The organism is Rhodococcus tukisamuensis NBRC 100609 (assembly GCF_001894985.1).
Lineage (GTDB): Bacteria > Actinomycetota > Actinomycetes > Mycobacteriales > Mycobacteriaceae > Rhodococcus_G > Rhodococcus_G tukisamuensis.
On sequence record NZ_BCXG01000030.1, the window covers coordinates 1 to 55,568 of the forward strand.

Here is a 55,568-nt window from a genome sequence, read left to right on the forward strand (position 1 = left end):
GCCGTTCCCGCCCCCGTGCCTCCCGCCGCCGATCCCGCTGCGGCGCAGCCGTCTTCGGTTGCGCCCACGCCCACGCCCACGCCCACGACGGAGCCGGTTCCCGCGCCCGTCGGCGCGCCGGCTCCCGCGCCGGCCGCCACGGTCGTGCCCGCGACGACGACGGCTGTGCCCACGACGACGGCGGCGCCCGCCGCCACGACGCAGCCCGCGCCCGCTCCCGCGGCGTGCGTGCCGTGGACGGTGAGCACCGTGGCCTCCGGATTCGGGATGCTCGAGAACCTGGCCTTCGACGGCCGCGGCAACATGCTGCTCTCGGAGGGCGCGCCCAGCGGCGGGGGAGCGCTGCGCACCCTGACGGCGAAGGGCGAGAAGGGCGACCTGGTCGAGGACGTGAACAGCCCCGGCGGCATCGTCGTCGACGGGTCGAGGGCGCTCTTCACCACCGGCAACAACGCGATGTCGGGCCTGATGGGTGCGACCAACGGAACCGTCGAGTCGGTGAACCTGGACACGGGCGAACGGACCACCCTCGCCAAGGGACTGACCATGCCCAACGGCCTGGCCCAGCTCGCCGACGGTGACCTGCTCACCACCACCGCGCTCGGCGACAGCGTCGGAATCACCCGGATCCCCGCGGGCGGCGGCGAGTCGAAGCGACTGTCGGTCGACCTCGGCAGCGTCAACGGGATCGCGGCCACCGCCGACGGCAAGGTCGTCGTCGACACCTCCTTCGACGCCACCAGCGCCGTGCACGTCCTCGACGCCGCCGACCTGACCGCCGCGCCGCAGACCGTGAAGCTGCCCGGTGACGGCCGCACCAACATCGCCGACGACCTGGCCGTCGGCGAGGACGGCAGCGTGTACGTCGCGCTCAACGGCGCGGGCAAGGTTGTCCGCGTCGACCCGGTCAGCGGGAACCAGTGCGACATCGCCACGGGCATCACGATGCCGTCCTCGGTGCGTTTCGGCGCCGGTGACGGATGGGACCCGACGGCGTTGTACGCCACCAGTTTTGACGGCAAGGTGCGCAAGCTCGTGCCGCCGACACGCTGACCGCCGGACACACCCCGATGCCCTCGACACCGCCCGCGCGCCTGACTGCCTGGGTCCACGGGTCGGTGCAGGGCGTCGGTTTCCGGTGGTGGACCAGGTCCCGGGCGCTCGAGCTCGGTCTGGTCGGCCACGCGACGAACCGTCCGGACGGCCGCGTCCTGGTGATCGCCGAGGGGCCGCGTGCGGACTGCGAGCGACTGCTCGGGCTGCTGCGGTCCGGCGCGACGCCGGGCCGGGTGGACCTGGTGGTCGAGAGCTGGTCCGACGCGGCGGGTGGGCTCGTCGGATTCGTCGAACGCTAGGGTCGGGTCGATGACGTCACACGGTGGGGAGGGCTCAGTGGGACCCGAGAGGGGAGAACCGGGGGATTCGGGACCGGAGGAGCAGCGGCCGGAAACCGAGGGCGCGACACCGGCCCGTCCGGGCGGCGGACGGATCCGTCGGCAGGAACCCGGCGCGACGCAGCCGCGTCCGCCCACGGTCGGCGAGGCCCGCGCCCGGGAGAAGGCCCGCAAGGAGCGCGAGGAACTCGAACGCCAGGCCGCGGAGGCCGCGGCCAAGGACGAGCAGCGCCGCCGCACCCGCCGCAAGGCGATGATCGGCGGGGTGGCCGTGGTCGGCGTCGTCGGGCTGGTGGCGCTCGGCTACACCGCACTGTCGTCGGACACGGTCACCGCGACCTGCGTCAATCCGGACACCGAGGTCGAGGTTCCGGAGGAGTACTGCACGAACGGCAGCCCGGGTGTGGGTGGCCTGTTCATCTTCGCCGGGTCCTCCTACCGCTACAACTACGGCGGCAAGGGCGGCGGCGTCGGCACCGTCGTCACCGGCGGGAGCACCGCCAAACCGCAGGGAGCCACCGTCAAGACCAAGTCCGGCACCACAATTCAGCGAGGCGGCTTCGGCAGCAAGGTCTCCGGAAGCGGCGGGAGCTGAGATGCGCAGACTACGTGGCACCCCGCGACCGGGGTGGCAGGAGAAGGTGACCGCGCAGGGACTGGTCTACGGCACCCCCGCCCGGATGGCAGACGGCACCGACCGCCCGTACTGGGACGAGTCGGTGCACTACGCGTTCGAGATGGACGAGATCCTCGCGCTCGAGGCGGACGTCGAACTGCTGCACTCGATGTGCCTCAACGCCGTCGAGCACGTGATCCTCACCGAGCGGTACCACGAGTTCGGACTGCCCGAGTGGTCCTGGGGGCCGATCGCCGAGTCCTGGCGTCGCGGTGACCCGCACGTCTACGGCCGATTCGACCTTCGCTACGACGGACGTCGGCCGGCCAAGCTGCTCGAGTACAACGCGGACACCCCGACCACACTGCTCGAGGCCTCGATCCTGCAGTGGCACTGGCTCACCGACACCCACCCCGGCGACGACCAGTGGAACTCGCTGCACGAGAAGCTGGTCGAGCGGTGGGCCGCGATCCGTGCCCAGTTGCCCAGCGCCGAGATGCACTTTTCGTGGTCCTCGGCCGACGCCAGCGGCGAGGACAACGTCACCGTCGCCTACATGCAGGAGTGCGCGGCGGAGGCCGGGCTCGACACCGTGGCCCTGGCGATCGAGGAGATCGGCTTCGACCCGGACCTGCACCGCTTCGTCGACCTCGAAGAGGCGCCGATCTCCACGCTGTTCAAGCTGTACCCCTGGGAGTGGGTGCTCGACGACGACTTCGGCAAGCGCGCAGTCGAACTCATGCCCGAGACCATGTGGATCGAACCGCTGTGGAAGACGTTGCTGAGCAACAAGGCCATCCTCGCGGTGCTCTGGGGGATGTACCCCGGGCACCCGAACCTGCTGCCCGCCTACCTCGACGATCCCCACGAACTCACCGAGTACGTACGAAAGCCGAAGCTCGGCCGAGAGGGCGCCAACGTCTCGATCGTCGGCGCGGGCATGGACACCAGCACCGGCGGCATCTACGGCGAGGAGGGCTTCGTCTACCAGTTGCTCGATCCGCTACCGGAATTCGACGGCATGCGGCCGGCGCTCGGCGCCTGGATCGTCGGCGACGAGGCGGCGGGGCTGGGCATCCGGGAGACCTCCGGACTGGTCACCGACGACGGGGCGGCCTTCGTGCCGCACCGGATCCCGCAGCAGTGAACGCACACTCACCGAACCTCATCGAACGGAGCACGACATGACTACGACCGTGGTGGCCCTGAGCGCCGACTACTGGTCCCAGCTGGGCCGGGGAGTGTCGGCCATCGTGCTGTACGCCATTGTCGGCTTGGTCCTGATGGTGCTGGGCTTCTACGCGATCGACTGGTCGACTCCGGGGCCGCTGCGCACCATGCTTCGGGAGGGCAAGCCGAACTCGGCGGTGGTGACGGCGTCCGGGATGGTGAGCATGGCGCTGATCGTGGTGCTGGCCATCTACGCCTCGTCCGGGAAGCTGGCGGAGGGACTGATCTACACGCTGGTGTTCGGCCTCGTCGGCATTGCGGCACAGGTGATCTCCGTGCGGCTGGTGGAACTGGTGACCGGCATCGACATCGGCACCGTGCTGGCGGAGGAACGCTTCACCCCCGAGGTGCTGGTGGTCGCGGCCGCCCACCTGGCGCTGGGTCTCGTGGTCGCGGTCGCGATCCTGTAACCAGGCACTACGTGCTCGTGCGCGGTTACCGGGTCCAGGGACCCGGTAACCGCGCACGAGCGGCGCAGCCGCCTAGCGGTCCTGCGGGACGGGCAGTCCACGCGGGACGGTCTCGCCGTCGAAGAACGCGCGGTCCCGGCTCCGCCACCACCACATCAGCGGCAGTCCCAGCAGCATCGAGACGACGCCGAGGATGAACACGCCGCCGATCTGCCAGTGCGGGGCGAACGGCATGGTCCAGCTGGTCTCGCCGGCGTCGGAGGCGAACGAGGTGACGGCCGTCCAGGCCGCCGCGAACAGCAGCATCGCCCCGCCCAGGAGGGGGAACACCCCCCGCAGCAGCAGGTCTCGGGTGCTGCTGCGCAGGGTGCCGCGGTAGAGCCAGGCGCAGGCCAGTGCCGTCATCCCGTAGTAGAAGCCGACCGCGATGCCGATGGCGGAGACCGAGTCGAAGATCAGGTCGCCCGCCGAGACGAAGTTGAAGACCACGTAAAGCGCCACCGAGGCCGCGCCCATCGCGAGCGTCGAGACGGTGGGGGTGAGATACCGCGGATGCACCCGCGCGAAGGCGTCGGGCAGCGCCCGGAACACGCCCATCGACAGGGTGGTGCGGGCGGTCGGCAGGATCGTCGTCTGGGTGGAGGCGACCGCGGAGGTCAGGATCATCAGCAGCAGCACGTGGGTGAGCACCTGGCCGAGCAGGCCCTCGCCGAACACCGCGGTCCCGATCGCGGCGAAGAAGTCGTCGAAGTGTTCCGGGTTGGCCAGGCCGGTGCCTTCGGTCCCGACGCCGGCGAACGACTGCGCGGCCACCGTCACCAGCACGTAGAGCGAGACCAGCACCACCGTGGAGATGACCGCCGACCGGCCCGGGGTACGGCGGCTGTCGACGGTTTCCTCGTTGACCGAGACGACGGAGTCCCAGCCCCAGTAGATGAACACCATCAGCAGGATCGCGTTGACGAACGTGGAGAACGAGGAGATCTCGAACGGGTTGAACCAGCTCCACTCGGGGGTCAGGGCCGCCGCGCCTGCGTTGCCCAGCCACACCCGGACCAGGGCGACCACGGCGAAGATCACGAGCGCGACGAACTCGATCGTCAGCAACACCGACTGGACCCGCGCCGAGACGTCGATGCCGCGGAAACACAGGTAGGTCATGGCCACCATGAACACCACGCCGAGCAGCAGCACCCACACACTGGTGGCGTCCGCGCCGATGCCGTCGGCGCCGAGGAGCAGGAAGGTGTACTGCCCGGCGACCTGCGCGAGGCTGGCCATCACCAGGACGTCCGCGACCACGATCGCCCAGCCGGACATCCAGCCCCAGGCGGGGCCGAATGCGCGCGTCGCCCATACGAAGGTGGTCCCGCAGTCCGGGTCCGCGGCGTTGAGCTCCTTGTAGCCGAAGGCGGCGAACAGGATCGGCACGAAGGCGAGCAGCGCGACCACGGGCGCCTGCAGCCCGACCGCCGCGACGACGAGGCCGAGGGTGGCCGCGATGCTGTACGCCGGACCGGCCGAGGCCACCCCGATCACCACGCTGGAAGTCAGGCTCAGGGCCCCCGCCCGGAGCCCCTTGGATTTGGTCGCCACGTCATCAATCACTCGGGGGAGGGTAGTGCAGCGCATGAGGGCACGCGTACCGCGTCCAGACGGGCGGGCAGGGGCTAGCGTCAACTTCGTACCCGACAGTTGAGGAGTAGCGATGAGCGCCGTCACGACGAACCAACCGCTTGGCACCCCCACCTGGATCGACCTCGGCATACCTGACCTCGATCGAGCGATGTCGTTCTACGGGGCGGTCTTCGGGTGGGAGTTCGACGTCGGGCCGGAGGAGATCGGGAGGTACACGATGTGCCTGTTGCGAGGCAAGAAGGTCGCCGCGCTGATGCCGAATCCCGACGAGAGCGCGACCGAGTTCTGGTGGAGCGTCTACCTGGCCACCGACGACGTGGACGTCACGGTCGCTCGATCCACGGACGCGGGTGGCGTCGTCCTGGCGGAGCCGATGGATGTGATGGGCCAGGGCCGGATGGCGATCGTGCGGGACCCGTCCGGCGCACAGTTCGGGCTGTGGCAGGGGCAGGCGCACGTCGGCTGCGAGCTGGTGAACGAGCCGAACACGCTGCTGCGCAACGACCTGGTGACGCCGGACCCCGGCCCGGCACGTGACTTCTACGCCACGGTCTTCGACTTCACGCTGGACGGAAACGACGACCTGCCCGGCATGGACTTCACCTTCCTGCGCAGACCGGACGGGCACGAGATCGGCGGCATCATGGGTGACCCGGCCGCGCCCGCATCGGCCTGGGGCACGCTGTTTCAGGTCGCCGACACGGACGCGGCCGTCGCCGCGGCCCGAGGCGCCGGGGGTACCTCGAGCGACCCGACGGACATGCCGTACGGGCGGACCGCGGAGGTCACCGACCCGTTCGGTGCGAAGTTCACGGTCGGTTCCCCGCTGCCGGGTGCGCAGGGGTAGCGCCGGGTCCCGCGCCGACGGGGTGCACGCCGAGGCGTGCACCCCGTCGGCGCGATCAATTGGCGAGTCGGTCGGTGCGGTGCAGTAACGTCATTCGTCATGCATCTCAAGAGTCTGACGCTGAAGGGCTTCAAGTCCTTCGCCTCCGCGACGACTCTGCGATTCGAGCCCGGTATCACCTGCGTCGTCGGCCCGAACGGTTCTGGGAAGTCGAACATCCTCGACGCCCTCACCTGGGTGATGGGTGAGCAGGGCGCCAAGGCGCTGCGCGGCGGAAAGATGGAGGACGTCATCTTCGCCGGGACCTCCGGCCGGGCCCCGCTCGGCCGGGCCGAGGTGACGCTCACGATCGACAACTCCGACGGCGCGCTGCCCATCGAGTACTCCGAGGTGTCCATCACCCGGCGGATGTTCCGTGACGGTGCCGGCGAGTACGAGATCAACGGCACCTCCTGCCGGCTGATGGACGTGCAGGAACTGCTCAGCGACTCGGGCATCGGCCGGGAGATGCACGTCATCGTCGGGCAGGGCAGGCTCGCCGCGATCCTCGAGTCCCGCCCCGAGGACCGCCGGTCCTTCATCGAGGAGGCCGCGGGAGTCCTCAAGCACCGCAAGCGCAAGGAGAAGGCCGTCCGCAAGCTGGACGCCATGCAGGCCAACCTGGCCCGCCTCGGCGACCTCACCTCGGAACTGCGCCGACAGCTCAAGCCGCTGAGCCGGCAGGCCGAGGTCGCGCGCCGGGCCCAGACCGTCCAGGCCGACCTGCGCGACGCCCGGCTGCGGCTGGTCGCGGACGACCTGGTCACCCGCCGCGGCGAACTGGCCACCCAGGCCCAGGGCGAGGCGATCGCCCGCGCCCAGCAGGAGCACGTGCAGGCCGAACTCGAGGCGGCGTCCGCGGAACTCGGCGCCCACGAGCAGGCCGTGGCACGGCTCACCCCGGGCGCCGAGGCCGCCGGTCAGACCTGGTTCCGGCTCTCGGCGCTGGCCGAGCGCGTCAACGCGACCATCCGGATCGCCACCGAACGCGCGCGGCACCTCGACAGCGCACCCGCCGTCGGCCGCGGCCAGGACCCGGACCAGCTCGAGGCGCAGGCGGAGCGGGTGGCGGCGGAGGAGGCCGAACTGGTCGAGGCGCTGGAGATCGCCCGGGCCACCCTCGACGCGGCCCGCGAGCAGCTCGCCGAGTACGAGGAGGCGTCCGCGGCCGCCGAACGGGCCCACCTGGCCGCGGTCCGCGCCATCGCGGACCGGCGTGAGGGCCTCGCCCGGCTCTCCGGGCAGGTGGACACCTTGCGCACCAGGGGCGATTCCATCGACGCCGAGGTCGCGCGGCTCTCGGTGGCCATCGAGGACGCCCGGGCCCGCGGTGACGCCGCGCAGGCGGAGTTCGAGAGCGTGCAGGACCGGATCGGCGACCTCGACGCCGGCGAGTTCGGGCTCGACGCCCACAACGAGCGGGCCGTTGCCGCGCTGGCGGCCGCGACCGCGCGGGTCACCGAGCTGAAGGACGACGAGCGTGCCGCCGGGCAGCAGGTGGTCTCGCTGCGGGCGCGGATCGAGGCCCTGTCGATCGGCCTGCAGCAGAAGGACGGCGCCGCGTGGCTGGTCGAGCACCGGTCCGGGGACGGGCTGATCGGGCCGCTGGCCGGGTTGCTGCGGATCCGGACCGGTTTCGAGGTGGCGATCGCCGCCGCACTCGGGCCGGCGGCCGACGCCATCGCCGCGGGCTCCGTCGCCGACGCCCGGTCCGCGGTGGCGGCGCTCAAGCAGGCCGACGGCGGACGGGCCGCGCTGGTCGCCGGGGACGCCCCGGCGCCGGCCGCGGTCGCCGCGGCATTGCCGGTCGGCGCGCATCCCGCGTTGGAGCTGGTGGAGTACCCGGCCTCGATGCGCGGCGCTTTGAGCGCGCTGCTCGGCGCCGTGGCGGTGGTCGACGACCTGGCCGCCGCCGCGGATCTTGTTGCCGCGCAGCCGCACCTGAGTGCGGTCACCCTCGACGGCGACCTGCTCGGGGCCGGGTGGATCACCGGCGGCTCCGACCGGCGGCCCTCCACGCTGGAGGTGCAGTCCGCCATCGACGCGTCGACCGCCGCCCTGGCCGACGCCGAACGGCGGGCCGAGGAGCTGACGGCCGCGCTGGCCGGGGCGGAGGCCGAGCAGGCCGACCGGGCCGAGCACGCCGAGCAGGCGCTGGCCGCGCTGAACGAGTCCGACGCGGCGATGTCCGCGATCTACGAGCAGCTCGGCCGGTTGGGTCAGGTGGCCCGCGCCGCGCACGCGGAGTCGGAGCGGCTGGCGGCCCAGCGCATCGCGGCCGAGGCCGGACGCGAGGAGGCGGTCGAGGCGCTGCGGGAACTCGAGGAGCGTCTCGCGCTCGCCCAGCGTGAGCAGTCCGACCCCGGTGGCGCCGGGGCGGGGGACTCGAGCTCCGAGGACCGCGAGGCGGCGTCCGCCGCGCTGGCGGAGGTGCGGGCCGTCGAGGTGGAGGCCCGGCTGACCTTGCGCACGGCGGAGGAACGAGCCGAGTCGGTGCGGGGCAAGGCGGACTCGCTGCGCCGAGCGGCGCAGGCGGAGCGCGAGGCCCGGGCGCGGGCGGAGCGGGCAATGGCAGCCAGGCAGAACGCGGCGGCCGTCGCGGCGGCCGTGGCGGAGTCGGGACAACGGGTGGCCGCGCACCTCGAGACGGTGGTCGCCGCCGCCGCGGGGCACCGCGACGAGCTGACCCGCCAACGCGCCGAGCGCAGCGGGCAACTCGAGACGGTGAAGGAGCGGGTGCGTCAGTACACCGCCCAGATGACCGCACTGACCGACGCCGTGCACCGCGACGAGGTGGCCCGGGCGCAGGCCGCGCTGCGGATCGAACAGCTCGAGCAGACCATCGCCGAGCAGCACGGCATCGGCCTCGACGACCTGGTCGCCGAGTACGGTCCGGAGGTGCCGCTGCCGCCGTCGGCGCTCGAGGTGGCCGAGTACGAGCAGGCCCGCGAGCGGGGTGAGCAGGTGGTCGCGCCGGCGCCGATGCCGTACGACCGCGCCACCCAGGAGCGGCGGCTCAAGCTCGCGGAGAAGGACCTGGCCACCCTCGGCAAGGTCAACCCGCTGGCGCTAGAGGAGTTCGCCGCGCTCGAGGAGCGGTACAACTTCCTGTCCACCCAGCTCGAGGACGTAAAGAACGCCCGCAAGGACCTGCTCGGAGTGGTGGCGGACGTGGACGCCCGGATCCTGCAGGTGTTCACCGAGGCCTGGGCGGACGTGGAACGCGAGTTCGTCGGCGTGTTCGCGAAGCTGTTCCCCGGCGGCGAGGGCCGGCTGGTGCTGACCGATCCGAGCGACATGCTCACCACCGGAATCGAGGTGGAGGCCCGCCCGCCCGGGAAGAAGGTCAAGCGACTCTCGCTGCTCTCCGGTGGCGAGAAGTCGCTGACCGCGGTCGCGATGCTCGTGGCCATCTTCCGGGCCCGGCCGTCCCCGTTCTACGTGATGGACGAGGTGGAGGCCGCGCTCGACGACACCAACCTGCGCCGGCTGATCGGGCTGTTCGAGCAGCTGCGGGAGAAGTCGCAGCTGATCGTCATCACCCACCAGAAGCCGACCATGGAGGTCGCGGACGCGCTGTACGGGGTGAGCATGCGCGGCGACGGCATCACCCAGGTGATCTCCCAGCGGCTGCGGGGACAGAACCTCGCAGTGCCGGAACCGGTGGCGGAGTAGCCACATTGGACTCGTGCGAGCGGTCCGTTCGCGGCCCCTAAGCTTGACGGGTGGCAAAACGAGGTTCCTATGCGAAAGGCATCGAGCGGCGTGAGCAGATACTCGACGCCGCGCTGCGCGTGATCGCCGACCGCGGCTACCGGGCGACGTCGGTCAGTGAGCTGGCCGCCGCGGTCGGGCTGAGCCAGACGGGCATCCTGCACTACTTCGGCTCCAAGGAGGAGCTGTTCATCGCGGTGCTCCGCAAGCGTGACGAGTTGGATGCCGCGGCCCCGCGCGGTCGGCACCCGGTGGAAGCGTTCATCGACGTGATGCGAAAGAACGCCGAAGTGCCCGGGCTGGTCGAGCTTTTCGCCTACATGTCGGTGGAGGCATCCAACCCGGAGCACCCCGCCCACCAGTTCATGCTCGACCGGTACCGCGTCCTCACCGAACTGCTCGCGGGAGCTCTGCGCGAGATGCAGGATTCCGGGTCCCTCGCGCCCGACATCGACGTAACCTCAACGGCCACAGCGTTGGCGGCGCTCGCGGACGGGTTGCAGGTGCGATGGCTGCTCGATCCGACGATCGACATGGCGGCGCAGATCGAGCAGTTCTGGAATCAGATCGCCAGCCGTACCCAGGCCTGACGAGTCCCGCGCCCTTCGCGAAGAGTCGGCCGGGAATCACACCCTTGTCAGTGAAACACTGAGCGGTATACGGTTTCCAGATCGTGATCGGCATCACGGCTGCCTGGCCGTGTGACGGCCGGCGCGACGGCACACGACCAAGGGGAGAATGCTGTGGGGTTGAAGGCTGGAGTCAGACGGTTCGTGGCGGCCGTGGGGGTGCTGGCCGCGGTGACCGGTGTCGCATCGGGCGCGTCCGCATCGGCGGATCCCGCACCCGGCCTCGAGTACGTCAATCTGGGCGACAGCTTCAGCGCCGGATCCGGCGTCTCCCCGATGGTGGCGGGGACGCCTTTCGAGTGCTGGCAGTCGGAGCGGAACTTCGCGCACATCGTGGCCGCGGAGCGGGGCTACCGGCTCACCGACGTGAGCTGCGGCGGCGCGACGACGCAGGACTTCTACGAGGCGCAGTACCAGAGCACGCGACCTCAGCTCGAGGCTCTCACGCCCACAACCGAACTGGTCACCCTGATGATCGGCGGCAACAACAACAGCACCTTCGCGGGCGCGATGGCCCGCTGCATCGGCGCCATGGTGTCGAACCCCGGCGCGTTCGAGCCCTGCCGAGTGCAGAACGCGTCCGGACTGTCCGATCCGGTTGTCAACGAGACCTATCCCGCTCTGGTCACCGCGCTCCGCGACATTCATGCCAGGTCGCCGCGTGCCCAGGTAGTGATCGCCGGCTACCCGTGGCTGCTGCCCGCGAGCGGGAGTTGCTCGCCCCAGATGCCGCTGGCCGAGGGCGATGTCAGCTACCTGCGCGACCTGCAGGCCACGCTGAACGACGCGGTCAGGCGCGCCGCCGCGGAGACCGACTCGACCTTCGTCGACATGTCGCAGGTCTCCGAGGGTCGCGACGGCTGCAAGCCGGCCGCGGAGCGACTGGTCGAGCCGATGCTCTTCGCGAACCAGCCGGTTCCGGTGCACCCGAACGCTGCCGGTGAGCGTGCGCTCGCCGACCAGGTGCTGGCGGCGATCGGGCAGTAGTCGGCCCGGGTAGGAGGTTCGCCCTGGCTCCCGGTTCCCTCGGACCGGAAGCCGGGGCGAATTCGTGTCGATCGTGCCCGCCTCCATAATCGGACATGATCTGCCAGTACCCGTGAGGAGCCCATCGTGAGCGAGACCGTCGCACCGTCCCATCCGTTCGACGCCGCCGTCGGCCTGACCCCGGCCGGTGACGGTCGTTTCGCCGGGCACACGTCCGCGGACTACGCCAACATGGTCGGCCCGTTCGGCGGCATCACCGCCGCGGCGCTGGTGCGGGCGGTGCAGCTGCACCCGGACCGGCTCGGCGACCCGTTGTCGTTGACGGTCAACTTCGCCGGGCCCGTCGCCGAGGGCCAGTTCGACATCTCCGCCCGGCCGGTGCGGACCAACCGGTCGACCCAGCACTGGGCGCTCGAATTGACCCAGGACGGGGTCGTCGCGACCACCGCGACCGCGGTGTTCGGCACCCGCCGCGACACCTGGTCTTCCGACGAGATCACGATCCCGGCGGTTCCCGCTGCGGATTCCGTTGCGCCCGAATCATTCCCGGACTTCATCGCCTGGGCCCGCAACTACGAGATGCGGTTTGTCGAGGGCGGTATCCCCAAGCTGGAATCGGTCGAACACCCGACCTCCACCTCGACGCTGTGGGTGCGCGACACCCCGGCCCGTCCGCTGGACTTCCCCGCGCTGACGGCCATGAGCGATGTCTTCTTTCCCCGGGTGTTCCTGCGCCGCGGAAAGTTCGTGCCGGCCGGTACCGTCACGTTGACGGTGTACTTCCACGCCGACGCGGCCGCGCTCGCCGAGCAGGCGGATACCGCGGTGCTCGGCTCGGCCCGCGCGCAACGGTTCGGCAAGGGCTACTTCGACCAGTCCGCGGAACTGTGGGGACGCGACGGGGTGCTGCTGGCCACCGCCCACCAGCTCGTGTACTCCAAGGACTGACCGCGACCGACGGACGGGCGGTTGCCCGGGCCTGACCCCTCGGTCCATGCCCCGACAACCGCCCGTCCGTCCGCCGGCTATCCGGCGCGCAGGAACCGTCCCGTCCGCTTGGTGCCGAGCACGGGCGTCGGCCGGCCGTCTCGGACGACGCATTCGCCGCCGACGAACACCGCTGTCACCGCATCGTCGTTCCGGTTGACCATTCTGGAAAGCCCGTCGTACTCCGGGACCGGGCACTCGGCATAGGCGTCGAGTGAGGCGTCGAGATGCTCCGGGTCGAGTACCACCACGTCGGCCCGGTCACCCTCGCGCAGGTGTCCGGCGTCGAGCCCGTACCAGTCGGCGAGCTCGCCGGTGAGCCGGTGCACCGCCTGCTCCGTGGACATGAACGGAGTCCCCGCCTGCTCTGCGTCGCGGACGCGACGCAGCAGGCGGAGGCCGAAGTTGTAGAACGCCATGTTGCGCAGGTGCGCGCCCGCGTCGGAGAAGCCCAGCTGCACACCGGGATCGGACGCGAACTTGTTGAGCACCTCGGGACGGTGGTTCGAGATCGTGGTGCGCCATCGAACCTTGGTGCCGTATTCGACCACCAGGTCGAGGAAGGCGTCCACCGGGTGCACCCCACCCCGCTCGACCCCGACCTGACCGAAGGTCTTGCCGATCACGGAATCGTCCGGGCACTCGACGATCTCGGCGTCGAAGAAGTCTCGGTGCCAGACCCGCGGACCGTACTTCTTGTCGTAGTCCTTGCGGAACCGGCGGCGGTAGGCCTCGTCGGCCAGCAGCGCGCTGCGCGCCTCGAGCTGGTTGGACAGGTCCAGCGCCGCGGCCCCGGACCCGAACTCCTCGAAGACCGGCAGGTCGATGCCGTCGGAGTACACCTCGAACGGGACGGGCAGGTGCTGCCACCGGAAGTTGCCGCGCAGCCCGTTGACCACCCGTGCCATCGCCGGGAAGACGTGCGCCACAGCCGGAATCGCCTTGACGTCGGCGGCCGAGAGCAGGCTCACCTTCAACGGGCGGCGGAAGAGCCCCACGCTGCTCAGCGCCAACGCGACCATGGACTGCGGGCGGCCCACGTCCGGGCCGGCCTGCAACGCCCGGCCCCGCCGACGCAGGATCGCCGTCAGCCGGCGACGTTCCTGCCGCGTCGAGTACGTCGAGGGCAGGGTCCGGGACCGGCAGACCTCGCCGTCGAGCTTGTCGAAGAGCAGTTCCTGCGAGGACATGCCGATGAAGCCCGCGTCGAGCGCCTCCTCGAGCTTGGCTGCCATCGCGTCGAGTTCCGCGGGAGTGGGCTTGACGTCCTTGCGGGTCGACCGGTCCAGGCCCATCTGCGCGGTACGAATGTCCGAGTGGCCGATGAAGGAGGCCACGTTCGGGCCCAACGGCAACGCCTCGATCGCCTCGACGTACTCGTGCGCCGAGGTCCAGGTCTTGGACTCGGTGAGCGTGTCGACCACGTGTTTGCGCGGGATGGCCTCGACCCGGCCGAACAGGTCTCCCGCGTCGGAGGGGCCGGCGTGGACGGCCGACAGCGAGCACGACCCCAGGAAGATCGAGGTGACGCCGTGGCGCACCGACTCCTTCAGGCCCGGGCTGAGGATGACCTCGACGTCGTAGTGGGTGTGGATGTCGACCATGCCGGGCATGACCCACTTCCCGGCGGCGTCGAGAACCTGCGGGCAGTCCGCCTCGTCGAGCGGGTCGACCGAGACGGCAGCGACGCGTCCGTCCCGGATGCCGAGGTTGCGGGTCTGGGACCTCGCGCCGGTGCCGTCGAACCAACGGCCGTTCTTGATGATTGCGTCGTAGCTCATGGCTGAGCTCTCCATTCTCGAATTTCGTCGATTGCCGACCGGGAGTCCATCAGAGGACCACCTTGGTACGCATCGTCTTGCCGGTTGCGTTGCGGGGCAGCGGGACGGTGGTGATCCGCCACTGTGCCGGGATCTTGAAGTAGGCGAGGCGGTCGCCGGCGAACGCCCGCAGTTCCTCTTCCGTGACGGCGTCCTCCGACCGTGCGACCACCACCACGGCCACCTCCTGGCCGAGGTCGGCGTGGTCCACGCCGAGCACCACGCACTCGAGGACCTCGGGGTGCTCGTCGAGGCACTGCTCGATCTCCATCGGGTAGACGTTCTCGCCGCCGCGCAGGATCAGGTCCGACCGTCGTCCGGTGAGCCGGACCATGCCGTTCTCGATCACGCCGAAGTCGCCGGTGTGCAGCCAGCGGTCCTCACTGATCGTCGCGGCGGTGGCCTCGGGGTTGTCCCAGTAGCCGAGCATCACGTAGGGGCTGCGGGCGCAGATCTCGCCCTCGACGCCGTCGGGGACCTTCTCCCCGAACGGATCCCGGACCTCCACGGCGACCCCGATGATGGGCCGGCCGAGGGTGCCGGGGAAGTGCGCGAGATCCAGGGGAGTGGCGACGGAGATCGCGGTGGCGCTCTCGGTCTGGCCGTAGCTGTCGACGAGGGAGTTGCGCGCGAACGGCACCTTCTCGCGCAGCCGGTCCTGGAACGCCGCGGACGACGGCGCCGCCGACAGCGCGAACGCGGTGACCGAGGAGAGGTCGTAGCGCGAGAGGTCCTCGTGCTCGAGCAGGCGGTTGGCCATCGTGGGGACGGCGGCCCAGTTGGTCACGCGTTCGCGTTCGACCAGCCGGAGCATCCGGTCCACGTCGAACGCGCCCTGGTAGATCACCACCGCGCCGCCCGTGGCCAGCCGCGGGACGGCCAGGTTGTGCAGGCTGGCGATGTGGAACAGCGGCGAGGTGAGCAGGTACCGCCGGTCGCTCGGGGCATCCGAGTTCGGGTCGCCGCCGGTGAACGCGGCGGCGAGCGCGTCGCTGAACCGGTGGTAGTCGATGGTCGCGAGCACGTTCCGGTGCGAGTGCACGGCGCCCTTGGGTCGGCCGCTGGTCCCGCTGGTGTAGAGGATCACCGCCGGATCGTCCTCGGCCACCTCGGTGTTCGGCAGCTCGGCGCTGGCGAACTCGGTGAACAGCTGGGGCAGGTCCTCCTCCATGGTGAGCACCGTGGTGTCCACGTCGAGGCCGGCGAGCACGGCGGCGCGCTTGGCGTCGGCGACCACGACAGTGGGCGTGGTGTGCTTGACGCCGTACTCGACCTCACGCGGGGCCCACCAGGCGTTGAAGCCGACCGCGATCGCGCCGAGTGTCTGTGCCGCCCAGAAGGTGACGAGCCACTCGGGGCTGTTCGCGGCGAGGATGCCGATCCGGTCGCCCTTGCCGACGCCGTACCGCTCTCGCAGCGCGGTGGCGAGCGCGGCCACCGCGGCCCCGTGCTGGGCGTAGCTCATCCGGGTGTCCTCGGTGACCAGGTAGTCGCGGTCACCGTAGGCCAGCGAGGTCGCCAGCACGTCGCCGAGGGCCCGGTCGCGGTTCTTCATGATCGGGATGTCGGCACCGAGGACGTTCTCGACGCCGAGTTCGAACCGCCCGCCCGGGCCGGTGAGGCCCGCCATCACGGAGGCGATGTAGGCCTGGGGGTCAACAGAATTGGTCACCGGGAAACCTCTTTCCGTGCCGCGTGAACGGCCTCGTTGGTGGCGTGCAGGTACGCGTCGCTGCGGTCGGAGCCGATCAGCCCCGGCGCCATCTTGTTCATCGTGTAGGCGAAGGTGATCCGGTTGTCGAGGTCGTTGACGAGCATCGACCCGCCGAAGCCGGCCCACCAGCACACCCGGCCGTCGCGCACCAGCGGGGCGGTGTCGGGGTGGGGGAGACCGTAGCCGATGCCGAACCGCAGCGGGGTGAGGATGGCCAGGTCGATGCCGTCGGCCTGCTGCTCGAAGATCAGGTCGATGGTGGCCTGCGAGAGCAGACGTGTGCCGTCCAGTTCGCCGCCGCAGGAGATCAGCGACTGCAGGCGGGCGACCGAGCGCGCGTTGCCGTGACCGTTCATGGCGCCGAGCTCCGCCTGCCGCCAGTCGGCGGTGTTGACCTTCTCCAGGTCGAGCCACGGGCTGGTCACCGACTTGACCAGGATGCTGTCCTGGTCGAGCGTGGACATGTCGAAGTCGATTGCCGGCGCCGGGATCATCGGCGCGATCCGGCCGAAGTGCTCGGGGCCGGTGCCGATGTGGAAGTCGGCTCCCAGCGGTCCCGCCAGCTCCTCGGCGAAGAAGCGCCCCAGGCTGCGGCCGTCCACTCGCCGGATCACCTCGCCGACCAGGTGCCCGTAGTTCAGCGCCTGGTAGCCCGACGCGGTGCCCGGCTCCCACCAGGGCGCCTGCGTGGCCAGCCGGGCGCTGGCAGCTTCGGTGTCGTAGATGTCCTCGAGTTCGATCGGTCGCTCCCAGCCGGACACCCCGGAGGTGTGCGAGAGCAGGTGCCGAACCTCGATGTCCGCCTTGCCGTTTGCCGCGAACTCGGGCCAGTAGTGCGAGACCTTCTGGTAGACGTCGATCTCGCCTCGTTCGACGAGGAGCAGCGCGGACAGCGCCGTCATCGTCTTGGTGAGCGAGAAGACGTTGACGATCGTGTCCTCGGCCCACGGCGTGGTCTGCTCCTGGTCGGCGTAGCCGCCCCAGACGTCGACGACCGGCTGCCCGTCGAGGGTCACGCAGATCGACGCCCCGAGCTCCTCACCCGACGCGAGCTGCTGTTCGAGTGCCTCGCGGACCGGCTCGAAGCCCTCCGCGCAGAATCCCTGTGTCAGTGTCATGTCGTTGTCCTCTCACACGTTCTGCATGGCACGGGCCGGCACGGGCAGGGTGTTGCCGGCGGCCTGGGCGCGCTTGCCGCCGCTGACGATCTCCTTCTTCAGGTTGCGCACGTACGGGTCGAACTCGCACTGGATGGTGTGCCTGGGGGACTTGTAGTACGGCTTGAGGTAGTACTCCTCGTCGGCGGCGAGGACGGCGCCCATCTCGCTGGGGGCCGGCGGCAGGTACTTGCCCGCGAGATAGGCGGCGACGAGCTTGCTCTGCTGCTCGGCAAAGTTCACCAGGGTCGGCATCGGCTGCGCGAGGCCCATGAAGAACAGATTGTCGATGTCGGGCTTCATCATCCGCTTGAACAGCGGGAAACGGTTCTCGCTGTCGGGCAACAGGTTCGGATCGGTGAAGAACGGGAAGCTGATGTGGTAACCGGTGGCGCAGACGATCACGTCGACATCCAGGGTGCTTCCGTCGGTGAAGCGCACCTGCTTGCCTTCCAACGCGGCGATGGCCGGCTTGAACGCGATGTCGCCCGAGCCCGCCTTGCCGAGGAACTCGCCGCTCGCGGACGGGTGCGCCTGGAAGGGCAGGTGGTCGGGCTTGGGCAGGCCGTAGCCCTCCATGGTGCCGAGGTTCTTGTCCAGGAAGCGCCGTTGAAGCGCCAGGGAGAGCGTGCGCGGCATCCAGGCGGGCATCGACATCTTGTCGCCGGCCTTGCCCTTGAGGTACTTCGGCAGCACCCAGACGCCGCGGCGGGCGGAGACGGTCAGTGTCTTGGCCAGGAAGCGCTGCGAGAGCTCGGAGGCGATGTCGAGGCCGGAGTTGCCCATCCCGACCACCACGACGTTCTTGCCGCGCATGTCGATCGGGTCGAACGGGTCGTTGTACTCGTGGCTGTGGATGAGCGTGCCGTCGAACTCGCCGGGGTAGTCCGGGGTCCGCGGGTCCCAGTGGTGGCCGTTGCACACGATCAGCGCGTCGTAGGTGCGCGCCTCGCCGGTGGACAGCGTGACCGTCCACAGGCCGTCGTCATCGCGCTCCGCCCGCTCGACGGAGGTGTTGAACGTGATCTTCTCCCGCAGGCCGAAGTGGTCGACGTAGTCCTTGAAGTACTGGAACAGCTGCGAGTGGTGCGGGAAGTCGGGCCACTCGGCGGGCACCGGGAAGTCCTCGAAGGCCAGTCGCCACTTCGAGGTGTCGATGTGCAGGCTCTGGTAGCAGGCCGACATGCCGTTCGGGTTCTTGAAGTACCAGTTCCCGCCGACCTCGTCGGAGGCCTCGAAGCAGTCGAACGGGATGCCGAACTCCTGGAGGCGCTTGGCGGTGGTGATTCCTGACGGACCGGCGCCGATGATGCAGACGCGAGGCAAGTTCGGGGAGTGCATGGCTTCTCTTTCTGCCGGGGTCGGTGGGCCGCCGTCTCGTGTCTTCCCGGTCGTCGCGGCGTGGTGCCGGGAGAACTTCGACTGTGACTGTTGCGGCACGTACGACTCGATGTGACCTACGACATAGAATATCTTTGACTGACGGACTGTCAAGTGAATGACGTAAAGTTGATTTCGTTGCGGTACGGCGACTGTCCGAGCCGCGGGTAACCTTCGATTGGTGGTGGATGCAGTGAGCAATGCGACAGGTACCGGCAGCCGGCGCGGCACGCTGCGAGCTGAACAGAAGCGGGCAACCCGCGCCCGGCTGGTGGAGTCGGCACGTGGGCTCTTCGCCGCCCGGGGGTACGCGGCGGTGACGGTCGACGACATCGCCGCTGACGTCGGATGCAGCCGGGCGACCTTCTACCTGCACTTCTCGGGCAAGGTGGAGATCCTGCTGGAGTTGGCCCAGGAGGGTCTGGCACCGAGCGCGCTGGCCTTCTATCAAGACCTCGACCGGGTGCTCGAGACCGGATCGCGCGCCGAGTTCGCGGACTGGATCACCCGGGCCATCGAGTGGTTCCACCAGTACAAGGAGATGCTCCCGGCCTGGGACGAGGCGACGGCGCTCGAGCCCGAGTTCCGTGCGATCGCCCGAGACGGAATCCTCGCCCTACCGAATTCGATGACGAGTTACCTCGCGCGCTGGCCGGAGGGTCAGCGCGACGAGGCCCGCCTGCGCGTCGAACTCCTCGTGACCCAACTCGAACGGTTCTTCACCCGGTGGGCGATGCTGGGAACGATCGACGTCTCCGCCGAGCGTGCGGTGGAGGTCCTGACGGACATCTGGTTCCCCGCGTTGTCGGCGCCCGCCGCTCGGTAGACGACGGTCCGTACAGGTCGCCGATCCGCCGGGGAGTTGCCGAACCCGGGTCGGCCGCGGCTTCGTGCCGCTGCGCTCCGCCTGACAGGATGGGGCGGTGACTACCGGAGCTTGGATTGCAATCGCGGCGGTACTGGCCGTTCTCGTCGTGGCCCTCGTGGTGGGCGGTGTGCTGTACCGGCGTCGTCGGGTCAGCCTGCTGCCGCCGCCGTCGACGCCCGAACTGGGGGAGACCAAGGACCGCTCCGGCGGGTACAAGACCGCGGGCGGGATCAGCTTCAGTCGGGGGGCCACGGCCACCGCACCGCCGAAGCCCGCGCCGGCACCCAAGCCGACTCCGGAAGCCAAGCCCGCCCCCGAAGCCAAGCCCGCCCCGGAGGCCGCGCCCACCGTGGTGCCGGTAGCCGCCCCGCGGCCCGAGGTCGTTCCCGAGGCGACCGCACCCGCGGTCGAGGCGGCGCCGGAGGCCTCCGCACCCGCGGTCGAGGCGGCGCCGGAGGCCCCCGCACTCGAGGCACCCGCGCCGGAGACCGTCGAGCCCGAGGCCCCCGCGCCGGCGCCGGAGGCCGCACCCGAGGTCGTGGCCCCCGCACCCGAGGTTGTCGCGCCTGAGGTCGAGGTGGAGGCGCCCACGGCCCCCGTTCTCGAGGAGATCGAACCCACCGCGGGCCGGCTCGACCGGCTGCGCGGCCGGCTCTCGCGTTCGCAGTCCGCGGTCGGCAAGAGCCTGCTGGGCCTGCTCGGCGGCGGCGACCTCGACGAGGACTCGTGGGAGGAGATCGAGGACACGCTGCTGATCGCGGACCTCGGCAGCGCCACCACCGAGCAGATCGTGACCCGACTGCGCGCCGAACTGGCCGCGGGCAGCGTCAAGACCGAGGCCGACGCCCGCGCCCTGCTGCGCACCGTCCTGATCGAGGCTCTGCACCCCGAGTTCGACCGTTCGATCAAGGCGCTTCCGCACGATGCGACGCCCGGCGTGCTGCTGGTGGTCGGAGTCAACGGCACCGGCAAGACCACCAGTACCGGCAAGCTCGCGCGGGTCCTGGTCGCCGACGGGCGTCGGGTGCTGCTCGGTGCCGCCGACACCTTCCGCGCTGCCGCCGCCGACCAGTTGCAGACGTGGGCGGAGCGGGTTGGCGCCGAGGTTGTGCGTGGCCCCGAGGGCGGTGACCCCGCCGCGATCGCGTTCGACGCGGTGACCAAGGGCATCGAGACCGGCGTGGACGTGGTGATCGTGGACACCGCCGGCCGCCTGCACACCAAGACCGGGCTGATGGACGAACTCGGCAAGGTCAAGCGGGTGGTGGAGAAGCGTGCCGTCGTGGACGAGGTGCTGTTGGTGCTCGACGCCACCGTCGGACAGAACGGCCTGGTGCAGGCGCGGGTGTTCGCGGAGGTCGTGGACATCACCGGTGTGGTGCTGACCAAGCTCGACGGCACCGCCAAGGGTGGCATCGTCTTCCAGGTCCAGCGGGAGCTGGGCGTGCCGGTCAAGCTCGTCGGCCTCGGCGAGGGTGCGGACGATCTGGCGCCGTTCGAGCCGGCCGCGTTCGTGGACGCACTGCTCGGCTGAGTGGATCGTCGACCAGACTGCCCGGCCCCGCACCTGCGGCGCCGGGCAGTTCCGTCCTGCGGGTTTTCGATTTAGCGTAACGATTACGCAACAAACTTCCGCAATGAATAACAGTGATATCTCAGTCCTGTCTACTTGCGACGTCCGACGTGACCTGCGCCACATTTGGCCGGGCTGGTCGGGCTCACGCAACCGGAGAGGACAACGTGCGTACGAGCGCTGCAGTATCGAGGATCAGCCGTCGGATCGTCACCACTGCCGCCGCCACGGCGATGTGCGCGGGCGTGCTCGCGCCGGCGCTGGCCGCGCCCGCACAGGCCGACCCCCTCGGTGCCGCCAAGGGGCGGCTCGCCGAGGCCGTCGCGTCGGCCCACGGCGGTCCGGTGGTCTACCAGTTCGGTCCCGACTTCCGGCTCCCGATGGTCACCGCGGACGGCCGCGCGTACGACATGGCCACCGACAGCCGACTGGTCGTCATCCCCGGTGCCTCGCACTCCCGGCTGGTCTCGCAGCTGCTGTCCGACTCGAGTGGGCGATGCGAGGGCAACCCCAACGCGGTCACCGGCGACGGCACCCGGCAGAACGCCGAGCTCTACGGCCCGGTCGAGGCCTGGCAACGGATGGGTTCGCCCGCCATCGCGATCAACGCCAACTTCTTCGACGTGCGGGCCCAGGGGGCCGGCGACAACTGGTCGAAGAGCGGCTGCAGCTCTCCGATGGGCGCCTACTACGACGCGCACCCCGACACCCACAGCGCCGCGTCCATCTTCGACCTGAGCAGCCGCTACTACGTCGGCAAGGAAGGCCTCAGTGACGGAGCCGGAAAGGTCTGGTCGCCGCTGTCGACCTTCGTCATCGGTGACAGCTTCCTGGGCATGCCGACCGACGCGAACTTCGACATCCGCGACGCCGATTCGGTTCACAACAACCGCGCCGCGGAGCAGTTGGTGAACCAGCTCGAGTTCAGCGGCAAGTCCTTCGTCGCCTTCGGCGGCCTCAAGCTGCGCGCTCCCGGCCAGGAATTCCAGTTCGTCGACAGCCCGGTCCGCAAGGCCGCACGCACCGCGATCGGTTACAACACCGCCCGCGACGAGCTGTACGTCTTCCAAGGAGGCAGCAACGAGAGTGACGGATTCAGCATCGGCAACGTCCAAGACCTCTTCCGTGCCCTTGGCTCGGACAAGGCCGTGGTGCTCGACGGCGGCGGCTCGTCCGCGATGGTGCTCAGCAAGAACGCCGGGCTCACCTGGGCGGGCCAGGGCATCAACGCCGGGATCGCGCCGGCCGGTGCCTGCGCGGAGGTCCCCGGGGCGTACTGCTCGGACGGTGAGGGTCGCCGGGTGCCCGGTTGGCTGGGCCTGCGCACGGCACCCTGAAACCTGGTTGCAACACGTTTCGGGGATGCGTTCACGTGAGTGAAACACCGCGGCGGCACAGGCGAAACACCAGCTGAGCACTCTTCTCCCTAGGTCGACAGCCGCACCGGCGAGACGACAGAAGAGGAGGCTCAACGTGGAATTCCCCACAATCGGGGCACCGGACACCGGCGACACCGCATGGATGCTGATCAGCGCCGCGCTCGTGTTGTTGATGACCCCGGGACTCGCGTTCTTCTACGGCGGCATGGTTCGCGCCAAGAGTGTGCTGAACATGATCATGATGAGCATCGGCGCCATGGGCGTGGTGGGCATCCTCTGGGTCCTGTACGGCTACTCGATGGCCTTCGGGGAGGACACGGGTCACCTGTTCGGTGACCCGTTCCAGTACTTCGGCCTCAAGGGCCTGTTCGGTGGTTCGTACCTGGGTGATGCGAGTACCGGTGCCGCGGCGGCCATCCCGCTGGTCGGTACCATCCCGGCGACGGTGTTCGTCGCCTTCCAGGCGATGTTCGCGATCATCACGGTGGCGCTGATCTCCGGCGCCGTGGCGGACCGGTTGCGGTTCGGCCCGTGGCTGCTCTTCGCCGGCCTGTGGGCGACGATCGTCTACTTCCCGGTCTCGCACTGGGTGTTCGCGTTCGACGGTGTCACCGCCGAGAACGGCGGCTGGATCGCGAACCAGCTCAAGGCAATCGACTTCGCCGGTGGTACCGCCGTGCACATCAACGCCGGCGTCGCGGGCCTGGTGCTGGCGATCGTCCTCGGCAAGCGCCGCGGCTGGCCGGCCACCCCGTTCCGCCCGCACAACCTGCCGTTCGTGATGCTCGGCGCGGCGCTGCTGTGGTTCGGCTGGTTCGGCTTCAACGCGGGATCGGCGGTGGGGTCCAACGGAATTGCGGGCGCCACCTTCATCACCACCGTCGTCGCCACCTGTGCCGCGATGCTGGCCTGGCTGCTCGTCGAGCGCCTGCGTGACGGCCACGCCACCACCCTGGGCGGCGCGTCCGGCATCGTTGCCGGACTGGTCGCGATCACCCCGGCCTGCTCGTCGGTGAACGTGCTCGGGGCCCTGTTCATCGGTGTCGTCGCCGGCGTCCTCTGCGCCCTCGCGGTCGGCCTCAAGTTCCGGTTCGGCTTCGACGACTCGCTCGACGTCGTCGGCGTCCACCTGGTGGGCGGACTCGTCGGCACCCTGCTGGTCGGTCTGGTCGCAACGACAGAGGCGCCCGCCGGCGTCGACGGCCTGTTCTATGGTGGGGGTTTCGACCAGTTGTGGCGTCAAGCAGTCGGCGCGGGCGCTGTTCTGCTGTACTCGCTGGTGGCCACCACCATCGTTGCTCTCGTCGTGAAGTACACGATCGGCCTGCGGGTCAGCGACGATGCGGAGGCACTCGGCGTGGACGAGACAGAGCACGCAGAGAACGCATACGACTTCGCCGCGATGGCGGGCAGTTCGGTACCGGGGCGTGTGAGCGTCAGAGAGGCATGAGAGACATGAAGCTGATTACTGCGATCGTCAAGCCGTTCACCCTCGAGGACGTGAAGGCCGGTTTGGAGCAGGCCGGTGTGCTGGGCATGACCGTGAGCGAGGTCCAGGGGTACGGCCGCCAGAAGGGCCACACCGAGGTGTACCGGGGTGCCGAGTACTCGGTCGACTTCGTGCCGAAGGTCCGGGTCGAGGTGGTCGTGGACGACTCGGCCGTCGACAAGGTCGTCGAGGTGATCGTCGAGGCGGCGCGTACCGGGAAGATCGGCGACGGCAAGGTCTGGGTCTCTCCGGTCGAATCGGTGATCCGAGTCCGGACGGGCGAGAGGGGCGCGGATGCGCTCTGACCCCACAGGGTCCCGAAAGGGTGGCCCCGATCCCGCTGCATCGTCGGCGGGGTCGGGGCCACCCCCGTCTGGGGGCACCGCCGCCGCCGACGACCTGGCCAGGGCCCGGAAGAAGCTGCTGGACGGCGGTTCTCGGACTCGACGGCTGGACGCCGTCACGCTGCGGCTGGCGCTGGTGGACCTGCACGAGCTCTGGCTCACGACCAAGGGTGCCGAGCTGGGCATCCTGCCGGACTCCGGGTTCGCGCTGGTCGCGGTCGGCGGGCTCGGCCGGCGCGAGCTGCTGCCGTACTCGGACCTCGACCTGGTGCTCCTGCACGACGACATGGACCCGCGAGTCGTCGCGGACGTGGCGGACCGGCTCTGGTACCCGTTGTGGGACGCGCACATCAAGCTCGACCACAGCGTGCGCACGGTGCCGCAGGCGCTGCAGGTGGCGGCGGCCGACGTGACCGCGGCGCTCGGGCTGCTCGAGGCTCGGCACATCGCGGGCGACGCCGAGCTCAGCGGCGGGCTGATCGTGGACGTGCGACGGCAGTGGCGCGCGTCGATCCGTTCCCGGTTCGACGAACTGATCGAGCTGACCGAGGCGAGGTGGGCGCGCAGCGGCGAGATCGCGCACCGCGCCGAACCCGACGTGAAGAACGGGCGGGGCGGGCTCCGCGACGTCCAACTGCTCAGCGCGCTGGCGATCGCGCAGCTCACCGACGCGGCGACGGGCCTGGGCCCGGACACTCCGGGCGGTGGGCTGGCGCTGGCCCATGACCGGCTGCTCGACGTGCGCACCGAACTGCACCGGGTGGCGGGCCGTGCCCGGGACCAGCTGCGGGCCCAGGACGCCGACGAGATCGGCGCCGCGCTGGGGATCGGCGACCGCTTCGACCTGGCCCGGATGCTCAGCGACGCGGCTCGCACCGTCAGCTACTCGGTGGAGGTGGGGCTGCGCACCGCCGCGAACACCCTTCCGCGCCGGGGTCTCTCACGGTTGCGGCGGGTGCCGGTGCGGCGCCCGCTCGACGAGGGTGTGGTCGAGCACGCGGGTGAGGTGGTCCTGGCCCGGGACGCGAAGCCGGCGAAGGATCCGGGGCTGATCCTGCGGGTCGCCGCGGCGGCCGCGCAGACCGGGATGCCGATCTCCGCGTCGACGCTGAACCGGCTCTCCGACAGCGCGCCGGAGCTTCGCGAACCGTGGCCGCGGGAGGCGCTCGGGGACCTGCTCGTGGTGCTCGGCTCCGGCCGGCGCGCGGTCGCGGTGATCGAGGCGCTCGATCGCACCGGGCTGTGGGGCCGGCTGCTGCCCGAATGGGGGGCGGTGCGGGACCTGCCGCCGCGCGACGCCGTGCACACCTGGACCGTGGACCGGCACCTGGTGGAGACGGCGTGCTACGCCAGTGCGCTCACCACCCGGGTCTCGCGGCCCGACCTGCTGGTGCTCGGGGCGGTGCTGCACGACATCGGCAAGGGGCGCGGCGGCGACCACAGCGTGGTCGGCGCCGACCTGGCCACCGCCATCGGAAACCGGCTGGGGCTGTGGCCGGCGGACGTCGTGACGCTCAGCGCGATGGTCCGTCATCACCTGCTGCTGCCGCACACCGCGACCCGCCGTGACCTCGACGACCCGGCGACCGTGCAGACGGTGGTGGACGCGCTCGGCGGTGACCCGGTCCTGCTCGACTTGCTGGGCGCACTCGCGGAGGCGGACTCGCTGGCCACCGGCCCGGGGGTGTGGGGGGAGTGGAAGTCGTCGCTGATCGGCGAGCTGGTCCGGCGGTGCCGGATGCTGATGGCGGGCGACGAACTGCCCGCGCCGCCGCCGATCGACCCGGCGCACGCGGAACTGGCCACCGCCGGCGGAGTTCACGTCCTGCTCGATCCCGCGCCCGGTGCACACACCTACACGGTGACGGTCGTCGCACCCGACGCGCCGGGCCTGCTCTCGGATGCGGCCGGGGTGCTGGCGCTGCACTCGCTGCGGGTGCTCTCGGCCGCGGTGGGCAGTCACGGCGACGCGGCGGTGAACACGTTTGTCGTGGCACCGCGGTTCGGGGCGCCGCCGCAGGCCGGTCTGCTGCGGCAGGAACTGATCCGGGCCGGGGCCGGGGAGCTGGACCTCGTCGCGATGCTCGAGGACAAGGAACGGCAGGCCCAGGCCGAGCAGGCCCTGGACCGCGGCGCCGACGCGGTTCCGGTGCTGTTCGCGCAGGCCCCGCCGCGGATCCTCTGGGCGGAGGCGGGGGACGGCCAGGTCATCGTCGAGCTGCGGGCGGAGGACCGGCTCGGGCTGCTGTGCCGGCTGGCCAGCGTGCTCGAACACAGCGGTGCCGACGTGCGGTGGGCGCGGGTGTCGACGCTGGGTGCGTCGGTGCTCGACGTCTTCTGCCTGGACCTCGGCGGCCGCGACTCACGGGCGGTGCGACAGGAGTTGGAGTCGGCGCTGCTGGCGGTGGTGCCGCCGCAGCCGCCGCAGAAGGACGGCGGGGACGTGGCCGCAGGGGCGAACAGCTAGGCTGGGTGCACAGTCTGCGTCGAGGGTCTCGCCGGCAACGGCATGCGTTTCCGGCGAGCCCGCCCGGCGTTTCACGTCCCGCAACAGCCAGGAGCCCGATCGGTGTTCGAATCCCTTTCCGACAGGTTGACCGGTACCCTCAAGGACCTCCGGGGCAAGGGGCGTCTGTCGGGCGCCGACATCGATGCGACCTGCCGGGAGATCCGGCTCGCGCTGCTCGAGGCCGACGTCGCGCTTCCGGTGGTCCGGTCGTTCATCGCGAAGATCAAGGAACGCGCCAAGGGCGCCGAGGTCTCCGGTGCGCTGAACCCGGCACAGCAGGTCGTCAAGATCGTCAACGAGGAGCTCGTCGGGATCCTCGGCGGCGAGACCCGGCGGATCCAGTTCGCGAAGAACCCGCCGACCGTCATCATGCTGGCCGGCCTGCAGGGCTCCGGTAAGACCACGCTGGCGGGCAAGCTCGCGAAGTGGCTGACCGGGCAGGGGCACACGCCGCTGCTGGTGGCCTGCGACCTGCAGCGTCCGGGCGCGGTCAGCCAGCTGAAGATCGTCGGCGAGCGGGCCGGCGCGGCGGTCTTCGCGCCGCACCCGGGCACCTCGATCGGCGGCGGCGACAACGAGCTGGGCCAGTCGGCGGCCGACCCGGTGGAGGTGGCCCGCCAGGGCATCGCCGAGGCCCGGGCCAAGCAGCACGACGTGGTCATCGTCGACACCGCCGGACGGCTCGGCATCGACGAGGAACTGATGGGCCAGGCCGCGGGCATCCGCGACGCCGTGCAGCCCGACGAGATCCTTTTCGTGCTCGACGCGATGACCGGTCAGGACGCCGTGCACACCGCGGAGGCGTTCCAGGCCGGCGTCGGGTTCACCGGTGTGGTGCTCACCAAGCTGGACGGCGACGCCCGCGGTGGCGCCGCGCTCAGCGTCCGGGAGATCACCGGCCGGCCGATCATGTTCGCGTCCACCGGCGAGAAGCTCGAGGACTTCGACGTCTTCCACCCGGACCGGATGGCCAGCCGGATCCTCGGCATGGGCGACGTGCTCAGCCTCATCGAGCAGGCCGAGCAGGTCTTCGACGCCAAGCAGGCAGAGGCCGCCGCGCACAAGATCGGCTCCGGCCAGCTCACCCTCGAGGACTTCCTCGAGCAGATGATGGCCGTGCGCAAGATGGGCCCGATCGGCAACCTGCTGGGCATGCTGCCGGGCGCAGGCCAGATGAAGGACGCGCTCGCCAACGTCGACGAGAAGCAACTCGACCGGGTGCAGGCGATCATCCGAGGCATGACCCCGGCCGAGCGCGAGGACCCCAAGATCATCAACGCCTCCCGCCGGCTGCGCATCGCCAACGGTTCCGGCGTCAAGGTCTCCGACGTGAACCAGCTGGTGGACCGGTTCTTCGAGGCCCGCAAGATGATGTCCGCGATGGCCGGCCGGATGGGCATGCCCGGTGCCCGGGCGAACCAGCGCAGCAAGAAGGGCAAGAAGGGCAAGAAGGGCGGCAAGGGTCCGACCCAGCCGAAGATCCGCGGCGGTTTCCCCGGGATGCCTGCGGGCATGCCCGGCGGCTTCCCCGGCCTGCCCGCGGGAATGGACCTGTCCAAGATGCCACCCGGGCTCGACGAGCTGCCGCCGGGCCTCGACGGCTTCGACCTCTCAAAGCTGAAGCTGCCGAAGAACTAGCCGTGGCACTGCGGTTGGCGGGTCTGGGGCTGCCCGACGAGCAGCCCGTCGAACTGTGGGTCGACGGCGGGGTGGTCTCCACCGATCCGGTTCCGGGGGCGCAGACGCTCACCGAGTCGGGGTGGATCCTGCCCGGGTTGGTCGACGCGCACTGTCATGTCGGGATCCGCTACGGCGGCGGCCACGAGGACGAAGCGGGCACGGTCGCCCAGGCGCAGACCGAACGCGACGCCGGCGTGCTGCTGCTGCGCGACGCGGGCTCGCCGGTGGACACCCGCGACCTCGACCAGCGTGCGGACCTGCCGCGGATCGTCCGGGCCGGTAGGCACATCGCGATGACCAAGCGGTACATCCGCGGCCTGCCGATCGACCTCGACGACGAGTCCCAGTTGCCGGCCGCCGTGACCGAGCAGGCACTGCGCGGCGACGGCTGGGTCAAGCTCGTCGGCGACTGGATCGACCGCTCGGTGGGGGACCTGCGCCCGCTGTGGAGCGACGCCGTGCTCAAGGAGGCGATCGACGCCGCGCACCGGGTGGGTGCCCGGGTGACCGCGCACGTCTTCGGCGAGGAGGCGCTGCCCGGCCTGATCGAGGCGGGCATCGACTGCGTCGAGCACGGCACCGGCCTGACCGACTCGACGATCGAGGCGATGGCCGAGCGGGGGACCGCACTGGTGCCGACGCTGATCAACATCGCGACGTTCCCGGAGATCGCCGACTCGGCGGACCGGTTCCCGGTGTACGCCGCGCACATGCGGGACCTGCACGCGCGGGTCGGCGCGACGATCGGGTCCGCCCACGAGGCCGGCATCCCGATCTACGCGGGCACCGACGCCGGCGGATCCATCCGGCACGGCCGGATCGCCGACGAGGTGGCCGCCCTGGCCGCGGTGGGCCTGGGGCCGACTAAGGCGCTCGGTGCCGCCTGCTGGGATGCTCGCGCCTGGCTGGGGCATTCGGGTCTGGAGCCGGGTGCTCCCGCCGATCTGCTTGTCTACGAACGTGATCCGCGCACCGGGCCGGAGGTGCTCGCATCACCCGACTTGGTGGTGCTGCGCGGCCGGGTGGTCAGGGCACGGGGCCGGTTCGCCTGACGGTTGCCGCGGAGCGGCGGGCCCGGCTACTTGGCGCAGGGGTCGCCGCCGTCCGCGGGGCGCGAGGTGAACCGCACCTCGCTCACCGAGGTCACGTCGTTGAACGGGGCGGCCGTCACGCCGGCCTTGTTGGTCACCGGCTGACCGTCGACGGTCGCGGTGACCGTCATCGTCGCCGTCCGGGTGGTCGTGTCCACCGGCATCGTCTGGATCCCGCGTTCGGGACGCAGTTGCTGCTCGACGCTGGTGCCGTCGTCGAACGTCCAGGTGACGCGGGTGACCTTCCGGTTCTGGGTGAACCGGTCCGAGCCGTCGACGTCCACCTTGTCGTAGCCGGGGTCGATGCCGACGGCGGTGAGGTGCACCCCGCACACGAAGCTCATCGACAGCCGCTGCCCATGCGTGCCCGAGCAGCGCCACGCGGTGGTGAGGTCGCCGTCGATCGCGTTGGGCGCCTCGTACGAATGCTGGCGGCCGGCGGAATCCACCGCGGGCGGGTAGGTGGTGCAGGTGGGCAGCGCGGCGGTCGGGGTGACGGCGATGGATTCCGTGCCTTCGAAGTCGAAGCCGCCGTCAGCCTCGGCGCCCCCGGCGAAGTCGCCACCCGAGTCGGGTTCGGCCGAGCCGTCGGTGTTGCGGTCGTCGAGCGTCCGGTTGACGAGGTACCCGCCGCCGACGAGCAGCGCGAGCACCGCCGCGATCGAGGTGAGCAGGATCAGCCAGGTGCGTCCGGACAGCGGCTGCCGCAGCGGGGGCGGCGGCCCGGGGGTGAACGGGGGAGGCAGTACCGGGCCGGCCGGTGGCGGGCCGACTGGCGGCATGGTGACGGTTGGCGGGTCGGCGGCCGGGGACGCCGGCGGTTCGGCCTGGGGTTTGTCGGCCTGGGCCTGCGGTTCGTCGGACGGTGGGGTGTCGGTCATGCGGTCTCCGCTCGCGTCCGGGCTGGCTGTCTGGTCTGGGCACTGAGGTTGTGCGGCACTGCGCTCGCCGGTCGACGTCCGGCACCGGTGAAGTCTAGGTCGACGACCTGACGAGACTCCGCGAATCCGGGTCCGGCGCGGCGCAGCCGACCCCGCGGTCGGGCGATTCGCTGCGAGGGTCCCGTCTCTGGCAGAATGGACCGCTGTTCGCCCGTCTCCGGTTACGTACCGCGCGGCGGTCACGACAATCCCTCAACGCGAAACCGGGTGCGCAGGCCTTGCGCATCGCTGAATTGCGCAGTGACCACCTGAAAGGCTTCACAATGGCTGTCAAGATCAAGCTCATGCGGCTCGGCAAGATCCGCACCCCGCACTACCGCATCGTCATCGCCGACTCTCGCACCCGCCGCAACGGCCGTGCGATCGAGACCATCGGCAAGTACCACCCCAAGGAAGACCCGTCGGTCATTGAGATCGATTCCGAGCGCGCGCTGTACTGGCTCGGCGTCGGCGCCCAGCCCACCGAGCCGGTCGAGAACCTGCTCAAGATCACCGGTGACTGGCAGAAGTTCAAGGGCCTGCCGGGCACCGAGGGCACCCTGAAGTTCAAGGCCGAGAAGCCGTCCAAGCTCGAGCTCTTCCAGGCCGCGCTGGCGCAGGCCGACAGCGAGCCGGTGGCCGAGGCCATCACCCCGAAGAAGAAGAAGGCTGCCAAGGCCGACGAGGCCGAGGCTGCTGCCGAGGCGCCCGCCGAGGCCGCTGCGGATTCCGAGGCTGCTGACAAGTGAGTGCCGTTGTCGCCGACGCCGTCGAACATCTTGTTCGCGGCATCGTCGCCAATCCCGACGACGTCCGGGTGGAGCTGAACACCGGACGCCGCGGGCGCACCGTGGAGGTGCACGTGCACCCCGAGGACCTGGGCAAGGTCATCGGGCGTGGCGGGCGCACCGCCACCGCTCTGCGGACCCTGGTCACCGGCATCGGTGGCCGTGGGATCCGCGTCGACGTGATCGACACCGATCAGTAATCAACACCGATCAGTAGTCAGTCAACACAGATCAGTAGTCGGGAGCAATTAGTGGAGCTCGTCATCGGGCGTGTGGCCAAGTCGCACGGGATCCGGGGAGAGCTGGCCGTAGACATACGGACAGATGACCCCGATCAGCGCTTTGCCGTAGGCACAGTCCTGCACGGCCGCAAGCCCCGCGAGCAGAAGCTCACCAGTTACACGGTGGAGGCCGCCCGGGAACACTCCGGGCGGCTTCTGCTGCGTCTGCGCGGTATCGACGATCGGACCAAGTCCGACGCCATGCGCGGAACACTCTTCCTGGTCGATCCCGCGGATCTTCCGCCCTCGGACGACCCCGACGAGTTCTACGATCATGAACTCGAGGGCCTCGCGGTCCGGTTGACCGACGGCACCCCCGTCGGCACCGTGCTCGAGGTGCTGCACTCCGCCGCGGGCGAACTGCTCTCCATCCGCCCCGAGGGCCAGGACGCGGGGGAGCTCCTCGTCCCGTTCGTCGCGGCGATCGTCACGTCGGTGTCCGTCGCCGACGGCGTGATCGAGATCGACCCTCCCGAAGGACTTCTGGATCCGGAGTAAGCCGTGCGCCTCGACGTCATCACGATCTTTCCCGAGTACCTCGAACCGCTCCGGACGGCGCTGCTGGGCAAGGCCATCGACAAGGGCCTGATCTCGGTGGGCGTCCGCGACCTGCGGGACTGGACCCACGACGTGCACAAGGCCGTCGACGACTCACCGTACGGTGGCGGCCCCGGCATGGTCATGAAGCCGACCGTGTGGGGCGACGCGCTCGACGAGGCGCTCGGCACCGAACCCGACGACGACGTCGTCCTCGTGGTCCCCACCCCGGCCGGCGTGCCGTTCACCCAGGCCACCGCGCACCGGTGGGCGGGGGAGAAGCGCCTCGTCTTCGCCTGCGGCCGGTACGAGGGCATCGACCAGCGGGTCTTCGACGACGCCGCCCGGCGGGTGCGCGTCGAGGAGGTCAGCATCGGCGACTACGTGCTGATCGGCGGCGAGGCCGCCGTGCTGGTGATGGTCGAGGCCGTGGTCCGGCTGCTGCCGGGAGTGCTCGGCAATCAGCAGTCACACCAAGAGGATTCGTTCTCCGACGGGCTGCTCGAGGGGCCCAGCTACACCCGTCCGGTGAGCTGGCGCGGGCTGGACGTTCCCCCGGTGCTGCTGTCCGGGAACCACGCGCACGTCGAGGCCTGGCGCCGGGAGCAGTCGCTCGCCCGGACCGCGGAGCGCCGGCCCGACCTGCTGCCCTGAGCTCACTGTGTCCCAACCCCGGCGGTCGGCTGCTAGCCGATTCGCCCTTCCGGGAACAGGATTCGTACCACCCCGGTGAGGGTGGCGCGCGCGTGCTCGGCGCTGGCGTCGTCCGCGGCGTTGGTCAGTGAGGTGTCCGGGTAGGTCGTCGCCTCGTCGTCCAGGTCGTCGTCGAAGCTGTCGCCGATGTGCGAGGTCGGCGGTCGGGCCCCCTCGTAGGTGACCTCCTCGCGGGAGACGAGCACCAGCACGTAGCGGTCGTCGGGGCCGGCCACCCCCGTCGTCAGATGGATCCACCGCCCCGCGGTGCAGCACATCCAGCCCTGCTTGACGGCCAGTCCCGGCTGATCGGGGAGTCCGTCCGGGAGCCCGAAACCCTGGTCGTAGCCGTCCGCGGATTCCGCGCTCGCGGACCTCAGGTGCTCCGTCATCTCGCGCCGGTGGGCCGCGTCGAGTCCGCCGCGCCCGTCGAGCAGTCCGGAGTAGTAGCCGACGAGGTCGGCCGCGGTGGTGAGGGTGTTCCACCAGTTGCCGTCGTACGGCGCGGAGGTGGCGGTGAGCCCGTACCGCGCGGCCACGTCGTCGACGATCTCGCTGCCGCCGTACTCGGCCCACAGCACGTTCGCGGCGGCGTCGTCGGAGTGCTCGAGCATCCGGCCGACCAGATCACGCTCGTCCTCGTCGAGTTCGAACGACTCGGTCGACTCGCGGTACGCCAACTCGTCAGCGATGAAGAGTTTTGCGACGGAGGCGGTTTCGACGGAATCGGTGTCCGCTCTGCCGAGGTAACGGTGGTCGCGACGGTCGAGCAGTGCGATCGAGACCTCCGCGCCACGGTCGAGCGCGGCCCGGGTCGCCTCGGTCACCCGGTCCTCGATGCCCGGCGCGAACAACTCCGGCGGCGTGGTCGGCGGCATCGGCGTGGGCACGGCCGCCGCGGGTGCCGGTGGCGGTGCGGCGAAGCGCGTGTCGGTGGGCACGGCGGGGTCCTCGGACACGCCCGAGGTGAGGCCGGACCAGTCGTCGGCGGAGATCTCCCCTCCGGGCGTGGCGGCACACCCGGCGGCCACCCCGACTGCCAGGCACAGCGCGGCCAGACGCCCTGCGCGACCGTTCATGCCCACCCTTTCGATCCAATCCGGCATTGCTCTCGGCCGCAAGGCCGACAACAGGCTAGCGGTAGGGTCGATCGTCGTGACCTCAGCTCTGAAATCAGTGAACCAGCGAATCGCCGAGGAACTCGACGTCCGGGAAGAACAGGTGCGGGCTGCGGTCGACCTGCTCGACGGCGGGGCGACGGTGCCGTTCATCGCCCGGTACCGCAAGGAGGTGACCGGCACCCTGGACGACGCGCAGCTGCGCGACCTCGAGGAACGGCTGCGGTACCTGCGTGAGCTCGACGAGCGCCGGCTCGCGGTGCTCGAGTCGATCCGGTCCCAGGACAAGCTGGACCCGCAGCTCGAGGACCAGATCATGCTCGCCGACACCAAGGCGCGCCTCGAGGACATCTACCTGCCGTTCAAGCCGAAGCGTCGCACCAAGGCGCAGATCGCGCGCGAGGCCGGGCACCAGCCGGTCGCCGACGCCCTGCTGACCGACCCGACCACCGATCCCGCGCAGTACACGGCGGAACAGCTCGACGGCGCGCGCTCGATCCTGGTCGAGCAGTTCGCGGAGGACGCGGACCTGGTCGGGGAGCTGCGCGAGCTGATGTGGACCCGCGGCCAGGTCAAGGCCGCCGTCCGCAAGGGCAAGGAGACCGAGGGTGCCAAGTTCGCCGACTACTTCGAGTTCTCCGAGCCCTTCGGGAAGCTGCCGAGTCACCGCATTCTCGCGATGTTCCGCGGCGAGAAGGAGGAGGTGCTCTCGCTGACCCTGGACCCGGAGACCGAGGAGCAGGCGCCCGGGGTGGCCAGCGTCTACGAGGGCCGGATCGCCTCGAGGTTCGGCGTCGCCGACCGCGGGCGTCCGGCGGACCGGTGGCTGCTCGACACCGTGCGCTGGGCGTGGAAGACCAAGATGCTCATCACCCTCGGCATCGACACCCGGATGCGGTTGCGGCAGTCCGCCGAGCGCGACGCCGTCGACGTGTTCGCGATGAATCTCAAGGACCTGCTGCTGGCCGCGCCCGCGGGCACCCGCGCGACGATGGGCCTGGACCCGGGGTTCCGCACCGGCACGAAGGTCGCCGTCGTCGACTCCACCGGCAAGGTGCTCGCGTACGACACCATCTACCCGCACCAGCCGGCGAACAAGTGGGACCAGTCCCTGGCCACCCTCGCCGCACTGGCCGCCAAGCACAAGGTCGACCTGATCGCGATCGGCAACGGCACCGCCTCGCGGGAGACGGACGCGCTGGCGGCGGACCTGATCAAGAAGTTCCCCGAGGCCGGGCTGACCAAGGTGATGGTCTCGGAGGCCGGCGCGTCGGTGTACTCGGCGTCCGCCTACGCCTCCGCCGAGCTGCCGGACCTGGACGTGTCGATCCGCGGCGCGGTGTCCATCGCGCGGCGGCTGCAGGACCCGCTCGCGGAACTGGTGAAGATCGACCCGAAGTCCATCGGCGTCGGCCAGTACCAGCACGACATCTCCGAGACCCTGCTGGCGCGCTCGCTGGCAGCGGTCGTCGAGGACGCGGTGAACGCGGTCGGCGTCGACGTCAACACCGCCTCTGTGCCGCTGCTCGCGCGGGTCTCGGGGATCACCGGATCGCTGGCCGAGTCGATCGTCGCGCACCGCGACGCGAACGGACCGTTCCGCAGTCGCCGCGGCCTCAAGGACGTGCCGCGGCTCGGCCCCAAGGCCTTCGAGCAGTGCGCCGGCTTCCTCAAGATCACCGACGGCGACGACCCGCTCGACGCGTCGGCCGTGCACCCCGAGGCCTACCCGGTGGTGCGGCGGATCGTCGGGGCCAGCGGCTGCGGGGTCAAGGAGATCATCGGCAACACCGCCGCCCTGCGCGGCCTGCGCCCACAGGACTTCGCGGACGAGACGTTCGGGCTGCCCACCGTCACCGACATCATCGCGGAACTCGAGAAGCCGGGCCGCGACCCGCGCCCGGAGTTCAAGACCGCGACGTTCGCCTCGGGGGTGGAGAAGGTGGCCGACCTGAAGCCGGGCATGACGCTCGAGGGCGTCGTCACCAACGTCGCGGCGTTCGGCGCGTTCGTCGACGTGGGCGTGCACCAGGACGGGCTGGTGCACGTCTCGGCGATGTCGCACAGCTTCGTCAAGGACCCGCGCGAGGTGGTCAAGTCCGGTGACGTGGTCCGGGTCAAGGTGATGGAGGTGGACCTGCCGCGCCAGCGGATCGGGTTGAGCCTGCGCCTGGACGACGAGCCCGGCGCCGCCAAGCAGGACGGCCCGCGCGGTCAGGGCGGCGGGCAGCGTCAGGGCGGTCAGCGGGACGGCGGATCACGTCAGGGCGGCGGCCAGCGTGGCGGTCAGCGTGGCGGTGGCCAGCGTCAGGGCAGCGGGTCGGCGGCCGGCAGCCCCGCGGGCGGCTCGATGGCCGACGCCCTCCGCAAGGCCGGCTTCGGCAAGTAGGCAGCTCCGCTGCTCGTGCGCGGTTTGCGGGTCCGGACCCGCAAACCGCGCACGAGCGCCGAAGGTTCAGTAGCCGCCGAGGCCCTTGCCGATCATCACCACGCCGATCACCAGCAGCAGCGTCGCCATCACGGCCGCGTTGTTGGCGGTCAGCCAGGCCTTGAGGTCCTGCAGCCACGCCGTCGCGCGCTCGCGGGCGGCGAAGTAGGCGATCACCGGTACCGCCACCGTGCTGGCGGCCAGCACGGTGAACACGATCCCGGTGACGACGAGTGTCCCGCCGCTGACGCCGAGCTGCGCGACGGCCACCGCCGCGCCGACGATCATCAGCAGGTTCTTCGGGTTCACCGCGGACAGCGCGAAGCCCAGGCCGAGGGCCTTGCCGGGGGTGACCTTGTCGATCGCGGCGAGCCACCCCGGCATCGTCGGTTCCTCGCCGGGCCGCGGGCGGCCGCGCCACTGCTTGACCGCGAGCCCGAGCAGCGCCACACCGAGGACGATCTTCACCGTCGCGGTGGTGGCGTTGCCGCCGTCGCCGGCGCTCAGGTCCACCGCGCTCGCGATCGCGACGAACACCGCGTAGCCCACCGCGATGCCCAGCACCCAGCCGACGGCGAAGGAGGTTGCGGTGCTGCCCGCCTTCGGCGTCAGCAGCATCAGGATCGCCGCGATGATCGGGATCGGGCTGATCGCGACACCGAGGGCGAGGGGAAGAATGTCACCGATTGCTGTTCCCATGATTGGGATGCTCTCAGCCGGTGCCGTCCGGGGAACCACCCGACAAGGGTGACTGTGGGCGGGCATTGCGCTCCGTCAGCGTGAAAGCGCGAGGCCAATCACAGTAGGGGCTGGAGGAATTTGCACACGATGTCCTCTACCAGCCGGGAGTTGTCGAGGAATGGCCAGTGACCACTTCCGTCAATTGTCGCAATCTCGGCCCGCGGGAAGGAGCTCCGGTTGCCTTCCGCGTATCGAACTGGGACGAATCGGTCGTCCGCACCCCAGGCGACCAGCGCAGGTCGGTCCAGGGGACGCAACCGGGCGGCAGTGTGCTCCGCCCACGCGGCGAAAGTTGTTCGTTTGGAGGCTCGGTAGAGGCGCAGCACCGCCCGTTTGGTCGCGGGGTCGCTCATCGCGTTGTATATGCGGTCGACCTGCCCTCGCGTCAACTTCGGGTCTGTCTTGCCCATGATGAGCCGGATGCCAGCGCGGCTGGACGTGGCCATGAACAGCTCACCCAAAAGCGGAGTTTGCCAAACCCGCGCCATCCAATGCCAGCGGTAGCCGATCAGCACGCCGCTGTTGATGATGACTGCGCTGGCAAATCGGTCCGGGTGGGTGGCCGCCCATTCCAAGCCCCAGGCGCCGAAGTCGTGCACCACCAGGTGCACCCGGTCGATGCCGAGCTCGTCCACCACCGAGCCGATGAACGCCGCGTGGCCCTCCACTGTGTGTGGAAACTCTTTTGGCTTGTCGGCCCGGCCGAAACCCGGCGCGTCCCATGCCACCGCACGGGCGAACAGGCCCACCCGACCGATCAGCCCGATCCAGTCCTCGCTGGGGCCAGGGTTGCCGTGGCAGAACACGACGGCCTCCGAGGCGTCCCTCGGTCCGGCCTCGCGCAGCACTGTGCGGATACCGTCGACGGTCACGTCGCGTTCCCGGATCAGGGCGGTGTTCATCGCACCGCTCCGGTCATCGCCGGCGCGCGATTGGCTCGCCGACGCCGGCGGCGGTTTGCGATGACGACGCGGGCCATGACGGTCGGGTGCACCAGGCGGGCCGGTGGGTCGAGAAATCCCGTGACCCGGAGGAACTGTCGGGCGACAGCGGTGTCGGATTCGGCGGCGGTCAAGACCTTCTCGACATAGGCGTTGCTGATCCGCACCGGCAACGGTCGTGGTCCTTCCACCTCCGGCAGCGCCAGGTCGGCACCGACGGCGATCTGCCAGGCCACGCTGATCGGTTTCGAGGCCGCCCGGAAGAACCGTCGGGGCAGGTCGCGATCGCCGCGCTGCAGGCAGCCGCGCAGCGTCACCGCTTCCAGCGCCGCGACCGTCATGCCTTGCCCGTAGAGCGGGTTGAAGCTACAGATGGCATCACCGAAGACCAGCAGGCCGTCCGGGAACCGGCGCATCCTGTCGTAGCGCCGCCACTGGTTGGAGGGGAGGCGGTGCCTTGCCACCTCGCCAATCGGTTCGGCGTCCCGTATTGCCGCCAACACGTGGGCCGGGCCGAACTCCTCTGCAAAAGCGATCATCTCGGCTAGTTCTCGGGGCGGCTCACGTCCGGCCATTCCCGCGACGGTGAACAGCCAGGTGTCGTTCTCGTAGCCGAACAGGGCCATCCCCGTCGGCCGGCCCGGCCGGGCGCCGACGAGGACGATTCCCTCGCGCAGCGTGCGCGGCGGGATCCGCAGCAGCTGGCTGGCGTAGGCCACGTCCACGACGACGTGGTCCTCGTCGGGGCGGCCGTATCCAAGATGTTCGAGGAAGGCCGGTGTGCGCGAGCCGCGACCCGTCGCATCGACGACCAGGTCCGCTGTCAACGTCCGGCTGCCGCCTCCGGCGCGGTTCACCACCCGTCCTCCGGTGACACGGTCCCGGTCCGCCGCCGTCAACTCGACAATGCCGTGGCCGTCCATCATCGTCACATTCGCGATTGCCCGCAGCCGACGCCGGACCTGGCCTTCGAGAAACGGCCGGCTCGGGACATACACAGGATCGGGGTCCCGTGCGATGCCGGACCGGACGATCAGATGCCCGCCGGGTGAGAAGTAGAACCTGGAGAAGTCCCCGTCGGCGAGGACGGGTGCGCTGCCCGCCACCAGCTCGTCGAGCAACCCGGGGAAAAGCTCGCCCATGATCTGCGAGCCACGCGCCAGCAGGGCATGACCGTGTCGGCCCTGCGGCACTCCACGTCGGTGTCCGGGATCATCCGGCAGCACATCCCGCTCCACCACGGTAACGGTCCCGTAGAAGTCGGTCAGAACCCGCGCGGCGAGCAACCCTCCAATGCTTGCCCCGACTACAACCGCATGGTCACCGATTTTCGTCATCGCTCGTTCGCCCCTTCCGGCGGAGCACCAGGCATGCCACGCCGCGTGGTGTCGCCCTCTGTCAGAGCGGATATACACGCATCCGACTTGCGATCGTGGATCTCGATTGCGGGAGTGGCACTGCCGCCGTGAAGTCGGGCATGCCACCTCAACCAGCTCAGACCGAGTGCAACTCTCACCGACAACGGTAGGGACCGCACGACGTGCCGGCCTGAGTAGTCGACTACCTGTATTCCGGCATCGCCTGGTGCGGCGTGAACCCGACGCACATCCGCGTAAAGCAGGATTACCTGCGACGGGTGCGGTGGCAGGGACCACCCGAAACGGGTGACCGTGGGCGGCTGCGCGGGGTGCCGTCGAGATGACATGCTTCGTCCCATGGCTTCGAACATCAAGTCCGTGAAGGTCGAGTCGCCGAACGCTGGAATGCTCGAGGCCGGCTCACCGAAAAACATGTCATGGGTGCCTGGCGGCTTGTTCTGGATGGGCTCCGAGGACTTCTACCCGGAGGAGCGTCCGGTCCACCAGGTTCAGGTGGACGGGTTCTGGATGGACACCCATCAGGTGACGGTCGCCGAGTTCCGCCGGTTCGTCAAGGACACCGGGCACGTCACGGTCGCCGAGACCGCGCCCGACGCCGCCGACTACCCCGACGCGGACCCGGCGCTGCTGGTGCCGGGGTCGCTCGTGTTCACGCCGCCGCCCGGACCGGTCTCGCTCGACGACTACCACCAGTGGTGGTCCTGGGTGCCGGGCGCCGACTGGCGTCACCCCGAAGGCCCGCAGAGCAATGTCGGTGGGCGCGAACGACATCCGGTGACGCACGTCGCGCACACCGATGCGCTGGCCTACGCGGCCTGGGCGGGCAAGGACCTGCCCACCGAGGCGGAGTGGGAGTTCGCGGCCCGCGGCGGGCTGGACCGGGCCGTGTACTCCTGGGGTGACGAGTACACCCCCGGTGGCCGCCAGCAGGCCAACACCTGGCAGGGCCAGTTCCCGTGGGAGAACCTGGCCGAGGACGGCTTCGTCGGCACCTCGCCGGTCGGCAGCTTCCGGCCCAACGGGTACGGCCTGGTCGACATGGCCGGCAACGTGTGGGAGTGGACGACGGACTTCCACACCGCGGACCACAGCGTCAGCGGCAAGAACGTCGCGCCCGCGAGTTCGTGCTGCATCCCCAGCAACCCGAGGATCGATGCGGCCGCCCCGCGCGACGGGGAGGTGTACCCGCGCCGGGTGATCAAGGGCGGCTCGCACCTGTGCGCCCCGAACTACTGCCTGCGCTACCGGCCCGCGGCCCGCCAGGGCGAGACCGAGGAGACCTCGACCTGCCACGTGGGCTTCCGGTGCGTGGTGCGGGGGCAGGGACCGGGCTGATGCACCGCTGGCTGCAGGACGAGATCATCGCGCACGGCCGGTTGCCGCTGCTGTTCTTCCTGCTGGGCTTCATCGGCGGCTTCGTGTTCATCCGGTTGAGCGTGCGGATGATCCGCGCGAAGGTGCGGTGGTGGCCCGGGAACGTCACGCCCGGCGGCCAGCACGTGCACCACATGGTGTTCGGGGTGATCGCGATGCTGGTCTCGGGGGTCGCGCTGATCGCCGTGTACGAGGACGGCACCCAGACCACCGGTGCCGCGTTGGCGGCCTGCTTCGGGATCGGGGCGGCGCTGGTCCTCGACGAGTTCGCCCTGATCTTCTACCTGAAGGACGTGTACTGGGAGGAGCAGGGGCGGGCCTCGGTGGACGCGGTGTTCGTGGCACTCGCGGTGACGGGACTGCTGCTCGTCGGCGCCCGGCCCGACGCGATCGTCAACGTCTCGGACTTCCGCGACAACCCCGAGGCCTGGGTGCGGGTGGTGCTCGCGGTGGGCGTCCTGATCAGTCTCGCGGTCGCCGCCGTGGTGATCGCGAAGGGCAAGATCTGGACCGGTCTGTTCGGGATGTTCTTCTTCCCGATGCTGCTGGTCGGGTCGATCCGGCTGAGCCGGCCCGGTGCACCCTGGGCGCGGTGGCGGTACGCGGACAAGCCGAAGAAGATGCGGCGCGCACTCGAACGGGAGAAGCGGTACCGCCGGCCGATGATCCGGGCCAAGATCTACGTGCAGGACCTGATCGCCGGCAAGCCGAGCGTCGCGCACGCGGTGGCCGCCACCGAGGTGGAACTCGAACGCACCGTGCATGCGGCGCCGCCGCCCCCGCCGCGCGAGCACGCCGTCCGCTGACGCCCGGTTTCGTCCGCGACGTGCACGTCTGGCACAATTGACGGGTTGCCTGTCACAGGCACACCGACCTAATCGGAGTACGAACCAGCCGAGGACCGTTCACGCGGTGCCGCTCGGTTCCTCTACTCACGCGAAAACGCAAGGATGGATCAATCGATGAACACTCTGGACTTCCTGGACGCCAAGTCCCTCCGCGAGGACATTCCCGCGTTCCGTCCCGGTGACACCCTGAACGTGCACGTCAAGGTCATCGAAGGCTCGAAGGAGCGCGTGCAGGTCTTCAAGGGCGTCGTGATCCGTCGCCAGGGCGGCGGCGTCCGCGAGACCTTCACCGTCCGCAAGGTTTCCTTCGGCGTCGGCGTCGAGCGCACCTTCCCGGTGCACAGCCCCAACATCGCCGAGATCGAGGTGCTGACCCGCGGTGACGTGCGTCGCGCCAAGCTGTACTACCTGCGCGACCTCCGTGGCAAGGCCGCGAAGATCAAGGAAAAGCGCTGAGCTTTCAGCTCCATTCAGAGTTAGCCCGGTCCGGGTTTCCCGGGCCGGGCTAACCTGTTCCAGTGGTAGATACCCCGCACGAATCGACAGTGCCCTCAGCCGGCGCAGACGGCCCCGACGCGACGTCGGAGAAGCCGCAGAAGAAGCCCCGCTCGTTCTTGCGGGAGCTGCCCATTCTCATCCTCGTCGCCCTGTTGATGAGCTTCCTCTTGCAGACCTTCGTCGGTCGCGTGTACCTGATTCCGTCGGAGTCGATGGAACCCACCCTGCACGGCTGCGCCGGATGTACCGGAGACCGGATCTTCGTCGAGAAGATCGGCTACCGATTCGGCGACCCGAGTCCCGGTGACGTGGTGGTGTTCAAGGGTCCGGAGTCCTGGAACGGCGGCTGGACGTCCACCCGCTCCGACAACGCGGTGATCCGCGGGATCCAGGAAGTGGGTTCGATGGTCGGCCTGGTGCCGCCGGACGAAAACGACCTGGTCAAGCGCGTGATCGCCACCGGCGGCCAGACGGTCGAGTGCTGTGACGAACAGGGCCGGATCCTCGTCGACGGCAAGCCGTTGGACGAGAACTACGTGGTCACCGACTTCCCCTTCACCCCGGGCGTCCAGACCTGCGACACCCCGCTCAAGTCGGGTCGCTGCTTCGGGCCGTACACGGTGCCCGAGGGCAACCTGTGGGTGATGGGCGACAACCGCAGCAATTCCGCGGACTCGCGCTACCACGTCGGCGACGAGTACAACGGCACCGTGCCGGTGGACAATGTCATCGGCAAGGCCGTCGCGATCGTCCTGCCGCCGTCGCGGTGGGGGCTGATCGATTCGCCCGACATCCAGAGCAACTGAGAAACCGAGTACCTGAGCACGTGAGCAGTTGGCCACCACGGACCGTCATTCGCAGAGCCGCCGGCCTGCGGACGATGGAGTCCGCTCTCATCCGCACCGGGCTCGGACCGGTCGCGGGCGTCGACGAGGCGGGCCGGGGCGCGTGCGCCGGTCCGTTGGTGGTGGCGGCGTGCGTGCTGGGACCGAAGCCGCACGCGGCGCTCGCCGGGCTCGACGACTCGAAGCGACTGACCGAACGGGTACGGGAGGAGCTCTTCCCGGTGATCCAGCGGCTCGCCCGGGCCTGGTGCATCGTGGAGATCCCGGCGTGGGAGGTCGACCGGCTGGGGGTGCACGTCGCCAACATCGAGGGCATGCGCCGCGCGGTGGCCGGGCTGTCGCCGGCGCCGGGATACGTTCTGACGGACGGGTTCCGGGTGCCGGGGCTGCCCGCGCCGTCGCTTCCGGTGATCGGCGGTGACGCCGCCGCGGCCTGCATCGCCGCCGCCAGCGTGCTCGCCAAGGTCTCGCGGGACCGGACCATGGTCGCGCTGGACGAGACGATCCCGGGCTACGGTTTTGCCGGGCACAAGGGCTACAGCACGGCCGCGCACACCGCGGCGATGGCCGCACTCGGGCCCAGTCACGAGCACCGGATGTCGTACGCGAACGTCGCCGCGGCCCGGTCGGCCCGGCCCGCAGCCGAGGTCGCAGCCGAGGTCGCGGGCGGAAGTGTGGGCGGGCGAACAGCAGGCGAAATGTACACCGCGGCCGTCGGTGCGCGATGATGGTGATTCACCCCAGAGCAGGAGGACGTCGAAGCCGATGAGTGCCGAAGATCTCGAGAAGTACGAAACGGAGATGGAGCTGTCGCTCTACCGTGAGTACAAGGACATCGTCGGCCAGTTCGCCTACGTCGTCGAGACCGAACGCCGGTTCTACCTGGCGAACTCGGTGGAGCTGATCCCGCACAACGCGGACGGGGAGATCTACTTCGAGGTGCGGATGGCCGACGCCTGGGTGTGGGACATGTACCGCCCGGCCAGGTTCGTCAAGCACGTGCGGGTGATCACGTTCAAGGACGTGAACGTCGAGGAGCTGGAGAAGTCCGACCTGCGGCTGCCCGAGAACGGCCCGTTCGGCGACTAGCGCCCGTGCGCGAGCGCGGCTCGGATCGGCCGCGTTCACACACCTGCTGTCCCCATCACACCCCCGTTGAGCGTTCAACGGGGGTGTGATGGCGACAAGGGGTATGTGCGCGAGACCGGTGAGCGTCGACCTCAGGCGACGGTGACGCCGTTCTCGAGCAGGGTGGTCCGCAGCACGAACGCGGCCTCGCCGCCGAGGATCCCGTCGACCAGGTCGAGGTAGCGGCCCACGAACTCGGGCCCGTGCGGCGCCAGCTCGGTGTCGTCCGGTTCGAGGTGGTGCGCCAACTCGTGCAGCACCACCAGCTCCCGCAGCGCCCAGGAGCTGCCGCGGCGGTGCAGCGGTACGGCCACGGTGGCGGTCGCCGGCTCGTAGTGCGCGGCCGTCGCGCCGGCCCGCGCGCGGACGGTGACCGGTTCGGCAGCCCGGGGCCAGTCGGCGCGCACCCAGTTCAGGGCCCGCACCCGGTCGAGGTAGTCCTGCACCGACTCCACGGACGCGAACTTCCGCTCCACCGGCAGCGTGATCCGCGAGCCGAACAGCTCGAGTTCACGGCCGGTGCCGGCGTCCGCGCGGTCGAAGATGCGGCGCACCACCGTCTCCGCCTCGTACACGCGGGAGCGCTGGCCGTCCCGGGGAGCGCTCACCGCGCGGGGCCGGAGAGCTGCCGGCGCGCAGACGGCAGCTCGGGCGCCTGGCCGAGACGAGCCACCCGGCCGGCCCGGTCGCCGGCGTGGCGGGCCTTCGAGGAGTGCCCCGCGGTGGCCCGGGCGCCGCGCCAGGAGCCGCGGGCCGAGGACGTCTGGGCATAGAAGTCGGCCAGCTCGACCTGCTTGTCCCGCAGCACCAGCGCGGTCCCGGTCGGTTGGCCGCCCTCGCCCGGGGGTGTGTCGCGTACCGCGTCGGCCTCGGCGGCCGCCTTGGCGGTGGCCAGCCGCTCGCCGATTCGGGCGGCGAACGCCAGCTGGAAGTTCAGCCGGGCGGTGACGCCGGCGACCGGCCGGTGCGCGCCCGAGGCGAGGAAGGCGTCGGAGGCCCGCACCATCTGCACCAGCAGCCCGGCGTACAGCGCCTCGCAGGCGTCGATGTCGGTACCGAAGCCGTACGCGAACACCTGGGTGGAGTTGTGCGCGACGTCGCACTGCACGTCGTTGGCCGCGGCGATGCTGACGAACAGGTGCACGTAGGTGCGCAGCCCCTTCCTGCCGGTCTCGCCGATCCGGATGGCGCGCTGGACGGGGGAGACGCGCTGCTCCCGGCGTGAGGTGTGCGCCCGCGCGACCGCGAGGTCGATCGAGGTGACCGTCGCAAGGCGCTGGGCGGCCTCCATGAACGCCTGGGCCTCGTGCGGGTTCGTGGTGGACTCGGCCTGGCGCAGCAGCCCGCCGATCCGGGCCAACATCTTCTCGGAACTCACGCCGACGAGGGTAGACGCCGTGACCGACACCGGCGGCGGTGTGCCTGTCGTTGCGGCGCCGACGAGGGCACAATTCACGCTGCCGGTACATCGAGCAGAGGAGACATGGTGGACGACGCCGACATGCACATCGGTCTCGAGGCGGCGCGCGCTCACCTCGCGTCGCAGCCCTTCAGCGTCCTGCTGGGTGCCCGCCTCGTCTCGTTCGATGCGGACGGTGCACGCATCGAGCTGGACACGAGGCCGGAGCTGTTGCAGCAGAACGGGTTTCTGCACGGCGGCGTCCTCGCCTACGCGGCCGACAATGCGCTGACCTACGCGGGCGGGACGGTGCTGGGCCCGGCGGTGCTCACCGGTGGGATGACCATCGAGTACATGCGGCCCGCGGACGGGCCGACGCTGCGCGCGACGGCGTGGGTGGTGCACGCCGGCAGCCGCCGCGCGGTCTGCGCGTGCGAACTGGAGACGGTCGCCGAGGACGGCAGCAGCAGGCTGTGCGCGGTCGCGCAGGGGACCGTCTTCCCGGTGTGACGGCGGCCGGGCCGGGAGAATCGGCAAACGCGTCGCCGCGGGCCGCCCGCTGATCCCGCGGGGCCGCGATCGGCCGAGGTCAGAGCCCCGCACCGCGGTTGTCCACAGCCGCCAGATCTGTCCACAGGGTGGACGTTTCCGGTGGTGACCCGGGACCGCCTACCGGGTCGGCGGGGCATCGTCGGGCCATGGCACGAAACCTGGAATTGGGCGCACAGGGCGAGGACCTGGCCGCCGGTCACCTCGCCGCCGGCGGCATGACGATCCTCGAACGGAACTGGCGGTGCCGCTACGGCGAGCTGGACGTGATCGCCACGGACGGCGACACGGTGGTCTTCGTCGAGGTGAAGACGAGGTCCGGCCGCGGCTACGGCACCCCGGCGGAGGCGGTGACCTTCGCGAAGCAGTCGCGGATACGGCGGCTGGCCGGACTGTGGCTGAGGGAGCAGCCGCGGGGCTGGACGCGGGTGCGCTTCGACGTGGTCTCGGTGCTGGTCGAGCCCGGCCACGAGCCGACGCTCGAACACCTCCGGGCGGTGTTCTGATGACGCTGGGGCGCGCGCACTCGGTGGCGGTGCGCGGGGTGGAGGGGCAGCTGGTGGAGATCGAGGCGGACATCGGCCGGGGCCTGCCCGGGGTCCACCTGGTGGGCCTGCCGGACACCGCGCTGCAGGAGTCACGGGACCGGGTGCGCGCCGCGGTCGCCAACTCCGGTGAGAAGTGGCCGGATTCGCGGGTGATTCTGGCGCTCTCGCCCGCCACCCTGCCGAAGGGCGGCAGCATGTACGACCTCGCGCTGGCCTGCGCGGTGCTGGTCGCGGACGGCCGGGTGCCGGCGGCGGACCTCGACCGCAGCGTGCTGCTCGGGGAGCTCGCCCTGGACGGGAGACTGCGGGCGGTGCGAGGGGTGCTGCCCGCGGTCCTCGCCGCCAAGCAGGCCGGCTGGCCGTCGGTGGTGGTGCCGTACCCGGCGCTGGCGGAGGCGGGCCTGGTCGACGGCATCGAGGTGCTGGGGGCGCGCGACCTCGGCGAGGTGATCTGCTGGCTGCGCGGGGAGCTGAAGCTGACCGCGCCGACACCGATGCAGGCGGACCCGGAGCCGGTGACGGCGGACCTCAGCGATGTCGCGGGCCAGGGGGAGGCCCGCCTCGCGTTGGAGATCGCCGCAGCCGGCGCCCATCACCTGATGCTGACCGGCCCGCCCGGGATCGGCAAGACCATGCTGGCGCAACGGCTCCCGGGTGTGTTGCCGGCCCTGAGCGACGGGGAGGCGCTGGAGGTGACGGCGATCCACTCGGTGGCCGGCCTGCTCACCACCGAACGGCCGTTGATCACCGAGCCGCCGTTCGTGGCCCCGCACCACACCTGCTCGGTCAGCGCGTTGGTCGGCGGCGGCTCCGGGATGGCCCGGCCCGGCGCGGTGAGCCGGGCGCACCGCGGCGTGCTGTTCCTCGACGAGTGTGCCGAACTGGGCGTCAAGGCGCTCGAGGCGCTGCGCACCCCGCTCGAAGACGGCGAGGTGCGGATCGCCCGCCGCGACGGTGTGGCACGCTACCCGGCGCGGTTCCAGCTGGTCCTCGCCGCGAACCCGTGCCCCTGCGCACCGCCGCGGGAGGTGGACTGCATCTGCACCCCGACCGTCCGCCGGCGCTACCTCGGCAAGCTGTCGGGGCCGCTGTTGGACCGGGTGGACCTGCGGGTGCGGATGCGCGAGCTGTCCGTCGGGGCGCTAAACGGCGACGCCGCGGAGTCCACCGCGTCGGTGCGCGAGCGGGTGTCGACCGCACGCGCCGCCGCCGTCGCGCGCTGGCAGGAGTTCGGGTGGCGCACCAATGCCGAGGTGCCCGGTCCCGCCCTGCGGCAACGCTTTCGGCTGTCCCGGCGGGCCCTCGTGCCACTGGAAAGGGGGCTGCGGGAGGGCCAGATCACCGCCCGCGGCGCGGACCGCGCGCTGCGGGTGGCGTGGACGCTGTCCGACCTGGAGGGACTGTCGGTGCCGGGCGAGGACGAGGTTGGCCTGGCGCTGGGCTTCCGGGAGCTGGGCTTCAGGGATCGGAGCGGCGCGTGAACACCAGGGCGGCGGCCTGGGCGTACCTGTCCCGGGTGGCGCAGGGGCCGTGCGCGCCGCTGGTGGAGCTGGTGCGGGCGGTCGGGCCCGAGGAGGCCGCGCGGGCCGTGCGTGGGGCGGAGCTGCCGGAGGTGTTGCGCGCGCGGACGCAGGCGCGCCGGCACCTGGACACGGCCGAGCGGGACCTCGCGCTGGTCGAGCGGCTCGGCGGTCGGCTCTTGACCCCCGACGACGAGGACTGGCCGGAGTGGAAGCTGCTCGCCTTCGACGGGGTCGAGCCCCGGGCGGACCGGGAGTCGGCGCCGCCGCTGGCGCTGTGGGTGCTCGGCTGCGGTTTGGTGGCGGAGCTGACCGAACGCGCGGTCGCGGTGGTGGGGACCCGGGCGGCCAGCGGCTACGGCGAGCACGCGACGAGTCAGTTCGTCGACGACCTGGCGGGGGAGTGCTGGACCGTGGTCTCCGGGGCGGCCTACGGCATCGACGGCGCCGCGCACCGGGCGGCGCTGGCGGCGGGCACGCCGACCGTGGCGGTGCTGGCCTGCGGGGTGGACCGGGCGTACCCCGCGGGCCACGGGCGACTGCTGCGGGAGATCGCGAAGGAGGGCCTGGTGGTCAGCGAGTACGCGCCCGGGACGCCGCCGGCCCGGCACCGGTTCCTGGCGCGGAACCGGCTGGTCGCAGCGCTGGCGGACGCGGTCCTGGTGGTCGAGGCCGGCGCCCGCAGCGGGGCCCGCAACACCGCAGCCTGGGCCGCGCGGCTGGGCCGGCCGGTGCTGGCGGTGCCGGGGCCGGTGACCTCCGCGGCGTCGGTGGGCTGTCACCGGATGATCCGGGACGGCGAGGCGCGGCTGGCGGCGCGGGCGGCGGACGTCACCGAGGCGGCGGGGCCGGTCGGGGTGGGGGAGCCGGAGTCCGGTCCGGCGCGCCGGCTGGACGGGCTGTCGAGCCGCGCGGCGCAGGTGTACGAGGCGTTCCCGGCGTCGGGTTCGGTTGGGGTGCGGGAACTCTCGGAGGGGTCGGGGTTGCCGCTGAACTCGGTGCGGGGCGCGTTGCCGGTGCTGGAGATGAGCGGGTTGGTCGACTCGGACGAGACGGGTTGGTTCCGGCGGTGAGGCGAAACGGTCGCGGGGACGGTCGGATTCGGTCAGGGCGTGGTCGAGGCTTCTCAGTGAGGACCGATGCCCACACCGAGTTGGGTAGAAGCCTTGGGGCAGGCCAAATCAACCGAAGTGGGGGCAGTCCCACTCGGTATCGCGGGCTTGTCGATTGGCTCGGATCGTCTGATATACAGCGACGCCAGCAGTGAAGGTCGTAGCGGCACCAGCCGCCCACGTGCCGGCCGCATTCACTGATCTACCGAGTATCGGGTGCCGGTTGCGAAGCGGAAGACTGCGCTGCCGACGATGCCAGCGACGAAGGCAATGAGGGCGATGCCTGCGAAACGGAGCGCGCGGCGTAGCCACCTGGGGATGGTCACGGAAATAGGCCCTGATCAGGGAATCTGGTGAAAAATCAGGTTCTGAAAACCGCACGTGATGGGGCGTCCGCATTACCGCCCGGTCAGGAACGGGGGTAGGGGTAATCCCCTTGGGGTGCCGTTACCTACTCTGACCTGCGGAGACACAGGCTCTGGCCTCGGCGGCTTCGTGTTGTCGGGTCCCGGACTTACGATGTGCCGATGCAGACTGAAGACACTGGGACGGGACCGGTCGCCGACGGCCTCGATGCGTTCTTTGCGGCATCCGCCGCTGACCAGGACATACTCGAGGATCTACCTGTCCCGTGCGCTCTGCCACGCTCGGAGTTTCTGAAGATGCAGCCTGAGCCTGTCGTAGTCGAGGAGTTGCCGGACTCGGGCGAGGAGCGCCCGGAGTAGTACCGGGCATGTACTGAGCAGCCTGTAGAGCCGCCCTAGCTCACGCCAGCTCGGACAGATCACCCGTCGTGACGGGGGCTCCGTTGCAGAGTCGGTCGAACGCCGAGGTGGCGAACTCGCCCACCTTGAACGCCTTATCGAGCGCGTGGAACAGCACGCTGCAGGCCCCCTCTGCCGAGGGGGTGCCGTCGTCCAACGGAAACAGGACGTCGGCGCAGGTGTACGAGGCGTTCCCGGCGTCGGGTTCGGTTGGGGTGCGGGAACTCTCGGAGGGGTCGGGGTTGCCGCTGAACTCGGTGCGGGGCGCGTTGCCGGTGTTGGAGATGAGCGGGTTGATCGACTCGGACGAGACAGGTTGGTTCCGGCGGTGAGGCGAAACGGTCGCGGGGACGGTCGGATTCGTGCGGGTGCGGGTGCGATAGCCTGCAGCGGTCATGATCGTCGAGGTCATGGGAAGCCGGTGCGAATCCGGCGCGGTCCCGCCACTGTGAATGCCTCCCCGCGGGAGGCACGTAGCCAGATACCACCCTCGTCGACGCTCGATCACGCCACGAGGATGGACCGATCACACGATGAATGTTGTAGGCGGAGCCCTGTCCGCGCCACGAGAAGAGCACTCCGGCCGCCGAGGCAGGCGGACCGTCCTGGTGCTGCGGCCGACGGTCAGCGGGGTCGACGAGAAGTCCGCGGAGCGGCTGCTGCGCGAGGTGCGCGGCCACCGGGACGGCGACGTCACGCTGGCCTACCTGGACGCCGCCACCCCGACGTTGCACGACGCCCTCGACGCGGCCGTCGCAGACGGACTGGGCGCGGTGCTGCTGATGCCGGTGGCGGTCCCGCGCGACCGCTACCTGATCACCTGGACGCAGAAGGCCGTCGCGAACTGGCGCGAGACGCGCGCCGGCGCCGACCTCCTGGTCACCCTCGACGTGGACCTCGATGCCGAGTCGGCCGTCGCCGCGGCGGTGGCGTCGGCCTGCGACGGCACGGGGTCGGCGGTCACGGCGAGCCCCGCTTCGTACCGGAGCCCGGCCTGGTCGGTGATCGAGCCGCACCGCGACCACGTGCTGGTGTGCAGGGGGCCTCGGTGCATGGCCTTCGGGGCGGGGCCGGTGTACCGCGCGCTGACCGCGGCCGCGAAGGCGGCGCCGCAGCACGCACCGATGGTGACCGCGTCGGGCTGCCTGAGCCCGTGCAACCTGGGGCCGCTGGCGGTGGTCTACCCCCGCGGAGAGTGGTTCGCCGGGCTCGACCCGGACGACGCGAAGGCCCTGGTGGCGGACCTGGTGGACGGGACGGACGAACTCACGGACAAGCGGGTTCGCGGGGGTTTCGACGACTGACGGCGGCGCTCACCGAGTGCCGGATCCCTCGCGGAAGCCGATCTGGACGGCGCGCCACTCGCTGGGTGTCTGATCGAACTGGCTTCGAAACCACCTCGTGAAGCTGCCGGGGGTGGAGAACCCCAGCAGCAGAGCGACCTCGGTCAGCGAGTACCGCGGGTTCGTCACGAACCGTTCGGCGAACGAGATGCGCACCGAGTTGAGCACCGAGGTGAACGTCTCGCCGGAGGCCGCGAGCTGCCGGTGCACGGTCCGCCGGTCCACCCCGAGGCTCCGGGCGACCTGCTCGACGGAGCAGCGGCCGGTGGGCAACAGGACCTCGATCAGCTCGCGGGTCCGGTCCAGCGCCGTCGTCTCCGTGGAGGCGGGGAGCGCGTCGAGAAGTTGCCGGGCGTAGGGCCGCAGCAGCTCGTCGGACAGCTGGTTCGGGGCATTGAGATCGTTGGCGTAGAACACGATGCCCGTGGTCTCGTACTCGAATTCCACTGTGTTGCCGAATATTCGGCGATACGTGCTGGTGTCTGCCGGCGCGGGATGCGTGAAACCGACCGTGACGGGCTGCCAGCGGGAGCCGAGGAAGCCGCGAAGGATCTGATGGGTCGCGCCGACGGCGAGCTCGATCGACTGACGGGAGTCGACGGTCTCGCCGAGGTCCAGGCCGATCCGTAGCGTGGCCAGTCCGCTGGCCTCGGTCAACCGGATTCGCAGGGCCTCGTTGTAGGTGTGCTCGTAGCGGATCAGCACCTCCAACGCGCTCCGGACGTCGGGCTCCTCCCGGATCACCAGGCTGAGGGGGCCGAGGTTGGACAGCCGTCGAAGCTCCGCCAGCCGCAGCCCGAAGTCGTCGCGTCCGGAGGCCGCCGCCGAGTTCGCGAGCAGTCGGACGATGGCGGCGGCGGAGGCCCACTGGTCCTGGACCGACAGGCCCGCGGGGTTCAGGCCGACCTCGCGCATCAGGGCGGCGGCGTCGACACCGACCGACTGGCAGAGCTCGATGTAGCGGTTGAGTGACGCGTATCTGGCGAGGGGTTTCAAGACCTTGGCTCCGTTCAACCGGGTGATGTCCCGAAATGACGTGTTGCATGTCCCGCTAAGTGAAGCATGTGATGGGCGCCGCACCTAATGTCTGTTGCATCACATCGAAACCATGAGGAAGGGCGGTGCCGGACAATGACGATCTCGACGAGCGTGCTGCAGGCCTCCGGCGCGGCACCGACGGCGTGGCAGCCCCGCGACCTCGCGGCCGACGACTCGTGGCGTTACGCGATCTCCCCGGCCCACCTCGCCGAGTTGGACACGGCGCTCGCCTCCGTGCGCAACCAGAGCACCCCGCTGCTGCAGGTCACCCGCGAGCTCTTCCCGCTGCCGACTCTCGGCGAGATGCTCGAGCGCGTCGCCGCGGACCTGGAGAGCGGATACGGGCTCGCGGTGGTGCAGGGACTGCCGGTGGCCCACCACGGCCGCGCCGACCTCCGGACCGTCTTCTGGGGGATCGGGCAGCACCTCGGAATCCCGGTCTCGCAGAACTCCTCGGGCCAGAAGCTGACCAGCGGTGCGACGACGGATGCCTTCGCCTCGGGTGGCTCGGACGTCCAGGCGGTGCTCTGCCTGGCAACCCGCCACCGCGTCTCCGTGGTCAGCTCGGGTGCGGTCTACCGCGAGGTCTCGAGTCGCCGCCCCGACCTGGCCGACCGCATGTTCGGCCCCTGGTACTTCGATCGCCGGGGCGAGGAACTGCCCGGCGGGGCGCCGTACTACTCGACGCCGATGGCGTGCTGGTCGGACGACAAGCTCAGTGTCCGGTACGCCCGCGGCGACATCGCGGCCGCGCAACGCCACCCGGATGTGCCGCGGCTGGGACACGCCGAGGAGGAGCTGCTCGACCTGGTCGACGACCTCACGAGCTCCGACGCCTTCCGGTTCGACATCGACCTCGAGCCGGGCGACCTGCTCCTCGTGAACAACTACACGACCCTGCACTCGACCGCGGACACCGGCGTGACGGATCCCGATCGGCACCCGCTGACCCTCTGGTTGAGCCTGCGCCAGGGGCGACCGCTGCCGCCGAACTTCCTGGTCGCCGGCGACGATCACGCCGCCGGCGCGGGTCGGGGCGGCATCCCGCCACGCGACGTGATCGTGCCGTCGGGCCCCGTACCCGCGCGGCCCCGCGACCGGCGCCTCTGCGACCACTGACCGAAGGCAACTCGACCTTGGATCGCCCGGCTGCACCCGGGACGGTCCACCCGACCACCGACCAGGCTGCCCACCGCGGCCGACCTCAACTGCCGAACTCCGAACGAGTCGAGCATCCAAAGATTGGAGAACCCGTGGCGCACGCCATTCGCTTCTACGAGACCGGTGCCCCCGAAGTCATGAAGTGGGAGACCGTCGAGGTCGGCGAGCCCGGAGCGGGCGAGGTCCGCGTCCGACACGAGGCGGTCGGACTCAACTTCGCCGACACCTACTTCCGCAGCGGCCTGTACCCCGCCGCGCTGCCCGCCGGGATGGGCGTCGAGGCCGCCGGTGTGATCCAGGCGGTCGGCGCCGGTGTGGAGGGCTTCAAGGAGGGTGACCGGGTCACCTACACGGGCAGTCCGCTCGGCGCGTACAGCACCGAGCGGGTGATGCCGGCGGATTCGCTGATCGCGCTCCCCGAGGGGATCGAGTTCGAGACCGCGGCCGCCATGACCATGCGTGGGCTGACCGCGTCCTACCTGCTGCGTCGCATCCACCCGCTGAAGGCCGGCGACACCGTGCTGCTGCACGCCGCCGCCGGTGGTGTCGGCCTGATCTTCACGCAGTGGGCAAAGCTGCTCGGGATCACCGTGATCGGCACCGTGTCGAGCGACGCCAAGGCCGAGGTCGCCCGTGCACACGGCTGCGACCACGTCATCGTCTACACCCGTGAAGACGTGGTGGCCCGGGTCCGGGAGATCACCGACGGCAAGGGTGTGCCGGTCGTGTTCGACAGCATCGGCCAGTCGACCTTCGAGATCTCGCTCGACTCGTTGGCGCGGCGCGGCCTGCTGGTCTGCTTCGGCACCGCCTCCGGTCCGACCCCGCCGATCAACGCACAGATGCTTGCCGTCAAGGGTTCGCTCTACGTGACCCGGCCGGCGCTGGCCGACTACATCGCCGACCCGGCCGAGCGCGCCGAGCTGGCGGGCGAGCTCTTCTCCCACGTCGAGGCGGGCCGCATCAAGATCGGCATCAACCAGCGCTATGCGCTCGAGGACGCGGTCCAGGCGCACCACGACCTGGAGTCCGGCCGCAGCATCGGTTCGTCCGTCTTCACCGTCTGAGGACCAAAGCCTTCCCCCACATCCCCTCTCTGCCGGGGCCGACGCCGACGCGGCCACAGCAGTAGCGACCCCCAGAGGAATCGTCATGACCACCACCATCGCATCGCCGGAAACGGCGCCCGCCCCCGCTTCGTCGATCAAGGTCGAGCGACTGACCTGCTCGATCGGTGCGGAGCTGTCCGGAGTGAACCTCGGTGACGTCTCCCGGGACGAGGCACTGTTCGCCGAGCTGCGGGCGCTGCTGCTCGAGCACAAGGTGCTGTTCTTCCGGGACCAGGACATGAGCCGTGACGAACACGTCGCGCTGGCCGAGCGATTCGGTGCCCTCGAGAACCACCCGGCGCTGGGCAGCGACCCGGACCACCCGGGCCTGGTCCGGATCTACAAGGACCTCGACAGCGCACCCGAGCACTACGAGAACGCCTACCACTGCGACGCGACGTGGCGGGAGAACCCGCCGATGGGTTGCGTGCTGCGGTGCATCGAGGGACCCGAGGTCGGCGGCGACACCATCTGGGTGAACATGGCGCTCGCCTACGAGAAGCTGCCCGAGCGCGTCAAGGAGCAGATCGCGAACCTGCGTGCCAAGCACAGCATCGAGGCGAGCTTCGGTGCGGCGCTGTCCGAGGAGAAGCGGCACGCGCTCAAGGAGCGGTTCCCCGACGCCGAGCACCCCGTCGTGCGGACTCACCCCGAGACTGGCGAGAAGATCCTCTTCGTCAACTCCTTCGCCACCCACCTGGTGAACTACCACACCCCCGAGAACGTCCGTTACGGGATCGACTACGCCCCGGGTGCGAGCCATCTCCTGAACTATCTGGCGAGCCAGGCCGCGATCCCGGAGTACCAGGTCCGGTGGCGGTGGACGAAGAACAGCGTTGCGATCTGGGACAACCGCTCCACCCAGCACTACGCCGTCCAGGACTACTGGCCCGCGGTCCGAAAGATGGAGCGGGCCGGGATCGTCGGCGACAAGCCGTTCTGACCTGTCACATCTGACCACCCCTCACCCTCATACGAATGGAGTAGTTCCATGAACTTTCACGACGACGC

At 70.3% G+C, this 55,568-nt stretch carries 51 protein-coding genes, 1 pseudogene and 1 riboswitch; of the genes and pseudogenes, 38 read left to right on the forward strand and 14 right to left on the reverse strand.

The features are described 5' to 3' along the window. From RT2_RS21940 to RT2_RS21960, 5 genes are all read left to right on the forward strand, one after another. Nucleotides 1-1,053: SMP-30/gluconolactonase/LRE family protein (locus tag RT2_RS21940; protein WP_218019050.1), on the forward strand; the 1,053-nt coding region annotated here is incomplete at its 5' end. Between the two features lie 17 nt (nucleotides 1,054-1,070). After that, nucleotides 1,071-1,355 carry an acylphosphatase gene (locus tag RT2_RS21945; RefSeq protein WP_072846932.1) on the forward strand — a complete coding sequence of 95 codons (285 nt, stop codon included), beginning with the start codon at nucleotides 1,071-1,073 and terminating at the stop codon, nucleotides 1,353-1,355. A gap of 133 nt (nucleotides 1,356-1,488) precedes the next feature. Continuing rightward, a complete protein-coding gene (locus tag RT2_RS21950) occupies nucleotides 1,489-1,989 on the forward strand; it encodes a hypothetical protein (RefSeq protein WP_072846977.1) in 501 nt (166 codons plus the stop codon). 1 nt (nucleotide 1,990) lies between these two features. Next, on the forward strand, nucleotides 1,991-3,157 hold the full coding sequence (locus RT2_RS21955; protein WP_072846933.1) for a glutathionylspermidine synthase family protein: 1,167 nt from the start codon (nucleotides 1,991-1,993) through the stop codon (nucleotides 3,155-3,157). A 37-nt stretch (nucleotides 3,158-3,194) separates the two neighbouring features. Next, the gene (locus RT2_RS21960; protein ID WP_072846934.1) at nucleotides 3,195-3,650 is read left to right on the forward strand and encodes a DUF350 domain-containing protein; all 456 of its coding nucleotides are present in this window, start codon (nucleotides 3,195-3,197) and stop codon (nucleotides 3,648-3,650) included. A 72-nt stretch (nucleotides 3,651-3,722) separates the two neighbouring features. Here the strand turns inward: RT2_RS21960 and RT2_RS21965 are convergent, their stop codons facing one another. After that, nucleotides 3,723-5,258: an APC family permease gene (locus tag RT2_RS21965; RefSeq protein WP_245709522.1), complete on the reverse strand. Its 1,536-nt coding sequence runs from the start codon at nucleotides 5,256-5,258 to the stop codon at nucleotides 3,723-3,725. Between the two features lie 100 nt (nucleotides 5,259-5,358). Here RT2_RS21965 and RT2_RS21970 point away from each other — a divergent pair, with 100 nt between their 5' ends. From RT2_RS21970 to RT2_RS21990, 5 genes are all read left to right on the forward strand, one after another. Continuing rightward, nucleotides 5,359-6,135, forward strand: a complete 777-nt coding sequence (locus RT2_RS21970) for a VOC family protein (RefSeq protein ID WP_072846936.1) — start codon at nucleotides 5,359-5,361, stop codon at nucleotides 6,133-6,135. A 99-nt stretch (nucleotides 6,136-6,234) separates the two neighbouring features. Further along, the gene (gene smc / locus RT2_RS21975) at nucleotides 6,235-9,849 is read left to right on the forward strand and encodes a chromosome segregation protein SMC (RefSeq protein ID WP_072846937.1); all 3,615 of its coding nucleotides are present in this window, start codon (nucleotides 6,235-6,237) and stop codon (nucleotides 9,847-9,849) included. Nucleotides 9,850-9,899: 50 nt separating this feature from the next. After that, nucleotides 9,900-10,478, forward strand: a complete 579-nt coding sequence (locus tag RT2_RS21980; protein ID WP_072846938.1) for a TetR/AcrR family transcriptional regulator — start codon at nucleotides 9,900-9,902, stop codon at nucleotides 10,476-10,478. Nucleotides 10,479-10,631: 153 nt separating this feature from the next. Continuing rightward, nucleotides 10,632-11,504: an SGNH/GDSL hydrolase family protein gene (locus RT2_RS21985; protein ID WP_072846939.1), complete on the forward strand. Its 873-nt coding sequence runs from the start codon at nucleotides 10,632-10,634 to the stop codon at nucleotides 11,502-11,504. Nucleotides 11,505-11,630: 126 nt separating this feature from the next. Then, nucleotides 11,631-12,452, forward strand: coding sequence for an acyl-CoA thioesterase (locus tag RT2_RS21990; protein ID WP_072846940.1), 822 nt, complete (start codon nucleotides 11,631-11,633; stop codon nucleotides 12,450-12,452). 77 nt (nucleotides 12,453-12,529) lie between these two features. Here RT2_RS21990 and RT2_RS21995 read toward each other — a convergent pair whose 3' ends face one another. The 4 genes from RT2_RS21995 to RT2_RS22010 are packed head-to-tail and all read right to left on the reverse strand — an operon-like array spanning nucleotide 12,530 to nucleotide 18,523. Further along, nucleotides 12,530-14,272, reverse strand: coding sequence for an N-acyl-D-amino-acid deacylase family protein (locus RT2_RS21995; RefSeq protein WP_072846941.1), 1,743 nt, complete (start codon nucleotides 14,270-14,272; stop codon nucleotides 12,530-12,532). A gap of 49 nt (nucleotides 14,273-14,321) precedes the next feature. Further along, complete coding sequence (gene casG / locus RT2_RS22000) at nucleotides 14,322-15,983, reverse strand: steroid-24-oyl-CoA synthetase (RefSeq protein WP_072846942.1); 1,662 nt, start codon at nucleotides 15,981-15,983, stop codon at nucleotides 14,322-14,324. Then, on the reverse strand, nucleotides 15,980-17,143 hold the full coding sequence (locus RT2_RS22005) for a serine hydrolase domain-containing protein (RefSeq protein ID WP_072846943.1): 1,164 nt from the start codon (nucleotides 17,141-17,143) through the stop codon (nucleotides 15,980-15,982). The genes casG and RT2_RS22005 overlap by 4 nt, the downstream gene beginning before the upstream one ends. 12 nt (nucleotides 17,144-17,155) lie before the next feature. After that, entirely contained in the window at nucleotides 17,156-18,523 is a 1,368-nt protein-coding gene (locus tag RT2_RS22010; RefSeq protein ID WP_072846944.1) for a flavin-containing monooxygenase, read from the reverse strand. Nucleotides 18,524-18,755: 232 nt separating this feature from the next. Here RT2_RS22010 and RT2_RS22015 point away from each other — a divergent pair, with 232 nt between their 5' ends. The 8 genes from RT2_RS22015 to RT2_RS22050 all read left to right on the forward strand — a co-directional run bounded on the left by RT2_RS22015 (nucleotide 18,756) and on the right by RT2_RS22050 (nucleotide 29,456). Then, nucleotides 18,756-19,388 (forward strand): TetR/AcrR family transcriptional regulator, encoded by a 633-nt coding sequence (locus RT2_RS22015; protein WP_072846945.1) that lies wholly within the window; start codon nucleotides 18,756-18,758, stop codon nucleotides 19,386-19,388. A gap of 97 nt (nucleotides 19,389-19,485) precedes the next feature. Beyond that, nucleotides 19,486-20,964: a signal recognition particle-docking protein FtsY gene (gene ftsY, locus RT2_RS22020; protein WP_072846946.1), complete on the forward strand. Its 1,479-nt coding sequence runs from the start codon at nucleotides 19,486-19,488 to the stop codon at nucleotides 20,962-20,964. 206 nt (nucleotides 20,965-21,170) lie between these two features. After that, nucleotides 21,171-22,340, forward strand: coding sequence for a phosphodiester glycosidase family protein (locus tag RT2_RS22025; protein ID WP_139191295.1), 1,170 nt, complete (start codon nucleotides 21,171-21,173; stop codon nucleotides 22,338-22,340). 184 nt (nucleotides 22,341-22,524) lie between these two features. After that, nucleotides 22,525-23,832 (forward strand): ammonium transporter, encoded by a 1,308-nt coding sequence (locus tag RT2_RS22030; protein ID WP_174556743.1) that lies wholly within the window; start codon nucleotides 22,525-22,527, stop codon nucleotides 23,830-23,832. A 5-nt stretch (nucleotides 23,833-23,837) separates the two neighbouring features. Next, the gene (locus tag RT2_RS22035; protein WP_072846949.1) at nucleotides 23,838-24,176 is read left to right on the forward strand and encodes a P-II family nitrogen regulator; all 339 of its coding nucleotides are present in this window, start codon (nucleotides 23,838-23,840) and stop codon (nucleotides 24,174-24,176) included. Further along, a complete protein-coding gene (locus RT2_RS22040; protein ID WP_072846950.1) occupies nucleotides 24,166-26,682 on the forward strand; it encodes a [protein-PII] uridylyltransferase in 2,517 nt (838 codons plus the stop codon). The genes RT2_RS22035 and RT2_RS22040 overlap by 11 nt, the downstream gene beginning before the upstream one ends. A gap of 102 nt (nucleotides 26,683-26,784) precedes the next feature. Beyond that, a complete protein-coding gene (ffh, locus tag RT2_RS22045) occupies nucleotides 26,785-28,362 on the forward strand; it encodes a signal recognition particle protein (protein ID WP_072846951.1) in 1,578 nt (525 codons plus the stop codon). Nucleotides 28,363-28,364: 2 nt separating this feature from the next. Continuing rightward, nucleotides 28,365-29,456 (forward strand): amidohydrolase family protein, encoded by a 1,092-nt coding sequence (locus RT2_RS22050; protein WP_072846952.1) that lies wholly within the window; start codon nucleotides 28,365-28,367, stop codon nucleotides 29,454-29,456. Nucleotides 29,457-29,482: 26 nt separating this feature from the next. Here RT2_RS22050 and RT2_RS22055 read toward each other — a convergent pair whose 3' ends face one another. Continuing rightward, nucleotides 29,483-30,376, reverse strand: a complete 894-nt coding sequence (locus RT2_RS22055; protein ID WP_072846953.1) for an NADase-type glycan-binding domain-containing protein — start codon at nucleotides 30,374-30,376, stop codon at nucleotides 29,483-29,485. A gap of 323 nt (nucleotides 30,377-30,699) precedes the next feature. Between RT2_RS22055 and rpsP the strand changes: the two genes are divergently transcribed. From rpsP to trmD, 4 genes are read left to right on the forward strand one after another with little or no spacing between them, the layout of a single operon-like run. Beyond that, complete coding sequence (rpsP, locus tag RT2_RS22060; protein WP_072846954.1) at nucleotides 30,700-31,164, forward strand: 30S ribosomal protein S16; 465 nt, start codon at nucleotides 30,700-30,702, stop codon at nucleotides 31,162-31,164. Beyond that, nucleotides 31,161-31,403 (forward strand): RNA-binding protein, encoded by a 243-nt coding sequence (locus tag RT2_RS22065; protein ID WP_072846955.1) that lies wholly within the window; start codon nucleotides 31,161-31,163, stop codon nucleotides 31,401-31,403. Before rpsP ends, RT2_RS22065 begins: the two co-directional genes overlap by 4 nt. A gap of 51 nt (nucleotides 31,404-31,454) precedes the next feature. Then, nucleotides 31,455-31,982: a ribosome maturation factor RimM gene (gene rimM / locus RT2_RS22070; RefSeq protein WP_072846956.1), complete on the forward strand. Its 528-nt coding sequence runs from the start codon at nucleotides 31,455-31,457 to the stop codon at nucleotides 31,980-31,982. A 3-nt stretch (nucleotides 31,983-31,985) separates the two neighbouring features. Beyond that, nucleotides 31,986-32,675, forward strand: coding sequence for a tRNA (guanosine(37)-N1)-methyltransferase TrmD (gene trmD, locus RT2_RS22075; protein WP_072846957.1), 690 nt, complete (start codon nucleotides 31,986-31,988; stop codon nucleotides 32,673-32,675). 32 nt (nucleotides 32,676-32,707) lie between these two features. Here the strand turns inward: trmD and RT2_RS22080 are convergent, their stop codons facing one another. Then, nucleotides 32,708-33,793, reverse strand: coding sequence for a serine hydrolase (locus tag RT2_RS22080; protein ID WP_072846958.1), 1,086 nt, complete (start codon nucleotides 33,791-33,793; stop codon nucleotides 32,708-32,710). Nucleotides 33,794-33,869: 76 nt separating this feature from the next. Between RT2_RS22080 and RT2_RS22085 the strand changes: the two genes are divergently transcribed. After that, nucleotides 33,870-36,221: a Tex family protein gene (locus tag RT2_RS22085; RefSeq protein WP_072846959.1), complete on the forward strand. Its 2,352-nt coding sequence runs from the start codon at nucleotides 33,870-33,872 to the stop codon at nucleotides 36,219-36,221. Nucleotides 36,222-36,287: 66 nt separating this feature from the next. On the opposite strand, the gene RT2_RS22090 is transcribed toward RT2_RS22085, so the two are convergent. The 3 genes from RT2_RS22090 to RT2_RS22100 all read right to left on the reverse strand — a co-directional run bounded on the left by RT2_RS22090 (nucleotide 36,288) and on the right by RT2_RS22100 (nucleotide 39,279). Continuing rightward, the gene (locus RT2_RS22090; protein ID WP_072846960.1) at nucleotides 36,288-36,959 is read right to left on the reverse strand and encodes a GAP family protein; all 672 of its coding nucleotides are present in this window, start codon (nucleotides 36,957-36,959) and stop codon (nucleotides 36,288-36,290) included. 98 nt (nucleotides 36,960-37,057) lie between these two features. Further along, on the reverse strand, nucleotides 37,058-37,903 hold the full coding sequence (locus tag RT2_RS22095; protein WP_072846961.1) for an alpha/beta fold hydrolase: 846 nt from the start codon (nucleotides 37,901-37,903) through the stop codon (nucleotides 37,058-37,060). Further along, nucleotides 37,900-39,279: an FAD-dependent oxidoreductase gene (locus RT2_RS22100; RefSeq protein ID WP_072846962.1), complete on the reverse strand. Its 1,380-nt coding sequence runs from the start codon at nucleotides 39,277-39,279 to the stop codon at nucleotides 37,900-37,902. Before RT2_RS22100 ends, RT2_RS22095 begins: the two co-directional genes overlap by 4 nt. A 453-nt stretch (nucleotides 39,280-39,732) precedes the next feature. Between RT2_RS22100 and RT2_RS22105 the strand changes: the two genes are divergently transcribed. The 6 genes and pseudogenes from RT2_RS22105 (at nucleotide 39,733) to RT2_RS22130 (ending at nucleotide 43,975) form a co-directional block, all read left to right on the forward strand. Beyond that, on the forward strand, nucleotides 39,733-40,656 hold the full coding sequence (locus RT2_RS22105) for a formylglycine-generating enzyme family protein (protein WP_083577551.1): 924 nt from the start codon (nucleotides 39,733-39,735) through the stop codon (nucleotides 40,654-40,656). Further along, nucleotides 40,656-41,573, forward strand: a pseudogene (locus tag RT2_RS22110) (hypothetical protein). Before RT2_RS22105 ends, RT2_RS22110 begins: the two are co-directional and overlap by 1 nt. 84 nt (nucleotides 41,574-41,657) lie before the next feature. Continuing rightward, nucleotides 41,658-41,999, forward strand: a complete 342-nt coding sequence (gene rplS / locus RT2_RS22115; protein ID WP_072846979.1) for a 50S ribosomal protein L19 — start codon at nucleotides 41,658-41,660, stop codon at nucleotides 41,997-41,999. Between the two features lie 89 nt (nucleotides 42,000-42,088). Further along, nucleotides 42,089-42,847 carry a signal peptidase I gene (lepB, locus tag RT2_RS22120; RefSeq protein WP_072846963.1) on the forward strand — a complete coding sequence of 253 codons (759 nt, stop codon included), beginning with the start codon at nucleotides 42,089-42,091 and terminating at the stop codon, nucleotides 42,845-42,847. 20 nt (nucleotides 42,848-42,867) lie between these two features. Continuing rightward, complete coding sequence (locus tag RT2_RS22125) at nucleotides 42,868-43,614, forward strand: ribonuclease HII (RefSeq protein WP_083577548.1); 747 nt, start codon at nucleotides 42,868-42,870, stop codon at nucleotides 43,612-43,614. 37 nt (nucleotides 43,615-43,651) lie between these two features. Then, entirely contained in the window at nucleotides 43,652-43,975 is a 324-nt protein-coding gene (locus RT2_RS22130; protein ID WP_072846964.1) for a DUF2469 domain-containing protein, read from the forward strand. 131 nt (nucleotides 43,976-44,106) lie between these two features. On the opposite strand, the gene RT2_RS22135 is transcribed toward RT2_RS22130, so the two are convergent. Then, entirely contained in the window at nucleotides 44,107-44,622 is a 516-nt protein-coding gene (locus RT2_RS22135; protein ID WP_072846965.1) for a TIGR04338 family metallohydrolase, read from the reverse strand. Continuing rightward, on the reverse strand, nucleotides 44,619-45,392 hold the full coding sequence (locus tag RT2_RS22140; protein ID WP_072846980.1) for a DUF2786 domain-containing protein: 774 nt from the start codon (nucleotides 45,390-45,392) through the stop codon (nucleotides 44,619-44,621). The genes RT2_RS22135 and RT2_RS22140 overlap by 4 nt, the downstream gene beginning before the upstream one ends. Before the next feature lie 105 nt (nucleotides 45,393-45,497). On the opposite strand from RT2_RS22140, the gene RT2_RS22145 reads away from it, so the two are divergent. The 5 genes from RT2_RS22145 to RT2_RS22165 all read left to right on the forward strand — a co-directional run bounded on the left by RT2_RS22145 (nucleotide 45,498) and on the right by RT2_RS22165 (nucleotide 49,867). Further along, nucleotides 45,498-45,923 carry a PaaI family thioesterase gene (locus tag RT2_RS22145; protein ID WP_217635627.1) on the forward strand — a complete coding sequence of 142 codons (426 nt, stop codon included), beginning with the start codon at nucleotides 45,498-45,500 and terminating at the stop codon, nucleotides 45,921-45,923. A gap of 188 nt (nucleotides 45,924-46,111) precedes the next feature. Beyond that, nucleotides 46,112-46,468, forward strand: a complete 357-nt coding sequence (locus tag RT2_RS22150) for a YraN family protein (protein ID WP_072846966.1) — start codon at nucleotides 46,112-46,114, stop codon at nucleotides 46,466-46,468. Then, nucleotides 46,468-47,991 carry a YifB family Mg chelatase-like AAA ATPase gene (locus RT2_RS22155; protein WP_072846967.1) on the forward strand — a complete coding sequence of 508 codons (1,524 nt, stop codon included), beginning with the start codon at nucleotides 46,468-46,470 and terminating at the stop codon, nucleotides 47,989-47,991. Before RT2_RS22150 ends, RT2_RS22155 begins: the two co-directional genes overlap by 1 nt. Beyond that, nucleotides 47,988-49,103, forward strand: coding sequence for a DNA-processing protein DprA (gene dprA / locus RT2_RS22160; protein WP_072846968.1), 1,116 nt, complete (start codon nucleotides 47,988-47,990; stop codon nucleotides 49,101-49,103). Before RT2_RS22155 ends, dprA begins: the two co-directional genes overlap by 4 nt. Before the next feature lie 566 nt (nucleotides 49,104-49,669). Next, on the forward strand, nucleotides 49,670-49,867 hold the full coding sequence (locus RT2_RS22165) for a hypothetical protein (protein WP_072846969.1): 198 nt from the start codon (nucleotides 49,670-49,672) through the stop codon (nucleotides 49,865-49,867). Between the two features lie 40 nt (nucleotides 49,868-49,907). On the opposite strand, the gene RT2_RS26645 is transcribed toward RT2_RS22165, so the two are convergent. After that, nucleotides 49,908-50,303, reverse strand: a complete 396-nt coding sequence (locus RT2_RS26645) for a hypothetical protein (protein ID WP_245709521.1) — start codon at nucleotides 50,301-50,303, stop codon at nucleotides 49,908-49,910. Further along, nucleotides 50,261-50,413, forward strand: a riboswitch (cobalamin riboswitch). Its footprint overlaps the gene before it by 43 nt. 26 nt (nucleotides 50,414-50,439) lie before the next feature. On the opposite strand from RT2_RS26645, the gene RT2_RS22175 reads away from it, so the two are divergent. Beyond that, entirely contained in the window at nucleotides 50,440-51,210 is a 771-nt protein-coding gene (locus RT2_RS22175) for a (2Fe-2S) ferredoxin domain-containing protein (protein WP_174556742.1), read from the forward strand. 9 nt (nucleotides 51,211-51,219) lie between these two features. On the opposite strand, the gene RT2_RS22180 is transcribed toward RT2_RS22175, so the two are convergent. Then, complete coding sequence (locus RT2_RS22180) at nucleotides 51,220-52,245, reverse strand: AraC family transcriptional regulator (RefSeq protein ID WP_072846971.1); 1,026 nt, start codon at nucleotides 52,243-52,245, stop codon at nucleotides 51,220-51,222. 135 nt (nucleotides 52,246-52,380) lie between these two features. On the opposite strand from RT2_RS22180, the gene RT2_RS22185 reads away from it, so the two are divergent. The 3 genes from RT2_RS22185 (at nucleotide 52,381) to RT2_RS22195 (ending at nucleotide 55,500) form a co-directional block, all read left to right on the forward strand. Further along, nucleotides 52,381-53,406: a TauD/TfdA family dioxygenase gene (locus RT2_RS22185; RefSeq protein WP_072846972.1), complete on the forward strand. Its 1,026-nt coding sequence runs from the start codon at nucleotides 52,381-52,383 to the stop codon at nucleotides 53,404-53,406. 134 nt (nucleotides 53,407-53,540) lie between these two features. Next, nucleotides 53,541-54,515 carry a quinone oxidoreductase family protein gene (locus RT2_RS22190; protein ID WP_072846973.1) on the forward strand — a complete coding sequence of 325 codons (975 nt, stop codon included), beginning with the start codon at nucleotides 53,541-53,543 and terminating at the stop codon, nucleotides 54,513-54,515. 85 nt (nucleotides 54,516-54,600) lie between these two features. Then, the gene (locus RT2_RS22195; protein WP_072846974.1) at nucleotides 54,601-55,500 is read left to right on the forward strand and encodes a TauD/TfdA dioxygenase family protein; all 900 of its coding nucleotides are present in this window, start codon (nucleotides 54,601-54,603) and stop codon (nucleotides 55,498-55,500) included. Nucleotides 55,501-55,568: the final 68 nt, after the last annotated feature.

Excerpts from the sequence above, each read along its gene's own strand:
- RT2_RS21945 (WP_072846932.1), top strand. The coding sequence starts at position 1,071 with ATGCCCTCGACACCGCCCGCGCGCCTGACTGCCTGGGTCCACGGGTCG.
- RT2_RS21955 (WP_072846933.1), top strand. The coding sequence starts at position 1,991 with ATGCGCAGACTACGTGGCACCCCGCGACCGGGGTGGCAGGAGAAGGTG.
- RT2_RS21960 (WP_072846934.1), top strand. The coding sequence starts at position 3,195 with ATGACTACGACCGTGGTGGCCCTGAGCGCCGACTACTGGTCCCAGCTG.
- RT2_RS21970 (WP_072846936.1), top strand. The coding sequence starts at position 5,359 with ATGAGCGCCGTCACGACGAACCAACCGCTTGGCACCCCCACCTGGATC.
- smc (WP_072846937.1), top strand. The coding sequence starts at position 6,235 with ATGCATCTCAAGAGTCTGACGCTGAAGGGCTTCAAGTCCTTCGCCTCC.
- RT2_RS21995 (WP_072846941.1), bottom strand. The coding sequence starts at position 14,272 with ATGAGCTACGACGCAATCATCAAGAACGGCCGTTGGTTCGACGGCACC.
- RT2_RS22005 (WP_072846943.1), bottom strand. The coding sequence starts at position 17,143 with ATGACACTGACACAGGGATTCTGCGCGGAGGGCTTCGAGCCGGTCCGC.
- RT2_RS22010 (WP_072846944.1), bottom strand. The coding sequence starts at position 18,523 with ATGCACTCCCCGAACTTGCCTCGCGTCTGCATCATCGGCGCCGGTCCG.
- RT2_RS22030 (WP_174556743.1), top strand. The coding sequence starts at position 22,525 with ATGCTGATCAGCGCCGCGCTCGTGTTGTTGATGACCCCGGGACTCGCG.
- RT2_RS22035 (WP_072846949.1), top strand. The coding sequence starts at position 23,838 with ATGAAGCTGATTACTGCGATCGTCAAGCCGTTCACCCTCGAGGACGTG.
- RT2_RS22040 (WP_072846950.1), top strand. The coding sequence starts at position 24,166 with ATGCGCTCTGACCCCACAGGGTCCCGAAAGGGTGGCCCCGATCCCGCT.
- RT2_RS22055 (WP_072846953.1), bottom strand. The coding sequence starts at position 30,376 with ATGACCGACACCCCACCGTCCGACGAACCGCAGGCCCAGGCCGACAAA.
- rpsP (WP_072846954.1), top strand. The coding sequence starts at position 30,700 with ATGGCTGTCAAGATCAAGCTCATGCGGCTCGGCAAGATCCGCACCCCG.
- RT2_RS22080 (WP_072846958.1), bottom strand. The coding sequence starts at position 33,793 with ATGAACGGTCGCGCAGGGCGTCTGGCCGCGCTGTGCCTGGCAGTCGGG.
- RT2_RS22090 (WP_072846960.1), bottom strand. The coding sequence starts at position 36,959 with ATGGGAACAGCAATCGGTGACATTCTTCCCCTCGCCCTCGGTGTCGCG.
- RT2_RS22095 (WP_072846961.1), bottom strand. The coding sequence starts at position 37,903 with ATGAACACCGCCCTGATCCGGGAACGCGACGTGACCGTCGACGGTATC.
- RT2_RS22100 (WP_072846962.1), bottom strand. The coding sequence starts at position 39,279 with ATGACGAAAATCGGTGACCATGCGGTTGTAGTCGGGGCAAGCATTGGA.
- RT2_RS22105 (WP_083577551.1), top strand. The coding sequence starts at position 39,733 with ATGTCATGGGTGCCTGGCGGCTTGTTCTGGATGGGCTCCGAGGACTTC.
- rplS (WP_072846979.1), top strand. The coding sequence starts at position 41,658 with ATGAACACTCTGGACTTCCTGGACGCCAAGTCCCTCCGCGAGGACATT.
- RT2_RS22130 (WP_072846964.1), top strand. The coding sequence starts at position 43,652 with ATGAGTGCCGAAGATCTCGAGAAGTACGAAACGGAGATGGAGCTGTCG.
- RT2_RS22145 (WP_217635627.1), top strand. The coding sequence starts at position 45,498 with ATGGTGGACGACGCCGACATGCACATCGGTCTCGAGGCGGCGCGCGCT.
- RT2_RS22150 (WP_072846966.1), top strand. The coding sequence starts at position 46,112 with ATGGCACGAAACCTGGAATTGGGCGCACAGGGCGAGGACCTGGCCGCC.
- RT2_RS22155 (WP_072846967.1), top strand. The coding sequence starts at position 46,468 with ATGACGCTGGGGCGCGCGCACTCGGTGGCGGTGCGCGGGGTGGAGGGG.
- RT2_RS22165 (WP_072846969.1), top strand. The coding sequence starts at position 49,670 with ATGCAGACTGAAGACACTGGGACGGGACCGGTCGCCGACGGCCTCGAT.
- RT2_RS26645 (WP_245709521.1), bottom strand. The coding sequence starts at position 50,303 with ATGACCGCTGCAGGCTATCGCACCCGCACCCGCACGAATCCGACCGTC.
- RT2_RS22175 (WP_174556742.1), top strand. The coding sequence starts at position 50,440 with ATGAATGTTGTAGGCGGAGCCCTGTCCGCGCCACGAGAAGAGCACTCC.
- RT2_RS22185 (WP_072846972.1), top strand. The coding sequence starts at position 52,381 with ATGACGATCTCGACGAGCGTGCTGCAGGCCTCCGGCGCGGCACCGACG.
- RT2_RS22195 (WP_072846974.1), top strand. The coding sequence starts at position 54,601 with ATGACCACCACCATCGCATCGCCGGAAACGGCGCCCGCCCCCGCTTCG.